The organism is Streptomyces sp. NPDC104096 (genome assembly GCF_055584385.1).
In genome coordinates this window covers 1-57,671 of sequence record NZ_JBVJMD010000030.1, presented here as the reverse complement: position 1 = coordinate 57,671, position 57,671 = coordinate 1, and the positions used below count along the sequence as shown (strand labels likewise).

44 protein-coding genes and 1 riboswitch (1 of these 45 running past the window's edge) are annotated in these 57,671 nt (G+C 72.2%); of the genes, 15 read left to right on the top strand and 29 right to left on the bottom strand.

The annotated features are described in order from the left end of the window. Window positions 1–468 carry the 3' portion of an ABC transporter ATP-binding protein gene (locus ACZ60B_RS26895; protein ID WP_469391205.1) on the top strand. It extends 333 nt beyond the left edge of the window, so only the last 468 of its 801 coding nucleotides appear in the window; the start codon falls outside the window, past its left edge; the stop codon is at window positions 466–468. A 58-nt stretch (window positions 469–526) separates the two neighbouring features. Beyond that, window positions 527–3,055, top strand: coding sequence for an ABC transporter permease (locus tag ACZ60B_RS26890; RefSeq protein WP_469391203.1), 2,529 nt, complete (start codon window positions 527–529; stop codon window positions 3,053–3,055). A gap of 60 nt (window positions 3,056–3,115) precedes the next feature. Here the strand turns inward: ACZ60B_RS26890 and ACZ60B_RS26885 are convergent, their stop codons facing one another. The 16 genes from ACZ60B_RS26885 to ACZ60B_RS26810 all read right to left on the bottom strand — a co-directional run bounded on the left by ACZ60B_RS26885 (window position 3,116) and on the right by ACZ60B_RS26810 (window position 23,496). Then, a complete protein-coding gene (locus tag ACZ60B_RS26885) occupies window positions 3,116–4,405 on the bottom strand; it encodes a class I SAM-dependent methyltransferase (RefSeq protein ID WP_469391201.1) in 1,290 nt (429 codons plus the stop codon). 203 nt (window positions 4,406–4,608) lie between these two features. Then, complete coding sequence (locus tag ACZ60B_RS26880) at window positions 4,609–5,991, bottom strand: NAD(P)/FAD-dependent oxidoreductase (protein WP_469391199.1); 1,383 nt, start codon at window positions 5,989–5,991, stop codon at window positions 4,609–4,611. Between the two features lie 442 nt (window positions 5,992–6,433). Continuing rightward, entirely contained in the window at window positions 6,434–7,375 is a 942-nt protein-coding gene (locus ACZ60B_RS26875) for a Ppx/GppA phosphatase family protein (RefSeq protein ID WP_469391197.1), read from the bottom strand. Then, complete coding sequence (locus tag ACZ60B_RS26870) at window positions 7,372–7,938, bottom strand: DUF501 domain-containing protein (protein ID WP_469391195.1); 567 nt, start codon at window positions 7,936–7,938, stop codon at window positions 7,372–7,374. The genes ACZ60B_RS26875 and ACZ60B_RS26870 overlap by 4 nt, the downstream gene beginning before the upstream one ends. An 18-nt stretch (window positions 7,939–7,956) precedes the next feature. After that, window positions 7,957–8,433: an FtsB family cell division protein gene (locus ACZ60B_RS26865; RefSeq protein WP_469391193.1), complete on the bottom strand. Its 477-nt coding sequence runs from the start codon at window positions 8,431–8,433 to the stop codon at window positions 7,957–7,959. 142 nt (window positions 8,434–8,575) lie between these two features. Beyond that, window positions 8,576–9,871 (bottom strand): phosphopyruvate hydratase, encoded by a 1,296-nt coding sequence (eno, locus tag ACZ60B_RS26860; RefSeq protein ID WP_469391191.1) that lies wholly within the window; start codon window positions 9,869–9,871, stop codon window positions 8,576–8,578. Window positions 9,872–10,187: 316 nt separating this feature from the next. Continuing rightward, entirely contained in the window at window positions 10,188–10,865 is a 678-nt protein-coding gene (locus ACZ60B_RS26855; protein WP_469391189.1) for a transglycosylase family protein, read from the bottom strand. Between the two features lie 3 nt (window positions 10,866–10,868). Next, window positions 10,869–11,037: riboswitch (cyclic di-AMP (ydaO/yuaA leader) on the bottom strand. 347 nt (window positions 11,038–11,384) lie between these two features. After that, on the bottom strand, window positions 11,385–12,236 hold the full coding sequence (locus ACZ60B_RS26850) for a transglycosylase family protein (protein ID WP_469391187.1): 852 nt from the start codon (window positions 12,234–12,236) through the stop codon (window positions 11,385–11,387). A gap of 180 nt (window positions 12,237–12,416) precedes the next feature. Further along, the gene (locus tag ACZ60B_RS26845) at window positions 12,417–13,685 is read right to left on the bottom strand and encodes a cytochrome P450 family protein (protein ID WP_469391185.1); all 1,269 of its coding nucleotides are present in this window, start codon (window positions 13,683–13,685) and stop codon (window positions 12,417–12,419) included. 93 nt (window positions 13,686–13,778) lie between these two features. After that, entirely contained in the window at window positions 13,779–15,881 is a 2,103-nt protein-coding gene (locus tag ACZ60B_RS26840) for a hypothetical protein (RefSeq protein WP_469391183.1), read from the bottom strand. A gap of 80 nt (window positions 15,882–15,961) precedes the next feature. After that, a complete protein-coding gene (locus ACZ60B_RS26835) occupies window positions 15,962–16,930 on the bottom strand; it encodes a nucleoside triphosphate pyrophosphohydrolase (protein ID WP_469391181.1) in 969 nt (322 codons plus the stop codon). A 126-nt stretch (window positions 16,931–17,056) separates the two neighbouring features. Then, window positions 17,057–17,704 carry a SurA N-terminal domain-containing protein gene (locus ACZ60B_RS26830; protein ID WP_469391179.1) on the bottom strand — a complete coding sequence of 216 codons (648 nt, stop codon included), beginning with the start codon at window positions 17,702–17,704 and terminating at the stop codon, window positions 17,057–17,059. Window positions 17,705–17,893: 189 nt separating this feature from the next. After that, the gene (locus tag ACZ60B_RS26825) at window positions 17,894–18,721 is read right to left on the bottom strand and encodes a glycoside hydrolase domain-containing protein (protein WP_469391177.1); all 828 of its coding nucleotides are present in this window, start codon (window positions 18,719–18,721) and stop codon (window positions 17,894–17,896) included. Window positions 18,722–18,968: 247 nt separating this feature from the next. Then, window positions 18,969–20,453: a protein kinase domain-containing protein gene (locus tag ACZ60B_RS26820; protein ID WP_469391277.1), complete on the bottom strand. Its 1,485-nt coding sequence runs from the start codon at window positions 20,451–20,453 to the stop codon at window positions 18,969–18,971. A gap of 38 nt (window positions 20,454–20,491) precedes the next feature. Next, window positions 20,492–21,148 carry a hypothetical protein gene (locus ACZ60B_RS26815; protein WP_469391174.1) on the bottom strand — a complete coding sequence of 219 codons (657 nt, stop codon included), beginning with the start codon at window positions 21,146–21,148 and terminating at the stop codon, window positions 20,492–20,494. A 152-nt stretch (window positions 21,149–21,300) separates the two neighbouring features. Beyond that, complete coding sequence (locus tag ACZ60B_RS26810; protein ID WP_469391172.1) at window positions 21,301–23,496, bottom strand: N-6 DNA methylase; 2,196 nt, start codon at window positions 23,494–23,496, stop codon at window positions 21,301–21,303. Window positions 23,497–23,692: 196 nt separating this feature from the next. Between ACZ60B_RS26810 and ACZ60B_RS26805 the strand changes: the two genes are divergently transcribed. Together ACZ60B_RS26805 and ACZ60B_RS26800 are read left to right on the top strand one after the other, a co-directional pair. Further along, entirely contained in the window at window positions 23,693–24,388 is a 696-nt protein-coding gene (locus tag ACZ60B_RS26805) for a hypothetical protein (RefSeq protein WP_469391171.1), read from the top strand. A 154-nt stretch (window positions 24,389–24,542) separates the two neighbouring features. Then, window positions 24,543–25,322, top strand: coding sequence for a hypothetical protein (locus tag ACZ60B_RS26800; protein WP_469391169.1), 780 nt, complete (start codon window positions 24,543–24,545; stop codon window positions 25,320–25,322). Window positions 25,323–25,428: 106 nt separating this feature from the next. Here the strand turns inward: ACZ60B_RS26800 and ACZ60B_RS26795 are convergent, their stop codons facing one another. From ACZ60B_RS26795 to ACZ60B_RS26770, 6 genes are all read right to left on the bottom strand, one after another. Continuing rightward, complete coding sequence (locus tag ACZ60B_RS26795; protein ID WP_469391166.1) at window positions 25,429–26,154, bottom strand: HNH endonuclease family protein; 726 nt, start codon at window positions 26,152–26,154, stop codon at window positions 25,429–25,431. Between the two features lie 200 nt (window positions 26,155–26,354). Further along, complete coding sequence (gene mfd, locus ACZ60B_RS26790) at window positions 26,355–29,888, bottom strand: transcription-repair coupling factor (protein ID WP_469391164.1); 3,534 nt, start codon at window positions 29,886–29,888, stop codon at window positions 26,355–26,357. Window positions 29,889–30,411: 523 nt separating this feature from the next. Beyond that, window positions 30,412–30,567: a VenA family class IV lanthipeptide gene (locus ACZ60B_RS26785; RefSeq protein ID WP_202919550.1), complete on the bottom strand. Its 156-nt coding sequence runs from the start codon at window positions 30,565–30,567 to the stop codon at window positions 30,412–30,414. A 48-nt stretch (window positions 30,568–30,615) separates the two neighbouring features. Further along, window positions 30,616–33,288, bottom strand: coding sequence for a class IV lanthionine synthetase LanL (gene lanL / locus ACZ60B_RS26780; RefSeq protein WP_469391162.1), 2,673 nt, complete (start codon window positions 33,286–33,288; stop codon window positions 30,616–30,618). A gap of 582 nt (window positions 33,289–33,870) precedes the next feature. After that, window positions 33,871–36,216, bottom strand: coding sequence for an ABC transporter permease (locus ACZ60B_RS26775; protein WP_469391159.1), 2,346 nt, complete (start codon window positions 36,214–36,216; stop codon window positions 33,871–33,873). After that, window positions 36,213–36,917 carry an ABC transporter ATP-binding protein gene (locus ACZ60B_RS26770; RefSeq protein ID WP_469391157.1) on the bottom strand — a complete coding sequence of 235 codons (705 nt, stop codon included), beginning with the start codon at window positions 36,915–36,917 and terminating at the stop codon, window positions 36,213–36,215. The genes ACZ60B_RS26775 and ACZ60B_RS26770 overlap by 4 nt, the downstream gene beginning before the upstream one ends. A 215-nt stretch (window positions 36,918–37,132) precedes the next feature. Between ACZ60B_RS26770 and ACZ60B_RS26765 the strand changes: the two genes are divergently transcribed. The 3 genes from ACZ60B_RS26765 (at window position 37,133) to ACZ60B_RS26755 (ending at window position 41,405) form a co-directional block, all read left to right on the top strand. After that, window positions 37,133–38,431: a histidine kinase gene (locus ACZ60B_RS26765; RefSeq protein ID WP_469391155.1), complete on the top strand. Its 1,299-nt coding sequence runs from the start codon at window positions 37,133–37,135 to the stop codon at window positions 38,429–38,431. Next, window positions 38,428–39,129: a response regulator gene (locus ACZ60B_RS26760; protein ID WP_469391153.1), complete on the top strand. Its 702-nt coding sequence runs from the start codon at window positions 38,428–38,430 to the stop codon at window positions 39,127–39,129. Before ACZ60B_RS26765 ends, ACZ60B_RS26760 begins: the two co-directional genes overlap by 4 nt. A 416-nt stretch (window positions 39,130–39,545) precedes the next feature. Beyond that, window positions 39,546–41,405: a transketolase gene (locus tag ACZ60B_RS26755; protein WP_469391152.1), complete on the top strand. Its 1,860-nt coding sequence runs from the start codon at window positions 39,546–39,548 to the stop codon at window positions 41,403–41,405. A gap of 64 nt (window positions 41,406–41,469) precedes the next feature. Here the strand turns inward: ACZ60B_RS26755 and ACZ60B_RS26750 are convergent, their stop codons facing one another. Beyond that, window positions 41,470–42,375 carry a LysR family transcriptional regulator gene (locus ACZ60B_RS26750; RefSeq protein WP_469391150.1) on the bottom strand — a complete coding sequence of 302 codons (906 nt, stop codon included), beginning with the start codon at window positions 42,373–42,375 and terminating at the stop codon, window positions 41,470–41,472. A gap of 180 nt (window positions 42,376–42,555) precedes the next feature. On the opposite strand from ACZ60B_RS26750, the gene ACZ60B_RS26745 reads away from it, so the two are divergent. The 3 genes from ACZ60B_RS26745 (at window position 42,556) to ACZ60B_RS26735 (ending at window position 46,903) form a co-directional block, all read left to right on the top strand. Beyond that, window positions 42,556–43,170, top strand: coding sequence for a DUF6817 domain-containing protein (locus ACZ60B_RS26745; RefSeq protein ID WP_469391148.1), 615 nt, complete (start codon window positions 42,556–42,558; stop codon window positions 43,168–43,170). Between the two features lie 387 nt (window positions 43,171–43,557). Continuing rightward, window positions 43,558–45,243: a hypothetical protein gene (locus ACZ60B_RS26740; RefSeq protein ID WP_469391147.1), complete on the top strand. Its 1,686-nt coding sequence runs from the start codon at window positions 43,558–43,560 to the stop codon at window positions 45,241–45,243. Next, complete coding sequence (locus tag ACZ60B_RS26735) at window positions 45,233–46,903, top strand: hypothetical protein (protein WP_469391145.1); 1,671 nt, start codon at window positions 45,233–45,235, stop codon at window positions 46,901–46,903. The genes ACZ60B_RS26740 and ACZ60B_RS26735 overlap by 11 nt, the downstream gene beginning before the upstream one ends. 106 nt (window positions 46,904–47,009) lie before the next feature. On the opposite strand, the gene ACZ60B_RS26730 is transcribed toward ACZ60B_RS26735, so the two are convergent. Continuing rightward, window positions 47,010–47,687 carry an NUDIX domain-containing protein gene (locus ACZ60B_RS26730; protein WP_469391143.1) on the bottom strand — a complete coding sequence of 226 codons (678 nt, stop codon included), beginning with the start codon at window positions 47,685–47,687 and terminating at the stop codon, window positions 47,010–47,012. 82 nt (window positions 47,688–47,769) lie between these two features. On the opposite strand from ACZ60B_RS26730, the gene ACZ60B_RS26725 reads away from it, so the two are divergent. Next, the gene (locus ACZ60B_RS26725; RefSeq protein ID WP_469391141.1) at window positions 47,770–48,528 is read left to right on the top strand and encodes a DeoR/GlpR family DNA-binding transcription regulator; all 759 of its coding nucleotides are present in this window, start codon (window positions 47,770–47,772) and stop codon (window positions 48,526–48,528) included. 11 nt (window positions 48,529–48,539) lie between these two features. Here the strand turns inward: ACZ60B_RS26725 and ACZ60B_RS26720 are convergent, their stop codons facing one another. Beyond that, on the bottom strand, window positions 48,540–49,856 hold the full coding sequence (locus ACZ60B_RS26720; protein ID WP_469391139.1) for a N,N-dimethylformamidase beta subunit family domain-containing protein: 1,317 nt from the start codon (window positions 49,854–49,856) through the stop codon (window positions 48,540–48,542). A gap of 425 nt (window positions 49,857–50,281) precedes the next feature. Between ACZ60B_RS26720 and ltaE the strand changes: the two genes are divergently transcribed. Then, window positions 50,282–51,427 carry a low-specificity L-threonine aldolase gene (gene ltaE, locus ACZ60B_RS26715; RefSeq protein ID WP_469391137.1) on the top strand — a complete coding sequence of 382 codons (1,146 nt, stop codon included), beginning with the start codon at window positions 50,282–50,284 and terminating at the stop codon, window positions 51,425–51,427. 27 nt (window positions 51,428–51,454) lie between these two features. Here ltaE and ACZ60B_RS26710 read toward each other — a convergent pair whose 3' ends face one another. The 3 genes from ACZ60B_RS26710 to ACZ60B_RS26700 form a co-directional block, all read right to left on the bottom strand. After that, the gene (locus ACZ60B_RS26710) at window positions 51,455–52,933 is read right to left on the bottom strand and encodes a glutamate-cysteine ligase family protein (protein ID WP_469391135.1); all 1,479 of its coding nucleotides are present in this window, start codon (window positions 52,931–52,933) and stop codon (window positions 51,455–51,457) included. Between the two features lie 122 nt (window positions 52,934–53,055). Further along, complete coding sequence (locus tag ACZ60B_RS26705) at window positions 53,056–53,313, bottom strand: hypothetical protein (protein ID WP_469391132.1); 258 nt, start codon at window positions 53,311–53,313, stop codon at window positions 53,056–53,058. 412 nt (window positions 53,314–53,725) lie between these two features. Then, a complete protein-coding gene (locus ACZ60B_RS26700; protein WP_469391130.1) occupies window positions 53,726–54,664 on the bottom strand; it encodes a GlxA family transcriptional regulator in 939 nt (312 codons plus the stop codon). 194 nt (window positions 54,665–54,858) lie between these two features. Here ACZ60B_RS26700 and ACZ60B_RS26695 point away from each other — a divergent pair, with 194 nt between their 5' ends. The 3 genes from ACZ60B_RS26695 (at window position 54,859) to ACZ60B_RS26685 (ending at window position 56,268) form a co-directional block, all read left to right on the top strand. Continuing rightward, window positions 54,859–55,545, top strand: a complete 687-nt coding sequence (locus ACZ60B_RS26695; protein WP_469391128.1) for a DJ-1/PfpI family protein — start codon at window positions 54,859–54,861, stop codon at window positions 55,543–55,545. 63 nt (window positions 55,546–55,608) lie between these two features. After that, complete coding sequence (locus ACZ60B_RS26690) at window positions 55,609–55,926, top strand: hypothetical protein (RefSeq protein ID WP_469391126.1); 318 nt, start codon at window positions 55,609–55,611, stop codon at window positions 55,924–55,926. Window positions 55,927–56,100: 174 nt separating this feature from the next. Further along, on the top strand, window positions 56,101–56,268 hold the full coding sequence (locus ACZ60B_RS26685) for a hypothetical protein (protein WP_469391124.1): 168 nt from the start codon (window positions 56,101–56,103) through the stop codon (window positions 56,266–56,268). A 45-nt stretch (window positions 56,269–56,313) separates the two neighbouring features. Here the strand turns inward: ACZ60B_RS26685 and ACZ60B_RS26680 are convergent, their stop codons facing one another. Continuing rightward, complete coding sequence (locus tag ACZ60B_RS26680; RefSeq protein WP_469391122.1) at window positions 56,314–57,123, bottom strand: LamG domain-containing protein; 810 nt, start codon at window positions 57,121–57,123, stop codon at window positions 56,314–56,316. Between the last annotated feature and the right edge of the window lie 548 nt (window positions 57,124–57,671).

Sequence of the window (57,671 nt, the reverse complement as noted above, 5' to 3'; positions counted from 1 at the left end):
TCGGCGCTGGAGAACATCACGCTCCCGATGGACATCGCCGGCCGCAGGCCGGACAAGGAGTGGCTGGACTCGGTGATCCGGATGGTGGGGCTCTCCGACCGGCTCGGCCACCGGCCCTCCCAGCTCTCCGGCGGGCAGCAGCAGCGGGTCGCCGTCGCCCGCGCGCTGGCCTCCCGGCCGGACATCGTCTTCGGCGACGAGCCGACCGGCAACCTCGACTCGCGCTCCGGCGCCGAGGTGCTGGGCTTCCTGCGCAACTCGGTGCGTGAGATGGGGCAGACGGTGGTGATGGTGACCCACGACCCGGTGGCGGCGGCGTACGCGGACCGGGTGGTGTTCCTGGCGGACGGACGGATCGTCGACGAGGTGTACGAGCCCACCGCGGACTCGGTGCTCGACCTCATGCGGAACCTCCCCGGCAAGAGCCGCCGAAGCGCCGGCTCCGACAGCGAGGGCCGGGCGAGCTGACTCCGGCCACGGCCTCCCGACGCTCCCCGACCCTCGTACCCCTGGACTGAGACAACCCATGTTCCGTACCGCCTTGCGCAACGTACTCGCGCACAAGGCCCGGCTCCTGATGACCGTGCTCGCCGTGATGCTCGGCGTGGCGTTCGTGTCGGGGACCCTGGTCTTCACCAACACCCTCTCCAACGCCTTGCAGAAGAGCTCCGCCAAGGGCTTCGACCGGGTCGACGTGGCCGTGCAGCCCAAGCGGCAGAAGGGTGACGGCGACACGGTCGGCAGGACGCCCGAGCTGACCCAGGCGCTGCTCGACACCAGCGCGCGGGTGCCGGGCGCCGCGTCCGCGGTCGGCGTCGTCAACGGCTTCACCGCGATCGCCGACAAGGACGGCAAGCTCATCGGCGGCGGCTTCCAGTCGCAGGGCGGGAACTACTGGGGGACCGAGGACCCCCGGTACCCGCTCGTCGACGGCCGCGTCCCGAGCGGCGAGGGCGAGGTCCTCATCGACTCCGCGACCGCGGAGCGGGCCGGCTACCGGGTCGGCGACACCGTCCGCATCTCGGTCGACGGCCCGGTGCTGACCCCGAAGATCACCGGCGTCTTCACCACCGACGACGGCAACGTCGCGGCCGGCGGCAGCCTCGCCCTGTTCGACACGGCGACCGCCCAGCGGCTGTTCGGCAAGCCCGGCACGTACGACGAGATCGACGTGAGCGCGAAGACCGGCACCAGCCAGTCGGCGCTGGCGGCCGAGCTGGACAAGGCGCTGCCCGCGGACCGCGCCGAGACCGTCACCGGCGAGAAGCTCGCCGCCGACCAGGCCGAGATGATCAACGCGTCGATGAGCGGGCTGAAGCAGGGGCTGCTGGTGTTCGCCGGCATCGCGCTGTTCGTCGGCACCTTCATCATCGCCAACACCTTCACCATGCTGGTCGCCCAGCGCACCAAGGAACTGGCCCTGCTGCGCGCCGTCGGCGCCTCCCGCCGCCAGGTCACCCGGTCGGTGCTGATCGAGGCGTTCGTGGTCGGCACGGTGGCCGGGGTGACCGGGCTGGTCGCGGGCATCGGCATCGGGGCCGGGCTGCGCTCGCTGCTGGGCGCGCTCGGCGCGACCGTCCCCGACGGGCCGCTGGTCGTCTCCCCCGACACCGTCGTCGCGGCCCTCGTGGTCGGCGTGGTCATCACCATGCTCGCCGCCTGGCTGCCGGGCCGCCGGGCCGCGAAGATCCCGCCGGTCGCCGCGATGAGCAGCCTGCACGCGAAGGCGACCACCCGGTCGCTGGTGCTGCGCAACACGATCGGCGCGCTGTTCTCGGCCGCGGGCGTCGCGGTGGTCCTGGCGGCCACGACGATGAGCGGCTCGGACGGCCAGGCCCCGATGGGACTCGGCGCGGTACTCCTGATCATCGGCGTGTTCGTGCTGACGCCGCTGCTGTCGCGGCCGCTGATCGCGGCCACGGCCCCGGCGCTGCGCGCGTTCGGGGTGGCGGGCAAGCTGGCCCGGCAGAACTCGGTGCGCAACCCGCGCCGTACGGCGGCCACGGCCTCCGCGCTGATGATCGGGCTGACCCTCATCACCGGGATGACGGTCGTGGCGGGCAGCCTCCAGCACTCGATCGACAGGATGGCGGCCGCCGCGATCAAGGCCGACTACGTGGTGTCGATGGCCAACGGCAACTTCCTCTCCACGGACGTCGACAAGAAGCTGAAGGCGACCGCGGGGGTGACCGCCACCAGCCCGCTGCGCAACGCGCCCTCGCGCATCGACGGCATGTCCGAGTACCTGACCGGCGTCGACGGCTCCGCCATCGGCCGACTGACCGCGCTGACGCTGGACAGCGGCGCGTTCGAGGTCGACGGCGCCCGGGTCGTCGTCGACGACCGTACGGCCGGGTCGCACCACTGGAAGGCGGGGTCGTCCTTCACCGTCAACTACGAGGACGGCAAGCAGCAGCAGCTCACCGTGGCCGGCGTCTACGAGGCCAACGAGATGATGCGCGGCATCATGCTCGACAACGCCACGCTCGCCCCGCACCAGGAGCACGTGACCGACATGCAGGTCATGGTGAAGACGTCCGGCGGCCCCTCCGACGCCACCAAGGACAAGCTGGAGAAGGCGCTCGGCTCCAACCCGGGCATCAGGGTGCAGAGCAAGCAGGACATCTCCAACAGCATCGCCAGCATGTTCACGCTGGTGCTGAACATGCTCTACGGCCTGCTCGCCATGGCGGTGATCGTCGCCGTCCTCGGTGTCGTCAACACCCTGGCCATGTCGGTCTTCGAGCGTTCCCAGGAGATCGGGATGCTGCGCGCGATCGGCCTCGACCGCCGCAACATCAAGCGGATGGTCCGCCTGGAGTCCCTGGTGATCTCCCTGTTCGGCGGGGTGCTCGGCATCGGTCTGGGCGTGTTCTTCGGCTGGGCGGCCGGTGAGCTGCTGGGCGCGAGGATGACGACGTACGAGCTGGTCCTGCCGTGGGCGCGGATGGCGCTGTTCCTGCTGCTGGCCGCGACGGTCGGCGTCCTGGCGGCACTGTGGCCGGCCCGGCGGGCGGCCCGGCTGAACATGCTGACGGCCATCAAGTCCGAGTAGCCGTCCCGGCACGTGGCAGGGGCCCCGTCCGGCTCGGACGGGGCCCCTGGCGTGTCCGGCTCAGTTCCAGGTGCGGGCCCTGGCCGGCATCCCCGAGGCGCCGGACTCGGGGGTGCGTACCGCCAGGACCTGGTTGACGCCGATGTGGTTGCGTTCGAAGGACACCGCGGAGGCGGCCATGTAGAGGCGCCAGACACGGGCCCGGCCCGCACCGGTCAGCTGTACGGCCCGGGTCCAGTCGGCCTCCAGGTTGGTGACCCACTCGCGCAGGGTGAGGGCGTAGTGCTCGCGGATCGACTCGACGTCCCGCACCTCGAAACCGGCCCGTTCCAGCTGGGTGACGGTGGTGCCGATCGGGGCGAGCTCGCCGCCCGGGAACACGTAGGCGTCGATGAACTCGTCCACCTCGTAGGCCGATTCGTCGGAGTGCGGGCGCCGGGCGATCTGGTGGTTGAGGAGCCGTCCACCGGGCCGGAGCAGGGCGTGCAGGCTCCGGGCGTACTCCAGATAGCGTTCGGCGCCGACGTGTTCGGCCATGCCGATGGAGGAGATCGCCTCGTAGGGACCGTCGCGGACGTCCCGGTAGTCCTGGACCCGGATCTCCACCAGGTCCGTCAGCCCCTCGTCGGCGACGCGTTTACGGGCGTACGTGGCCTGCTCCTGGGAGAGGGTGACGCCGACGGCCCGCACCCCGTGCTCGCGGGCCGCGTGCACGGCCATGGAGCCCCAGCCGCAGCCGACGTCGAGCAGGCGCATCCCCGGCTTCAGGCCGAGCTTGCGGCAGACGAGTTCGAGCTTGTCGCGCTGGGCGTCCTCGAGCGTGCCGCCGTCGTCCCAGTAGGCGCACGAGTAGACCATCGACGGGCCGAGGACCAGCTCGTAGAAGTCGTTGCCGACGTCGTAGTGGTGGCTGATGGCGCTGCGGTCGGTGCGCCGGGTGTGCAGATGACCGCGGGGCCTGCGGATCTCCTCCCGGGGCGGGGCGGGCGGCAGCGGGGGTCCGGCGAGCCTGACCAGGCCGCGGACCGCGGCGCGCACGTCGGGGTCGCGCAGGGCCTGGGCGAGGGTCCTGGTGTCGTCGCCGCGCTCCCAGAACAGGCCCGAGAGCAGCACCAGGGCGGTGTACAGGTCGCCCTCGACGTCCAGGTCCCCCGCGACCCAGGCGCGGGCCAGGCCCAGCTCACCGGGCTTCCAGAGCAGTCGGCGCAGTGCGCGCCGGTTGCGCACGATCAGTGTCGGCGTGCCCGGCGGGCCCGCCTGCGAACCGTCCCAGGCGCGAACGCGCACCGGAAGCGGTACTCCCAGCAACTGTCCGAAGAGGCTCTCCAGCCGCAGCGCGGCGTCAGCCATGGCGCACACCTCCATGAAGGAATCGGCCCACCGGGTCGCTCAGAGCAACGATCGTGCACCATCGCGTCATTCCCGGGCGGTCACCATGCCGGTCCCCACGGATGGCGGTACGGGAACCTCCGCACCGGATCCGGACATGCCGAAGGGGCCGCCCGCACCACGGATGGCGGACGGCCCCTTCGGGGTGGATCAGTGACCGGAGGTCAGGCCTTCGCCTCGGTCTTCTCCGACTTCGGCGCGGCGGCCACCGGGGCCGGCTTGGCGGCCTCGTAGAACTCCTCGCGCGGGGTCTCCAGCGCGCCGAGCGCGACGACCTCGCGCTTGAGGAACATCGCGAGCGTCCAGTCGGCGAAGACACGGATCTTGCGGTTCCAGGTCGGCATGGCCATACCGTGGTAGCCACGGTGCATGTACCAGGCGAGACGGCCCTTGAGCTTGATCTTCATCTTGCCCATGACGATCATCGCGACGCCCTTGTGGAGGCCGAGGCCCGCCACCGCGCCCTTGTTGGAGTGGGCGTACTCCTTCTGCGGGAAGCCGCGCATACCGGCCACCACGTTGTCGCCGAGGACCTTCGCCTGACGCAGCGCGTGCTGGGCGTTCGGCGGGCACCAGGCGTTCTCCACACCGGCCTTGCGGGCGGCCATGTCCGGCACCTGGGCGTTGTCGCCCGCGGCCCAGATGTAGTCGGTGCCCTGGACCTGGAGGGTGGGCGCGCAGTCGACGTGACCGCGCGGGCCCAGCGGCAGGCCGTAACGGGACAGCGCCGGGTTCGGCTTGACGCCGGCCGTCCACACGATCGTGTTGGAGTCGACCTCGAGGCCGTTCTTCAGCACCACGTGGCCGTCGACGCAGGAGTCCATGGAGGTGGAGAGGTAGATCTCGACCCCGCGGCCCTCCAGGTGCTCCTTGCCGTACTGGCCGAGCTTGGGGCCGACCTCGGGAAGGATCTTGTCGGCGGCGTCGACGAGGACGAAGCGCATGTCCTCGCGGGACACCGTCTTGTAGTACTTGGCCGCGTCGCGGGCCATGTCCTCGACCTCACCGATGGTCTCCGCGCCGGCGAAGCCGCCGCCGATGAAGACGAAGGTGAGCGCCTTGCGGCGGATCTCCTCGTCGGTGGTGGAGTCGGCCTTGTCGAGCTGCTCGAGGACGTGGTTGCGCAGGCCGATGGCCTCCTCGACGCCCTTCATGCCGATGCCCTGTTCGGCCAGGCCGGGGATCGGGAAGGTGCGGGAGACCGCGCCGAGGGCGACGACCAGGTAGTCGAAGGGCAGCTCGTACGCCTCGCCGACCAGCGGGGCGATCGTGGCGACCTTGCGGTCCTGGTCGATGGTGGTGACCCGGCCGGTGAGGACCTCCGCCTTGGGCAGCACGCGTCGCAGCGGGACGACGACGTGGCGCGGGGAGATGCTGCCGGCGGCGGTTTCGGGGAGGAAGGGCTGGTAGGTCATGTACGACCGGGGGTCGACGACCGTGACGGTCGCCTCGCCGTAGCGCATCTTCTTCTGGATACGCCGAGCTGCGTACAGGCCTACGTACCCACCGCCTACTACGAGGATCCTGGGACGCTCCGTGGTGCTCATGGCATCGAGTATCCACCCGCCCCCGGGGGGTCGCTCGTGCGCCCCTTCACAAGCTCTGACAGGGGGTGTGTTATCCTCCGCGGCCCGAGTGATCCACATCATGGCGCGGAGCGGGAACCCGTGTATCCCAAAGGGCGTTGTCAATGCCGCGTGAGCTGCCTCTCCTGGCCGCAAGAGGCTCTGTGAGGACCTCGGAGGAAGCGCGCCCGACATCTCCGCGAAACGTCCCCGCACGCCTCTTTTGAACATGTTCACACAGACGTCGGAGCCCCGGAAGGGCCAACCGACCCCGTTCCGTACCCCGACAGGGCCGAATTCCTTGTGAAGAACTTCACGAAGGTTTCCGGCGGGGGGTGACGGAGGGGCCCGCGAGGACCCCTCCGCCGCGCTCAAACGCGCTTCCTGCCTGCTCAGCAGAGTGCGAGCCGGACTCCGCGAGCGGCTACGCGATCGACCAGGCGATGCCGTCGAGGATGTCGTGCTCGCTCACCACGACCTCCTCGGCCCCGATCCGCTCCATGATCGCGAGCAGTACGAGGGCGCCCGCCCCGATCACGTCGACCCGGCCCGGGTGCATCGAGGGGATCGCCGCGCGCTCGGCGTGGGAGGAGCGCAGCAGCCGGTCGGTGATCTCGCGGACCCGGTCGTGGGAGACCCGGGAGTGGTGGATGGCCGCCGAGTCGTACGCGGGCAGGTCCTGCGCGATCGCCGACACGGTGGTGACGGAGCCGGCCAGGCCGACGAGGGTGTGCGCCCGGCGCAGCGGGACGGTCCGCTCGGCGAGGTCGAGGGCCGCCTCGATGTCGGCCCGCATCGCGGCGATCTGACCGGCCGTCGGCGGGTCGGTGATCTCGCCGTCCACGACCAGGTGCCGTTCGGTCATCCGTACGCAGCCGACGTCGACCGAGCGCGCGGCGCCCACGTGCTCGTCGCCGACGACGAACTCGGTCGAGCCGCCGCCGATGTCCACCACCAGGTAGGGCCGGTCCAGGTCCGCACGGCCCGTCAGTTCCCTGGTGGCGCCGGTGAAGGAGAACTCGGCCTCCTGGTCGCCGGAGATGACCTCGGGCTCGACGCCGAGGATGTCCAGCACCCCGCGGACGAACTCGTCCCGGTTCTCCGCGTCCCGGGAGGCGGAGGTGGCGACGAAGCGGATCCGCTCGGCGCCGAACTCCTTGATGACGTCCGCGTATTCACGGCAGGCGGCGAAGGTGCGCGCCAGCGCCTCGGGGGCGAGCCGGCCGGTGCGGTCCACGCCCTGGCCGAGCCGGACGATGGTCATCCGCCGGTCCAGGTCGACCAGTTCACCCGTCCCAAAGTCGGCGTCGGCCACCAGCAGCCGGATGGAGTTCGTACCGCAGTCGATCGCCGCCACCCGGGTCACTGGTCGCCCTCCCCGGACTCCACGCCCTCCGCGGGCTTCCCGCACTCCCCGGCCGGGACGACGCAGGCGCCCTTGCGCCACCACTCCGGCAGCATCGCGAGCGCCTCGTCGCCGAGCGGGTTCACCCCCGGCCCGGCCGCCAGCGAGTGCGCGACCAAAACGTGCAGGCACTTCACCCGGTCCGGCATGCCGCCCGCGCTCGGGAAGCCCGTCAGCTCCTCGATCTCGTCCCGGCGGCGGATGTAGTCCTCGTGCGCGCCGCGGTAGGCGGCGGCCAGCTCGGGGTCGGTCGCCAGCCGGTCGGTCATCTCCTTCATCACGCCGTTCGCCTCCAGCGTGCCGATCGCGGAGTTCGCCTTCGGGCACGTCAGGTAGTAGAGCGTCGGGAAGGGCGTGCCGTCGGGCAGCCGGGGGGCCGTCTCCACGACGTCCGGCTGCCCGCAGGGGCACCGGTGCGCGATGGCGCGCAGCCCGCGCGGCGGCCGCCCGAGCTGCTGCTTGAAGGCCTCGACGTCCGCGTCGGTGGGCTCGGTGCGCTCAGTGTGCGGCGGGGGCGTTTGCATGCGTGTCTTTCTGTCCGTTCACTGGTCGGAGGCGTCGGACTTGTCGACTCCGTCCCAGACGTTCGAGTACCAGGGGCGGCGCGCCGCCCCGCGGGCGGCCCGCGACTGCTTGACCGCGTCCGGGTCGATCACCACATAGCCGGTCTCGCCGGGCATCACGTAGTGCAGCCGCTGCCGGATCTGCTGCTCGGCGTACGCGTCGTCCTGCCAGCGGGCCTTGAGGTCGCGCAGTTCCTCCACGCGCTCCCTGGCCTGCTCCTTCTGCCGCTCCATGTCGGCGATCTCGGCGCGCTGCGAGACGTACTGCCTTATGGGGTAGGCGAGGGCCACGACCAGCGAGCACAGCACGAGGGCGAGCAGCGCGGCCCGTCCGGTGAGCCGGGAGCGGCGGGCCTGCCGTCTGGTCTGGGAGCGGTAGACCCGGGCCGCGGTCTGCTCGCCGAGCACCCGCAGCCTGGTCGCGGTGGAGAAACGGTCCCGGTCCTTCACGGCCATCTGGCTCTCCGCCTCCCCTTCGCGCCCGTCGTCACACGCGCCGTCACACGCGTACGTCCCCGGACACGGTACGGGACCGAGTACGGGGACGTACGTACGACTGGCTCAGGCTTGACCCTGTACGGCTCAGCCCTTGCCGTGCCTACTGGTTCGCAGAGCGAAACCGCGGGAAGGCGCTGCGGCCGGCGTACACCGCGGCGTCGTCGAGGATCTCCTCGATGCGCAGCAGCTGGTTGTACTTGGCGACGCGGTCCGAGCGGGCCGGGGCGCCGGTCTTGATCTGGCCGCAGTTCACGGCGACCGCGAGGTCGGCGATGGTGACGTCCTCGGTCTCGCCGGAGCGGTGGGACATCATGCACTTGAAGCCGTTGCGCTGGGCGAGCTCGACGGCGTCCAGGGTCTCGGTCAGCGAACCGATCTGGTTGACCTTGACGAGCAGGGCGTTGGCGGTGCCCTCCTCGATGCCGCGGGCCAGGCGCTCGGGGTTGGTGACGAAGAGGTCGTCGCCGACGATCTGGACCTTGTCGCCCAGCTTGTCGGTGATGATCTTCCAGCCGGCCCAGTCGTCCTCGAACAGCGGGTCCTCGATGGAGACCAGCGGGTACGCCGCCACGAGCTCGGCGTAGTACTCGGTCATCTCGGCGGCGGAGCGCTCCTTGCCCTCGAAGGTGTAGACGCCGTCCTTGTAGAACTCGGAGGCGGCGACGTCGAGGGCGAGGGCGATCTGCTCGCCGGGGGTGTAACCGGCCTCCTTGATGGCCTCGACGATGAGGTCGAGGGCGGCGCGGTTGGACTCCAGGTTCGGGGCGAAGCCGCCCTCGTCGCCGAGACCGGTGGACAGGCCCTTGGTCTTCAGCACCTTCTTGAGGGTGTGGTAGACCTCGGCGCCCCAGCGCAGCGCCTCGGAGAAGGTCTCCGCGCCGATCGGGGCGATCATGAACTCCTGGATGTCCACGTTGGAGTCGGCGTGCGAGCCGCCGTTCAGGATGTTCATCATCGGAACGGGCAGCAGGTGCGCGTTCGGGCCGCCCAGGTAACGGAAGAGCGGGAGGTCGGAGGCCTCGGAGGCGGCGTGCGCGACGGCGAGGGAGACGCCGAGGATGGCGTTCGCGCCGAGCGAGCCCTTGTTGTCGGTGGCGTCCAGGTCGAACATCGCCTGGTCGATCAGGCGCTGCTCGGTGGCGTCGTAGCCGACGAGCTCCGGGCCGATCTGCTCGATGACGGCGAGGACGGCCTTCTCGACGCCCTTGCCCTGGTAACGGTTGGGGTCACCGTCACGGAGCTCGATGGCCTCGAAGGCACCGGTGGAGGCGCCGGAGGGGACGGCGGCACGACCCGTGCTGCCGTCGTCGAGGCCGACCTCGACCTCGACCGTGGGGTTGCCTCGGGAGTCCAGGATTTCCCGGGCTACGACGACGTCGATGGACGGCACGAGCATCTCCTTCTGGGATGTGACGCAAGCTATGCCGGGCCGGAAAAGCCCGGTGATGCGCAGGCCTGTGGTGGCCGCGCGTGACTGAGCCTAGCCGTCCCGGGGCGATCAGCCGGTCGTTGACCGCCTCATGGACGGAACCGAGAGTAAATTGTTTCCGAACGGAACAAAGCCGGTTCGACAAAAAACCCCGTCCCGGTGCGTACGGGGGAAGAACGCACCGGGACGGGGAGCCCGTGGGGACGGGGGGACGGCCCTCACGTGGCCTCCACAATGAAGGACACGGCTGGGAGGCCGCCGTGGTTCAGCTACGAGCCCGCTGTCACTTCAGGTGAAGCTGCTGGCCGGGGTGGATGACGTCGGCGTCGGCGACGACGCCCTTGTTCAGCTTGAACAGCGCCTGCCAGCCGCCCTTGACCTGGTGCTTCTGGGCGATGCTGCTGAGCGTGTCGCCCTTGACGACCTTGTACTCGCCGTCGCCCTTCGCGACCTTCGTGCCGGCCGGGGTGGTGACGGTCTGCGCGGCGGCCGGGCGCTCGGCGGAGCGGGAGGCGGTCTGCGGCTCGGCGGAGCGGGTGACGGTCTTGGGCGCGGGGGTGCTCGACGCGGCGGCGGCACCGGTGTAGGGGGTGCGGGACAGGCCCTTGCCGCAGACCGGCCAGGCGCCCTTGCCCTGGGAGGCGAGGACCTTCTCGGCGATGGTGATCTGCTGGGCCTTGGTGGCCAGGTTGGCCTGCGAGGCGTACTGCGTGCCGCCGTACGCGGCCCAGGTGGAGGCGGAGAACTGGACACCGCCGTAGTAGCCGTTGCCGGTGTTGATGGCCCAGTTGCCGCCGGACTCGCACTGGGCGACGGTGTCCCACTCGGCGGCGGTGGCGGCGGAGGCGTTGCCGGCCGCCAGCAGCGGGGCGGCGATGGCGACACCGGCGACACCGGCGAGCGCGGCGATGCGGGTGGCCTTGGAGGAGCGGCGGTGCGTGCCCTTACCGGAAAACAGCATGGTGGATCCCCTCACCGACGCCTGCGAGGTGAGCTGTCGGGTTCGGGCCGGTTGAGTTGCCCGGCCACGCCCCTCACGGGACGCGGCTTCACCCCGAGCCGGCACCAGCTTCAACCGCTGGGCCCGGCGCTTACCTTGGGTCCCCCGCTCCTGCCGACGGCGCTTGACGCGACGAATGTTCCCGGGCAGCCGCTGGCAGGATTCGGCGTTGCGGCGGCCGGTGCCCGCTGTGGCGAGCGATCTCGACCGTAGACAGGCGATCCTGGTATTTCCAAAGACGATCAGGGCTTCTGAGACTCATCCCACAGTTTCATCAAAACGGACATTTAGCGGCGAAACGGGGCGTCAACTCTCGCCGCTTTAGGCCCGTTTAGGCAGGTGCCTCCCAGGCCTGACCGGGGAGGACGCGGGTTCCGACGGCATCACCCGCCCCCCGCTCACCATGCGGAGCGGCGCCTTCCGTCGCGGAGGCCCGGAGGGCCGGCCGGAGGGCCGGCGGGCCACCCCGGCGCGAGCGGGTTACGAGCCGTACGCGGTCGAGGCGTGCCGGCCGACGAAGGAGAGGTCGGCGTCGGTGTCGGCGGAGGCCGTGTCCTCGTCGGCGCTGGCGCCGCGGTGGCGGCCGGTGCCCAGGTCGCCCGTGTCGACCAGGCCCGAAGCCCCGATGGCCTGACGGGAATTGTCCGAAGAGTCAGCCTTCGCCCCACTTGCCACGACGTCATCGTCCTGTGCGTCACTCGTGGCGGTATCGGCGGTTTCGCCCGCCTTGTCCGTCGCGGTCGCGGAAGAGGTGGCGGGGGACGTCGTGCCGGAAGGCAGGGCGGACGGGTCGGCGGACGCGGTGCCGGCGGCGGGCGTCGCGGACGGGTCGGCGGTGGCACCGGTGGAGGAGTCGGACAGGCCGAGCGGGTCCGACACCGAGGGCGACCCGGTCGCCCCGGACGCGCCGCTCGCGGTGTCGCCCGCCACACCCGTGTCGACGGCGGCCGTCGCGGAGTCCTTGGCGAGCCCGGAGGTCAGTCCACAGGTGGACCAGGCGCCGGCCCCCTGGGCGGCGAGGATCTTCTCGGCGACGGCTATCTGCTGGGACCGGCTGGCCAGATCGGCCCTGGAGGCGTAGTCGAGACCGCCGTACTGCTCCCAGTCCGCCTGGGTCAGGTGCAGGCCTCCGAAGTGCCCGTCACCGCTGTCGGCGCTCCACGAGCCACCGGTCTCGCACTGCGCGACCTGGTCCCAGGTGCTGCCCTCGGCCGCGCTCGCGCCACCGGCGCCCAGGAGCGGGATGGCGATGGCGGAACCCGCCACGCCGGCCGCGACGAGCAGGGCCGGGGCCTGGCGGGGACGACGGTGACGACCGTTTCCGGAGAGCATGCGGAAACCTTTCGTGCGACAGCAGTGACCGACACGGCCTGACGCTGACGCCGTGTTGATGATTGAACGTATCGGCACACGATCACTTGTCACAAGTTCATGCCGCAGAGATCACGCGCAGATCACAATGTTGACGGTGCGTCACCCGGGCACGGAACCCTCACGACTGCCGCCAATCGGTCAGACCGCCGTGAACTCCACAGGCAGGACACGCAGCCCGCGCATGATGAGTCCGCCGCGCCATCTCAAGTCCGCAGGCTCTGCGGCGAGTTGCAGATCGGGAAGCCGGGTGAGGAGCGTGGTCAGCGCCGTCCGTCCCTCCAGCCGGGCCAGCGGTGCACCCAGGCAGTAGTGGATTCCATGGCCGTAACCGAGGTGCTGGTTGTCACTGCGAGTGAGGTCGAGCACATTCGGCTCGGCGAACCGCTCCGGGTCCCGGTCGGCGGCCGCGAGGACGACGAGAACGGGGTCCCCGGGGGCGATGTCCTGTCCGCCGATGGTCAGCGGCCCGGTCGCGAACCGCCAGGTCGCCAGCTCCACCGGCCCGTCGTAGCGCAGGAGTTCCTCGATGCCGGTCTCCATCAGTCCGGACTCGCCGGCGGCCAGGGACGACTGGAGGCGGTCGCGCTGACCGGGGTGGGTCAGCAGGGCGTACATGCCGTTGCCGATGAGGTTGACCGTGGTCTCGAACCCCGCGAACAGCAGGATGAACGCCATCGCGGCGGCCTCGTTCTCGGTGAGGTGCTCGCCGTGGTCGGAGGCGCGGATGAGACCGGAGATGAGGTCCTCGCCGGGTGCGGCGGTCTCCGGCAGCGCCTCCCGCTTGCGGTGGATGAGCTCGGCGAGATAGCCGCGCATCTTCTTCACCGACCGCGCGACGCCGCCCCGCGGCCCTCCGCCGTGCCGGATCATCATGCCCGCCCAGTCCCGGAAGTCGTCCTGGTCCTCACGGGGTACGCCGAGCAGTTCGCAGATGGCGTAGATGGGCAGCGGGAAGGCGAACTCGTGGATGAGGTCGGCGGAGCCCCGGGCGGCGAAGCCGTCGATGAGCCGGTCGGTCAGCTCCTGCACGCGCGGTGCGAACTCCGCGACCCGGCGCGGGGTGAACGCCGTGCTGACCAGCCGCCGGAGCCTGGTGTGGTCCGGCGGGTCGATGTTGAGCAGATGGGTCATCAGCTCGGCCTTGCGTTCACCGGGGATGCCGGTCTTGCCCTTGGCGTGCGCGGGCTCGTCGTGATGTGCGGGGTTCTTGCTCAGCCGCGGGTCGGCGAGGGCCTGCCGGGCGTCGGCGTACCGGGTGACCAGCCAGGCCTCGACCCCGCTGGGCAGCCGGGTGCGGTGCACGGGGGCGTGCTCGCGCAGCCAGGCGTAGGCCGGGTACGGGTCGGCGGCGAACTCCCAGGTGAAGAGGTCGGGGGCGGGGCTGTCGGGCGCTGGCTGGTTGGTCACGCCTCGACGTTAGCCGGGTTCCCGGCGGGGGCCTTCTTCGCGGCGGGGTACGCCGGTCCGGAAGCCCGGCAGAACCGTGCACCGCGGGACCGCCTACCCGGCATCGTCGACCGGGCCTTTGGGGATGTCGAGCAGGCGGCGTCTCAGATGCCTGTCCGAGGCCCCAGAAGTCGGAATCACGCTGGTCGGGGCACGGCGCCGCGGCGCCTCCCCTGCGGATCCCGGCAGCGGAGCCGATCGGGCCGCCCGTGGCTCCCCCGCCCGTGCCTCCGCAACGTCCCCCTCCCCGAACAGCCCCAACCAGTCCGCCGCCTCCCCGTCCCCACCGTCCGCCGCCGTCCGCAGCCAGTGCTCGGCCAACGACAGATGTGCCAGGCCGAGCAGGCGTGCCTCGCGTGCCCCGGGCCTGTGCTCGGCCGCCGCCCGCAGATACGGCAGGGCCTCCTCGGCCTCGCCCCGTTCCAGCAGCAGTTCCCCGACCCGTGCCGCCAGGTCCGTCCGCCCCGCCTCGGCCGCCTTGCGGAACCAGTCCAGCTCGGTGGCCTCGTCCTCGGCGACCCGGCCCAGCACGCCCATGAGGTGCATGGCCTCGGTGTCACCCGCTTCGGCTCTCGGGGCGAAGACGGCGTGGGCGGTCCTGCGGACGTTGTGGTGCACGTCGGCGTCGTGGCGCGTCTGCTCCAGCGCGCAACGCCAGACGTCCGTCCGCACCGGCACCGACGTCCGTCGTGCCTGCGCGACCAGCGATCCGTGCGGCCGCCACGCCCCCTCGCTTCCCCTCGCGCCCGGCCCCGGAACGACGGGGACGGCGACCAGCAGCCCAGCCACTCCGTGTCGCGGTGCGGCCGCCCAGGCCGTCGCCTCCTGGAAGGTCTCTCCGCCCGACGGCCTCCTGCCGTAGTACGAGGCCGCCGTCCTCAGCAGGAGGTCCGGGATGCCTCCGGTGACTCCGCAGCAGGCCAGGTCCACGGCCGCCCGTACCAGCAGATGCCCGTACGGATGGCGGCTGTTGGACCGTCCGGAGCTGTGCCACAGGTCGTGCAGCTCGGGGCCGAGCGCGAGGAACTGGGTGACGCCCTCGCCGGACCACTCCAGGGCGTCGGCGAGCCGGTCGTCGTCGCCGTGCCCGGCCAGCCGGGCGAGTTCGTCCTCGCTCCACCGGGAACCCACGCGCGCCACCCTCGCCCGGGCCAGCAGCTTGGACGCGGGGCCGTCGCCGAAGCGGTGCTCCTCGTAGACCTCGTCGCGCATGGTGGCCACCACGGGCACGCGCAGCGTGGAGAGCCAGCCCAATAACCCCAGGTTCAGACCGTGTTCGCCGAGATGGCCCTCCAACTGGTCGAGCCACAGGACATGACGGCCGCCCCGGCCGTGCAACGCCTCCGGGAGGCCGCGCAGATCCGTGCCGGGAGCGGGCGCGAAGACCCGGGCGGAGTGCCCGCCGGCCGGTGTCGCGGCGGACCAGGCCGTCCGTGACTTGCCGGACAGCGGGCCGCCGGTGACGACCAGGAGGTCGTCCTGCTCGAACCAGCCGTGCAGCGTGGCGTCGATGTCCCGCTCCACATACGCCGGGAGCCGCGCGAGGTCCGCGCCGCCCGGCCGTCGCGCCGGCCGCACGCCCAGCGTGACCGGGTCGATCTCGTCCGACGTCGGCCAGCGGCCGGGGTCGGGGAGTGCGGCGCCGGGGTGGTTGACGTAGGTGTGCTGGGTCCCCACGACGGGGCCGTGGAAGGAGCCTTGCCGGAAATCGACGTGGTCCCCCGCGACGCCCGGCCGGTCGGCCGACTCCCCGGGCGCCCCTGGCTTCCCGTGCTCCCCGGGCCTGTCGGCGGGGGGCGGGACGACCGCGTCGCGTTTGAGGATGCCGTCGGTGGCGGTGGCGGTGGCCGCTCGGCCGGTGGGCCGCCGGGGCTCCACGGGTTCGGAGAACCGGCCGATCAGGGTCGCGAGGCGGCCCGCCGCGTCGTGGCCGGGCGAATTCGCCAGCACATCGAGAAAAACGCCCGTCCACCGCGTAAGGGAGTACGACAGCCTGTCCGTCGGCCCCCGCAGCAGATCGGACTCCCCGGCCCACCCCGCCCGCTCGAACCATGTCGCGAACGCCTCACGCACCAGCGCCGCCCCGCCCGACCGGTGCAACCCGGCGACCAGGGTCTGCGCCCCCCTGGCCGCCAGGTCCTCCAACTCCCGTTCCACCCGAGCCCCCTGGCCCCTCGACCGTCCCTGGGTCAACCGTACTGACCCGGGTGGCCGTCATCGCGCGGCTCGGCCGAAGGTCAGTCCTCGGCGGCCCGGATCGCTTCCCGGTACGCCCGCGCCGCCGCTCTCAGCGCCGCCTCCGGGTCCACGCCCTCCGACTCGGCCCGTACCGCCAGGGTCAGCAGTTCGTAGCCGATGCCCTCGCCCTGCGGGAGCGGGACGTCGAGGCCGGCCGTGCGGGCGCGGGAGGCCAGCTTGGCGGCGAGGGCCAGACCGGGCTGGTGCACGGGGATGCCCTCGGTGACGGAGGTGCGCCGCTTCTCCTCTGCCTTGGTCCGCAGCCAGTGCTCCTTGACCTCCTCGGGAGTGGTCGCGGTCTCGTCGCCGAAGACGTGCGGGTGGCGGTGGATGAGCTTGGTGACGATGCCCGCGGCCACGTCGTCGACGGAGAAGGGGGCCTGCGGATCCTCCTCGGCGATCCGGGCGTGGAAGACGACCTGGAGGAGGACGTCGCCGAGCTCCTCGCGCAGCTCGTCCCGGTCGCCGTCCTCGATCGCCTCGACGAGCTCGTACGCCTCCTCGATGCCGTACTTGGCCAGGCCCTCGTGGGTCTGCCGGGACGACCAGGGACACGCGACACGGATGCGGTCCATGACCTGGACGAGGTCGAGGAGGCGGGCGCCGGGGAGGTCGTAGGAGGCGGGGAGCAGCTCCAGTTCCGGCATCGCGACGCGGCCGGAGCCGGCCAGCCGGGCGAGGCCGTCGGTCAGGGCCGGTTCGCCCTCGGCGGTGGCCACGACCACCACCGTGTGCCCGCCCGCGCAGAGGTCGACCAGGTCCTCCGCGGCCGGCGAGGCCTCGTCGACGGTTATCCCCGCCTCGCGCAGATACGGCAGCTGCGGGTGGGCCGCGTCCGCGCACAGCACGCGGTCGGCCGCGCGCAGCGCCTGCCAGGCGGGCCAGGACAGCAGGCCGGGGGCGACCCGGTGGCTGGTGGTGAGCAGGACGACGCGGCCGGTGGCGGCTTCGGGGCTGGCTGTGTTCACCCCTCGAACGTAACGCACGGCGCGGACAGTCCCGGGAGTCGTCTCCCGGGCCCGGCCGTACCACCGTGCCCGGCCGCGGGACGCCCTGTACCCGACACACGGCCCACCCGGTCTGCCGCGTACCCGTCAGGCCGGCTGCTGCGCCCCCGCGGCCGCGACCTCGCGTACCCACGGGGTCTTCGCGTCGACGCGGCTGACCTTCTGGGCGTCCCAGTCGCCGTAGCGCGGGTTGAGGTCGACGTGGAGTTCCCCGGACGCCTCGGAGAGGGCCTTCCAGAAGGCCGGCTGGTTGGTGTCGGTGCCGAGGCGTGCGGCGAGCTTCTGCGCCTGGAGCTGGAGGCGGAGGTTGTCGTCGAGGCGCTGCGGCGGGATGTCGTACTGCTGGAGCCAGGCCGTCTCCAGTCCCGCGGCGCCGCCCGCCTGCTGCTCCAGGCTCGCGCGCATCCGCTGGATCTCGTTGCGGGTGACGGTGACGCCCGCGTCCTGGGCGGCCCGCTGGAGGACCCGGTCCAGGACCATGCCGTGCAGGGTGTCCCGGGTGAGGCCGCCGGTGCCGGCGACGACGCGCGCGTACTGCGCGTCGTCCTTCACCGCCGCGCGCTGTGCGTCGCGCACCTCCTGCACCCTGCTCTCCAGCTGTGACACGGTGATCCGCTGGTCGCCGACGACGGCCGCGGCACCGGGATGCGCGTCGTTTCCGCAGGCGGCGAGGAGCGGGGCCGCGGCGACGAGCGCGGCGGACAGGACGAGCGCGGTGCGACGGCGGCGGTGCAAGGAAACCTCCTGAGGAGATTGTGCGACGGTGCACAAGGTCTTGCGGTGATCGATGTTAGGCAGTGGGCAGGCTCTGGCCAACCCATTCGACCAACGATTCACCGGGACTTCGGGCACCGCCTCGCCTCCGCCGCACCCTCGCCGTGTGAACAGTTGTGCGGGCGGTCGTCCGGGCAGCCGGGCGGTCGCTCAGCCGGTGATGGCCACCGGGCCGTCCCAGGCGTCCCGGTCCACGGTGATCGTGACGCCGCCGATGGTCTCCTTGCTGTTGACCATGTACTGGTGGCCCCGGCTGTGGTTCGTCCACTGGCTCGTGGCGAACGGCCAGTCGCTGGTGGTGGTGTTCGTCTTGTCCCACAGGGCGTACCACATGTTGCCCGGCAGGTCCGTCTTGTCGGTGGCGTTCGCGATGGCCTTCGCGCTGGAGCTGGTGAAGCCGTAGTAACCGGAGCGGTACGTCTTGGCGCGCAGCGCCTTGTCGAAAGCGCGTACGTACGTCAGGACGGCGTCGTTGCACGCCTTGTTCGTGATGTCGTACGACTCCATGTCGAGGTAGACCGGGCTGCCGGCCTTCATCCCGAGGGCGGAGGCCTTGGCGACCGCGTCGGCGGCGTCGCTCGCGCCGAGCGAGGCGGCGGTGGCGGCGCTGATCTTCTCCGGGCTGGACCCGGTCTGGCAGGGCGGCTGGGCGCCCACGTAGAGCGGGATGAGCTTCCAGCCGAGGGTGCTGACCGACTTCACCCAGGACGCGGTGAGGTTGGGCTGGGCGCAGCCGCGGTTCTTGCCTCCGACGTACACGGCGGCGGCACCGTAGAAGCCGGTGTGCCAGGCCTTCATCGCGGACAGGGAGGGCGCGGCGCAGGTGTCGAAGGCGCGGCCGGTGAAGGTCTTCTGCGCGGGCCAGGTGGTGGCGGCCATCGAGGTCTGCGCGGCGATGCCGGCCCCGGCGACGACGGCGACTCCCGCCACCCCCCAGGTGACGTACCTGCGCTTGCGGGACTGCCGATGGCTGGACATGTGTGACCCCACCCCTGGTTGTGCCGGCCGTGCCGGCGAGTTGTGCGACGACCGCGCACGCGGCGCGGCGCGAAAGCGCGTGTAGCGTGAAACGGATGGCAACCTAACTGGTGCGCATCCTTGTTCGGGAAAGCGCGCCTCTAGGAACTCACAATATTCCTTCAGCGCACAGCAAAATCTGTCCGGCCCACCCGGACCGGGCGGCCCACGCGCCCCGCCGGGTCCGGCCCGGCCGGTTCGCCGGTGTCTATCCGCGCATCTGCCCCAACCACTGCAACGTCCGCCGGATCTCGGCCGCGAGCGGATGTCCGGGGCCGCGCAGTCGCTCCACGTCGTGCAGCAGTCTGGCCAGTGTGTCGTGGGCGGCGGCGCGGTCGCCGAGGGCCAGCAGCAGGTGCCCGATGCGGCGGCGGACGTCGAAGGCCGACTCCGGGTCGCCGGCGACGTACTGGTTCTCGTAGTACGGCAGCAGGGCGCGGTACTCGGCGAGCGCCGCCGCCGGTTCGCCCAGTTGCTCCAGGCACTGCGCGGACTCGTGGCGGTAGCGCAGGGACTGGGGGTCGGCCTGGCCGGCCTCGGCGGCGCGTTCGTCCGCGAGGCGGCGCAGTTCGGGCAGCGCGCGCCGGTACTGGCCGTCGTCCATGAGGGTGGCCGCGTACTGCTTGCGCAGGGTGCGCACGACCGGGGAGTGCTCGCCGTGCTGCTGGGCGGCGGCGGGCAGGATCGCGCCGAGGATGTCGACGGCCTGGGTGATGCGGCCCTCGCCGAGCAGTCGCTTGACCTCGTCGACGGCACCGGCGACATCGGGCTTCTCGGCGACCGGCGCGACCGGGGCGGGCTGCGGCGCGGGGGTGCGGGCGCGGTCCGGCCAGGGCGCGTGCGGGCGCAGGAACGGGCGCGTGGGGTCGAGCGGCGCCCCGCTGGGCGTCCCGCGCGCGGGCAGCAGCAGCGCCAGGTGCTCGTACACCTCCTGCGCGGAGGCGGGACGGTGCTGCGGGTCCTTCGCGAGCAGGCGCAGGACCAGGCTCTCCAGCGCCTCCGGAACCTCCGGGCGCAGTCTGCGCACCGGCAGCGGCGGCTCGTACAGGTGCCGGTGCAGCACCCCGAGGGCCGTCGAGCCCGCGAACGGGACCTGGCCGCTGAGCAGTTCGTGCATCAGCACACCGAGCGCGTACAGGTCGGTGTACGGGCCGACCGCGCCGCCCATCGCCTGCTCGGGCGCCATGTACGCGGGCGAGCCGATGGGCGAACCGGTGTGCGTGAGGCGGGTGGTGTCGGTGTCCATGACGGAGGCGACGCCGAGGTCGAGGACGGTGACCGTGCCGTCCTGCTTCACCATCACGTTCCGCGGCTTGAGGTCGCGGTGGATGATCGGCACCGCGTGGACGGCGCTCAGCACCGCGCACAGCTGCGCGGCGACCGCGACCGTCCACTGCCACGGGTACGGGTCGTGCTCGGCGAGGTGGTCGGAGAGGTCGGCCCCGTCGACGTACTGCATGACGAGGAACAGCTCCTCGCCCTCGCTGCCCGCGTCGTGCACGGTGACCAGGCCGGGGTGGTCGACCTGGGCGGTCACCCGGCACTCGCGCACGAAGCGGCGGCGCAGTTCGTCCGCCTCCTGGCCCGCGACCTTGTCGGGGCGCAGCAGCTTCACCGCGACCCGCCGGTCCAGCCGCCGGTCGTAGGCCGTCCAGACCTGGCCCATGCCGCCCTGTCCGATGAGCGTGGCCAGTTCGTACCGGTCGGCGACGACGCGGCCTGTCGTCGCGGTCACCGGCCGCCCTCGGGCCGGCCGTCCCGGGGGTCCTCCTGCTTGCGCAGATAGTCGCTGAGCTCGTCGAGCTCCGCGCGCACCTGGTCGATGCGGGCGGGCGCGGGCCGCTGCGGCGGCGGGGTCTGCGACAGGGGCGGCTGCGGCACGGACGGATTCGGCACAGGGGGATTCGGCACGGACGGATTCGGTATGTACGCCTGGGCCACGGGGGGCCCGGGCGGGACGGGGGTGCTCGTGTACGGCGAGACGGGTGGCGCCGGGTGCGGGTAGCCGTACGGCACCTGGACGGTCTGCGCGTGCGGCGGCGCGTAACCCCCGAAGCGGCGCGCGGCCTGGCTCATCCGGATGTCGGTCACCAGGTAGTAGGCGGCGCTGCCGGCCCCGAGGAGCAGCACCACGGCCAGCGCGACGTCGCTCCTGGCGTCGGTCTCCGGCACGCTGCCGACGACCGCGAAGGCGGCGACGGACAGCGGCAGGGACACCCAGGCCGCCGTCCAGTCGAACCAGCGCCCGCGCAGGATCGCCACCCGGAACAGCGGGACACAGGCGAGCAGACCGCACGACAGGATCCCGGCGGCCGCGAACAGCACGCGCAGGGCGATGGCGGTACCCGCGCTACGGGTGGGCGGCGGCGCCGCGCCGTGGCCGTACATGACTGCTCCCGGGCCTGGTTCGATATCGGAGTTCGAGCGTATAGGCCCACGCGGACAACCGGTCCCGGGTTGTGCCGAACCGTTGTCATGCTGATCACTTCACGGGACGTCGCAGGTGGCTGTCGGGACGGCCGGGCCGGGGCCTTCGGGGCTCAGCCCGGGGACACCGTGCCGTCGGTCAGCCCGTCGTACATGCCGCGTACGAGCTCGTCCCCCAGCCGGCCCGCGTACCTCAGCGCCCGCTCGAACTCGTCGAGCGCGCGGAACCTGGCGCCGTAGCGGCGCTGTTCGTCCAGCGGGAGCCGGGGCAGGTGCAGCCGGCGCACGTCGAGCCGGGTGGCGGTGGACGCGTAGCTGCTGGCCTGGCGGTTGTTGGCGGTGCCGCGCAGGAACCCGGCGAGGAACCACGGATCGAGCGCCGTGGGATCGGGGCGCAGCAGCACGAGGTTGCGCCCCAGTGCGGCGCCCGCCGTCCCGCCGTCGACCACCCGGGCCACCGAGCCGCCGCCGAGCACCGGCACGACCACGTCGCCCGCCTCCGTCAGGACGGCCTCCTCCTCGCTCTCGGGCAGCGTCCCCGAGGGGCCGGTCCCGGCGAGCACGTCGTGATCGGTGAGGACGGGCACGCGTGCGGGGCCGCCGGTTCCGCCCGTGCGCAGCACCAGGGCGCCCCCGCGGGCGAGTTCGCCGACGGTGGTGAGCGGCCAGCGGGCGGGCGGCGCGGTCACCGCGGGCGGCGGGGTGAGACCGGTGGTCAGCCGCAGCGTCTCGCCGAGCCGCTCGCGCACGGCCGTGAGCTGCTCGCCGCCGTCGGCCGCCGTCGGGGGCGGGAGGTGGCGGGCGGGGGCCAGGTCGACGTCGTCGTCGAGGAGTTCGATGACGGGCACGGAACGCGCCAGACCGGGGCGTTCCGGGAGGGTGCCGTCCCGGTCGTGGGCCCGCCACGCTTCGAGCACGGCGTCCTTGACGGACTGCCAGTCGGGGCCGCCGCGTCCCTCGCCGGCGAACTGTCCGGCGTCGGCGAGCAGCACCTCGGGCTGACCGGGCGCCTTCTCGGGCCGGCGCAGCACCCACAGGTGCAGCGCGATGTTGTACGGAGGGGCCGCGCCGACCGGCAGGGCGACGACGGCCCGCAGCGCGCCCCGGCGCAGCAGGTCGGCGCGGATGCGGCGGCCGGAGCGGCGGGAGGCGGCGGCGGGCGGCATGAGCAGTACGGCCGTGCCGCCGTCCCGCAGCCGGGCGAGCGCGTGCTGCACCCAGGCCAGCTCGGACTCGGCGCGGGCCGGGAAGCCGTACTCCCAGCGGGGGTCGTAGGCGAGTTCGTCGTGGCCCCAGTTGCGTTCGTTGAACGGGGGGTGGCACAGGACCGTGTCGGCGCGCAGGTGCGGCCAGGCGTCGGCGCGCAGGGAGTCGCCGACGGCCGCGCGCACGGCGGCCCGGCCGTGCAGGGCGAGCCGGAGCGCGGTGAGCGCGGCGAGTTCGGGTGCGCTGTCCTGACCGTAGAGCTCCTGGCCGGGACGGGGGTCGAGGGCGCGCAGCAGGGCGCCGGTGCCGCAGGCCGGGTCCAGGACGGTGCGGGCGGGGCCCGCGAGGTCGGCCATGAGGCGGGCCAGCTCGGTGGGGGTGAGCGTGTACTGGCGCGGGTTGGCGTCCAGGTGCCGCCCGAACAGGAACTCGAAGGTCTGGCGGGCGCCCAGGTCGGCGGCGAGCTCGGCCACCCCGCGCAGGAGCGGGACGGAGGGGAGGAGCTGAGGGCTGGTCGGGATGTGGACCGCGGGGGCGGTGGAGGGGGCGGAGGGGGCGGGGGTGTGAACCGGGGAGGTGCCGGGGGTGTGCGGGGCGACCCAGTCCCCCGACACCGGCTCCGGAGTGTTCACAGTGGGCGGTCGGTTCACAGCCGCGGGAGTCGCCACGTCCGGGCGAGCGTGAACACCGCGCCCACTCTCGACCGGGGGGCCGAACCGCGGGGTGATCACCTGCTCCAGCGCGGCCGGCAGCAGTGCGGCGAGGCGCTCGTCGGAACCCGCGCCCACCTCCAGCCATACCGTCGGCCGGTCATGGATGAGCAGCAGGACGCAGCCGGCGTGGGCGAGCGCGGTGACGGGCCCCTCGGGGTGTCCGGCCAGTTGCTGCCAGACCCGCTCCCGCAGCGGCACTTCGGCGAGTTTCCCCTGGTGGCGAAGCCAGGCCTCGACGTCCGCGAGCGCGAACGACGGGCTGGTCTCGGTGCCGCCGACGGGCTTGGGGAAGTCGGCGTGCCGACGACGCCAGTTGCTCACGGCCGCGCGGCCGACACCGGCGAGCCGTGCGATCCCGGCGGCGGTCACCTCAGTCGCGTTGTCCTGCACTCGCGTCGCTCCCCTCGTCCCGCTCGCTCCTGCGTGGCGTCGAGCATACCGACGCAGGCAAGATCTACCCATTCACGGCGTGTACGCAAGAGCCTTTGTGAATCGTGTTGACTCGGTTCACAAGCTCTGGTCTTATTGACCCAGCGAACGAGCGGCCCCATCGAGGCGGCCGCCACGTCAGGGGGAGGGGACAGTCATGGGCATGAAGGGCAAGGTCGCGCTGGGCGCCGTGGTGGGGATCGTCGTCATCGGGGTCGCCTCGGCGAACGCCGACGGCAACGGCGGCGGCACGGGCGACACCGCCGACAAGGGCTCTTCGACGTCCGCGGCTCCGCAGGCCGGCGCCAAGAAGGACAGCGGCGGCAAGGCCGAGGCGTCCGGGAAGAAGAAGGCCGCGTTCGAGGGGGACGGCGAGTTCCGGGTCGGCTCGGACCTCAAGCCCGGCACCTACCGCACCACCGGCAACGACGGCGGCATGTGCTACTGGGAGCGCGCCAAGGACGCCTCGGGCGAGATGGACTCGATCCTGGCCAACGACAACGTCACCGGCACCAGTTACGTCACCGTCAAGGCCACCGACAAGCTCTTCAAGTCCACCGGCTGCAAGGACTGGGAGGCCGTCGCCGACGGCCGGGCCGAGAGATCCTCCGCCACGGGCGTGGACGGCGACGGCGGCATGTTCGCGGTCGGCCCGGACATCGCACCCGGCACCTACCGGTCCACCGGCAACGACGACGGCATGTGCTACTGGGAGCGCACCAAGGACGCCGACCACGGCCTCGACTCGATCATCGCGAACAACAACGTCACCGGTTCGGCCGTCGTCACGATCAGCGCCAAGGACGCCTACTTCAAGACGTCCGGCTGCGGGGACTGGAAGAAGACCGGCTGACCGGACCGGACCGGTCCCGTCCGGGGCGCGGCGCCACCAGCCGGCGCCCGCCCCGCCGTCCCCCGCCACGTCACGTCACCTCCCCTCGCCTCACCTCCGTCTTCACCACCACCCCCATCTCCGTCTTCTTCACCTTCTTCATCGAGGAATCGTCATGCGTCGTACCGCACTTGCCGCTCTCTGTCTCGCCACCGCGGCCGCCGCGGGCCTCACCGGCTGCCTGTCCGGCGAGGACAAGGCGGACGACAAGACGGGCGCGTCCCACACCTCCGCCTCCGCCAAGCCGAAGGAGCCGTTCGCCGGTCTGACCGGCGGGGAGATCGCCGACCGGGCCATGAAGGCCACCACCGGCGCCACCTCGCTCCGGATGAAGGGCGACATCGCCGACGACGAGAGCGGCGGCACGATCCGGATCGACATGGCCCTGAACCGGCAGGGCGAGTGCGCCGGCACCCTGGGCATGGGCGGCCAGGGCAAGGCCGAGCTGATCAAGACCGGCGACGTCGTCTACATGAAGTACGACGAGGCGTTCCTGCGCGCCCAGAGCGAGGGCGAGCCGAAGTCGGACACCGACGCGGCCGTGGCCATGCTCGCCGGCAAGTGGGCCAAGATGGCCGCGAAGGGTCAGGACGCCAAGGACATCGCGGGCTTCTGCGACCTGGACTCGGTGCTCGGCGGCGCGGAGGACGGCAACTCGGACGCCACCCGCGGGCAGACGACCACGGTCGACGGCACGCCCGCGATCGTGCTGCACGAGAAGGACGGCAAGGACCGGTACACGCTGTACGTCGCCACCGAGGGCAAGCCGTACCTGCTGCAGATCGACAGCACGACCGGCAAGGAGCCCGGCACGCTCACCTTCGGCGACTACGACAAGCCGGTCCCGGCGCAGAAGCCCGCGGGCAACATCCTGGACCTGGACGCGCTCGGCTGACGGACCGCGGACGCCCGCACGCCCCGGCGGGGGGCCGAAGCGTGCGGGGGACGGGGGAAGAGGGGGAACGGGGGAAGAGGGGGACGGGGGCGGACCCGGCCGGGGATCAGCGGGCGCGGAAACGCGCCGGCGCCTCGGTCGGGTTGCCGCCGGTGGGGAGCTTCTGGTCCGGGCAGCCGGCCAGGACCTTCTCCATCGCGGCCTTCTCGGCGGCGGTCACCCACAGCCCGTACTTCTTCTTCACGGCGACCTGCCCGGCGACGTACGCGCACCGGTAACCCGCGTTGGGCGGCAGCCAGGTCGCCGTGTCGCCGTCGCCCTTGCCGCGGTTGGTGCTCGCGTCGACGGCTATGAGGTTGAGCGGGTCGTTGGCCAGCGCGATGCGCTTGCTCGGGTCCCAGTACTTGGCGCCCTTCTGCCAGGCGTCCGAGAGCGCGACGACGTGGTCTATGTCGACCAGACTGCGGCCGCGCCGGTAGGTCACGTTCTTGCCGGAGTAGGGATCGGGTTCGAGGACGCCGTAGGACACCTTGCACTTCCCGCCGGTGAACTTCAGCTCCTTCAGGTCCCTTTTGAGGATGTCGTCGCGGGTGTCACAACTGTTCGAATCGGTGTCGGCCCAGGCGGTGCCGAACCGGTCGCGGTCGTAGCCGGTCTTCGGCGCCCGGCCCTTGACGGGCAGCGACCGGGCCGCGGTGAGCGCGGCGCCCCCGGTCCCTCCCGGGCCTGTCGTCTCCGCGGATCCCGCGGATCCCGTGGTCTGCGGGGTGCACCCCGCCACGGCGAACACCGTCATGACGGCGATCGCCGCCCCTCCCCTCAGACGCGTCACGCTGCGCCCCTCCCCTTCGCTTCCCGGTTCCGCCCCGCACGGAGAGGGTTCCCCGCGTCGGTCCTCGCACACCGTAGTCGCTCGCGGGTACGGACCACGCGGTGCCCGGCGGCACCTGCCGCGCAGGTCAGGCGTGCCGCCGACCGGGGGCACCCCCGACGGGGACGGTCCGTCGGGGACACCCTGCGTGAGGACGGACGTCACGAGCCCAGGACCGTCGCCAGGAACTCCCCCACCCACCCGAGGAGTTCGCGTCCGACCAGCGGCTTGCCGCCGACCTTCGCGGTCTTCGGGCGGGGCACCAGGATCTGGTGGACGGCCGGCTTGATGACCGTCCCCGGGTACAGCCGCTTCAGACGCAGCTCCTGCGACTCGCGCAACTCCACCGGCGCGAAACGGATGTTGGTGCCCTGGAGCACGATCTCGCCGACCTCACAGGCGCGCGCGAGCATCCGCAGCCCGGCCACCAGCAGCAGGTTCTCCACGGGCTCGGGCAACTTGCCGTAGCGGTCGACGAGTTCCTCGCGGACGGCCTTGATGTCCGCCTCGGAGTCGGCGGAGGCGATCGCGCGGTACGCCTGGAGGCGCAGCCGCTCGCCCGGCGCGTAGTCGTGCGGGACGTGCGCGTCGACCGGCAGCTCGATCTTGACCTCCAGCGGCGGCTCCTCCTCGACCCCGCCCGTCTCCAGCTGACGCCGGTAGTCGGCGACCGCCTCGCCCACCATGCGCACGTACAGGTCGAAGCCGACGCCCGCGATATGGCCGGACTGCTCGCCGCCGAGCAGGTTGCCGGCGCCACGGATCTCCAGGTCCTTCATCGCCACGTACATGCCCGCGCCCATCTCGGTGTGCTGGGCGATGGTGGCGAGCCGCTCGTGGGCCGTCTCCGTCAGCGGCTTCTCCGGCGGGTAGAGGAAGTAGGCGTAGCCGCGCTCGCGGCCGCGGCCCACCCGGCCGCGCAGCTGGTGCAGCTGGGACAGGCCGAAGGTGTCGCCGCGCTCCACGATCAGCGTGTTGGCGTTGGAGATGTCGATGCCGGACTCGACGATCGTCGTCGAGACGAGCACGTCGAACTTCTTCTCCCAGAAGTCGACGACGACCTGCTCCAGCGCCTGCTCCGACATCTGGCCGTGGGCGGTGGCGATCCGCGCCTCGGGGACGATGTCGCGCAGCCGCGCCGCCGCCCGGTCGATCGACTCGACCCGGTTGTGGATGTAGAAGACCTGGCCCTCGCGCAGCAGTTCACGGCGGATCGCGGCGCCGATCTGCTTCTCCTCGTACGGGCCGACGAAGGTGAGCACCGGGTGGCGCTCCTCCGGCGGGGTGGTGATCGTCGACATCTCGCGGATGCCGGTGACCGCCATCTCCAGGGTGCGCGGGATCGGGGTCGCCGACATCGTCAGCACGTCGACGTTGGCCCGCAGCTTCTTCAGCTGCTCCTTGTGCTCGACGCCGAAGCGCTGCTCCTCGTCGACGATGACCAGTCCGAGGTCCTTGAACTTCGTCTCCGAGGAGAACAGCCGGTGGGTGCCGATGACCACGTCCACCGCGCCCTCGCGCAGGCCCTCCAGGACGCCCTTGGCCTCGGTGTCGGTCTGGAAGCGGGACAGGGCGCGCACGTTCACCGGGAACTGCGAGTACCGCTCGCTGAACGTGCCGAAGTGCTGCTGCACCAGCAGCGTCGTCGGCACCAGCACGGCCACCTGCTTGCCGTCCTGTACGGCCTTGAAGGCGGCGCGGACCGCGATCTCCGTCTTGCCGTAGCCGACGTCGCCGCAGATCAGGCGGTCCATCGGGACCGTCTTCTCCATGTCGTCCTTGACCTCGGCGATGGTGGTGAGCTGGTCGGGGGTCTCCGCGTACGGGAAGGCGTCCTCCAGCTCGCGCTGCCAGGGGGTGTCGGTGCCGAAGGCGTGCCCGGGGGCCGCCATCCGCGCGCTGTACAGCTTGATCAGGTCGGCCGCGATCTCCTTGACAGCCTTCTTCGCCCGCGCCTTGGTCTTGGTCCAGTCGGCGCCGCCGAGGCGGTGCAGCGTGGGCGCCTCGCCGCCGACGTACTTGGTGATCTGCTCCAGCTGGTCGGTGGGGATGTAGAGGCGGTCGCCGGGCTGGCCGCGCTTGGCGGGGGCGTACTCCACCACCAGGTACTCGCGGGTCGCACCCTGCACGGTGCGCTGCACCATCTCGATGTAGCGGCCGACGCCGTGCTGCTCGTGGACGATGTAGTCGCCCGCCTCCAGGGTCAGCGGGTCGATGGTCTTCCTGCGGCGCGCGGGCATCCGGGCGCCGTCCTTGCCGGCCGCCTTCTGGCCCGAGAGGTCGGTCTCCGTCAGGACGGCCAGCTTGAGCGCCGGGTCGACGAAGCCGTAGTCGATCGAGCCGCAGGCGACGTGCACGACGGACGGGGAGAGGTCCACGAGGTCGGTGTCCAGGCGGGCCGCGATGCCCTCGCCGCCGAGCACCTCGACCGTGCGGGCGGCCGGGCCGTGGGCCTCGGTGACGAAGACCGTGCGCCAGCCGTCGGCGAGCCAGCCCTTGGTGTCGGCGAGCGCCTTCGCGGTGTCGCCGCGGTAGGTCTCGGTGGCGCGCATCCCGAGCTGGAGGGTGTCGGCCTCCAGCTCCAGGTCCGCGGCGAACGGCGACACCGACCACCACATCATGTCCAGCTCGCGGGCCCGGTCGCGGACGTCCGCGATGGACCACAGGGAGGCCGCGCCGACGTCGATGGGCGCCTCGCCGCCGCCCGCGGTGGCCGCCCAGGACGCCTGGAGGAACTCCTGGGAGGTCGCCACCAGGTCCGAGGCACGGGTGCGGACCCGTTCCGGATCGCAGACGACCGTCATCGCGCCCTTGGGCAGGACGTCGAGCAGCAGCTCCATGTCGTCGACCAGGACCGGGGCGAGGGACTCCATGCCCTCCACGGCGATGCCCTCGGCGATCCGGCCGAGCAGTTCGCCCAGCTCGGGGTGCTGCTCGGCGAGGGCCTGCGCCCGGGTGCGCACCTCGTCGGTGAGCAGCAGTTCACGGCAGGGCGGCGCCCACAGGCCGTGTTCGGCGACCTCCAGGGAGCGCTGGTCGGCGACCTTGAAGTAGCGGATCTCCTCGACGTCGTCGCCCCAGAACTCCACGCGCAGGGGGTGTTCCTCGGTGGGCGGGAAGACGTCCAGGATGCCGCCGCGCACGGCGAACTCGCCGCGCTTCTCGACCAGCTCGACCCGGGAGTACGCGGCGGCGGCGAGGGCTTCCACCACCTCGTTCAGGTCGGCGTTGCGGCCGGTGCGCAGTGCCACGGGCTCCAGGTCGCCCAGTCCCTTGACCTGCGGCTGGAGCACGGACCGCACGGGGGCCACGACGACGGAGACCGGGCCGGTCTCGGGGTCGTCGGTGCGGGGGTGGGCGAGCCGGCGCAGCACGGCGAGGCGTCGGCCGACGGTGTCGCTGCGGGGGCTGAGCCGTTCGTGCGGCAGGGTCTCCCAGGACGGGTACTCCGCCACCCCGTCCGGCGGCAGCAGCGAGCGCAGGGCCGCCGCCAGGTCCTCCGCCTCGCGACCGGTGGCCGTCACCGCCAGCACCGTGCGGCCGGTCTCGCGGGCGAGCGCGGCGATCGCGAGGGGGCGCGCGGCGGGCGGGCCGACGAGGTCGACATGCATCCGGTTGCCGTCGGAGGCCGCCCTGGCCGCTTCCGCGAGGGCGGTGTCCTTGACTACGGCGTCGAGCAGACCGTGCAGGCTCATGGAGGACTTTCCGTCCGGGGGCCCGCGGTACACCGGGGCGTACCGGGGGCCGGGTGGGCAACGCGAAGGGCCCGACGCGTGTCACGGGCCGGGGGTGTCCAGAGTACGACGGCGCGCCGCCCGACGCCGGAGCTGTGGACAACGCCCGGAAATCACGAGGACCGCGTCCCCGCGCCCCCGGCCCGCCGGGGCTCCCGACCCCGACTTCCCGCTCCCGGCCTCCGGGCCTGCCGGCCTCCAGGCCTCAGCCCCCGGCTCCCGGCTCCCGGCTCCGGGCTTCGTGCTCCGGGCCTGCCGACCTCCAGGCTCCGACCTCAGGGCCTCGTACCTCCCGGCTCCCCGCTCCGGGCTCCGGGCCTCCCGGCTCCCGGCTCCCGGCTCCCGGCCGCGGTGTGTCGGGCGCCCGGCACACCGCGGCCGGCGCCCGCGGGGCCCCCCCCGGCGCGCCCGCGCCCGCCGCGCCGCCCCCACCCCCCCCGGGGGGGGGCCCCCCCGGGGGCCCCCACCGGCCGGAGGTTTTCGACTAGGCGCAGCTGACGCCGATGCAGACGGTGTTCAGCAGCGTCAGCAGGCCGACGCACGCACAGGTGCCGCTGAACTGCGCGCCGTCGACACCGACCGGGTCGGTCTCCGGAAGGGCGTGCAGGTGGGCCAGCAGCTCGAGCGCCTGGTTCTCCATGACATTCTCCTTCTGTGAGCGGTTACGACAGGAGGATTTACCTGTCGTTCAGCCCGGCACCTGAGCCATCCAGTGCCGGGAGTCTGTGTGGCGCGTCCTCAGGAGGAACGCGAGGATGCCTGCGGATCCGTCGCTCCAGCTCGTCGAGACGTCCCCGTACTCGTTGGGGAAGACGACGTGGCCGTCGCGGTGGGCCCGTTCGCAGACGAGGAGGCGGGCCACGTCCTCGGCCATCGCCCGGTAGACGGGATCCCCGGTGACCTCGGCCATGTCGAGGAGGAAGTCGCCGTTGCCGGCCAGTCCGTGGCACTGGGCGACGGCGGCGCGCGAGGCGCGTTCCACGACGGCGTGGGCGGCGCCGCGGGCGAGGTCGACGTAGCGTTTGTCCCCGGTCTGCTGCCAGAGCCGGACCAGGAAGGATCCGATGCCCGCCGAGCCGTGACACCAGTAGGGGGCCGTGGGCACGTCCGTGGCCTGGGCCGGCCACTGGGCCGTCTCACCGACCATCACGGCGTTGGCCACCAGGTGCTCCCCCGCCGCCACGGCCAGTTCCATGTGTTCCACGCGGTGGGAGACGGCCGCGGCGGCGAGGAGGAAGCAGCCGATGCCGGCCGTTCCGTGCGCGAAGCCGAGGTAGCGTTTGCCGGCCTCTTCGGACACGGCTTCCGCGGGGACCGGCCAGCTCACTCCGGACGGTTCGGTCCGTGCGGCGGCGGCCAGCCGGTCGGCGGCGTCGACGACCAGCTCGGCCAGGCGTGGGTCACCGCTGCGGTGCCACAGGTGGGCGGCGGCCAGGCCGCTGCCCGCGCAGCCGTGGGTGATGTCGTAGCTGGGTGTCCGCTCCAGCGGGGCCAGCGCCAGGGCCAGCGCGTGGTCGGTGAGCGCGCGGTCGTCGACGGCGCGTCCTGCGTCGTACAGCGCCCAGGCGATTCCGCGGCCGCCGAAGTGCAGGCCCGGACGGATGGTGCGGGTGTCGGTGCGGGCGACGACCCAGTTGCCCGCGGTACGGAGCAGATCCGGCAGGCGCCGGTCTCCGGTGAGCTCGAAGTACCGGGTCAGGACCGCCAGTACGCCGGCCGCACCCTGCTGCACGGTGCAGGGGTCGGTCTCACCGGCCAGGGTGGACACGGGCCACAGCCGCCCCTGGTCGGCGGGGGTCATCGACTCGACGAGGTGGTTCACCATCCCGGTGATCGCGAGCCGTGTCGTGTCGTCCGGCCCGGCTGTGCGTGCCGGTGCGGCGGTGGGGCGCGCGGTCCATGAGGGGTCCGCCGCGCGAAGGGCCGTACGCGCCCTGTCCGGGTCCCAGCGCTCACCGGGATCGTCCTTCATCAGCCCGAGGATCATCTCCCGCAGGCCCTCCGGCAGGCCCGGCGTTCCTGCGCAGGCGTCCAGCCAGTCGGCGAACCGCTCTTGCTCGGACCGGTCGGCCGGCTCCTCGGGCAGCAGGTTGGGCACCTTCCCGGCGAGCACGAAGCACACGGTGGCGCCGAGGCTGTAGTAGTCGGCCGTCGGGGAGACGGGAGCGTCCGCCAGGCGCTCGGGAGCGCTGAAGCCGGGGGTCCCCACCTGGGTCGGGAGCGCGATGTCGTCCTCCAGGACGGCGAGCTCCAGGTCGATGAGGCGCAGTTCCCCGTCGGGGCGGACCATGACGTTGCCGGGGGTGAAGTCCCTCAGTACGCAACCACAGGCGTGGGCCGCCGCGACCAGGTCCACCAGACGTGCGACCTGGTCGAGCGCTTCGGCTCGGTAGCGTTCGCTGCCGACGTCGCGGAAGCGCTCGGCGACCCAGTTGCGCAAGGGTACGCCCGGTACTTCCTCCAGGGCGAGGAACAGGTGCCCGCCCGTCTCGAACGTCGCGAGCAACTCCGGTGCCAGGCCCGTGTGTTTGAGCTTCTCCAGGGTCCTGGCCTCGGCCCGCAGCCAGTCGCGGACGTCGGAGCCGGACCTGTCGCCCTCGACGTGCGGCCGGGCCTCCTTGATCACCACGGGTGCGCCGGTGGTGACGTCGGTGCCCCGGTAGACGCCGCCCTTGTTGGTGTGCCGGATCGCTTCCCGTACCGAGAACCGGCCGCCGAGCAGCACGGGCCTGCTCGCCGCCTTCTCCTGTTGCGGTGGAAGCGGCACCGAGGCGGGAAAGGGGCTCACCGCCCAAGGGGGTGGCGCGTACTGCCCGGTGCGCTTGTCCTCGACGGGATTGCCGTCGGGGTCCTCGATGAACCACACCAGCAGACCCTCGTCCGACAGCCGCCGCCGGCCGACGAAGGCGCCGTAGCGGTAGTGCACCAGACTGCGCGGAGCGTACGGCTGGTCGGACAGGATCCGGGGGCCGGCCAGTCCCGCCGTGGCCCTGTGCAGCTCCATCGCTATTCGGGCCGCCGCGCCGTCGGAGGGCGGGTATACGGTGATGAACTTGCCGGAACTGCCCCGCGGTGTGGCACGGGAGTTGAGCGCGCTCACCTGTTCGAGCGAGCGTACGAACTTGAATGCCGCGTCTTCGCGCAACAGCACATCCATGGCCCTCACAAGGACTTCCGGTGCGGAAGCGGCCGTCGCGGAAACATGCAGTTTCCAGCCTTGCCGGCGTTGAATTCCGGACAGGCAGGTGAGGCGGCACCACATCTCGTCCGCGTCGGTCGTCCAACGCGCCTCCGTACCGGTGGCCTGCAATGCCCGGCGGAGCAGACTTTCGAGGTCGACTTCGGTTGCGTGGCTCGTCATGCGTCCCTCCCATCGGCGAGAACCGCTGAGAGAAATGTGCCTTCAGCCGGAAGAAATGCACAACACCCGCCTGTCGCATTCACTCGGTCCAGCGAGCGCAGGGTGTTGTCGCCGTCATAAACGGTACAGTCCGGCGCAAATAATGGAGCACGAGCGCCCCCGGCTCGGAAATACCCCACCCGTTCGACGACTTCGCCGCCCACACCGGGAAATCACAAACGGACCGAATTGATTCGCCCTCGATCAAGGATTGATGATACAGATTCAGAAGGGCTGCGGCGACCCGCCGCCCCCAACTCTCCCAGGGGTTCCCTTATACCGCCACGGCGATGCACGCCGTTCCCGTATCCACCATCGCCCAATCCTCGTTGCCCATCGAACAGAGAATTGAGATGAACAGCGGTCATGGCCAACGCCATAGGCGCGGACCGCGGACATTCCGCTTCCATTTCACCCCACATTTTGACCCATATAATATTACCAATCTGTGGTGGATGAACGACGGATCCATGGCCCGCTACGACGCCCCGGCCTCCAGCGCCGAGCGGTGGAGACCGGGGCATGAGCGCGGGTCCTGACCTCCTATTCGCTGCGCAGCGCCGTGGCGGTTCGGGCTCGTGCGGCCCAGCCGGCGGGCAGCAGCGCGCCCAGGGCGGCGATGAGCAGGCCGCCGAGTGCGAGCGGGAGAAGTTCGGCCCCGTGGTAGACGGCGATGACGGAGTCGGGCAGACGCAGCCCCGCGCCGTCGCCCATCGCGGGCATGACCCAGCCGTGCACGCTCACGCCGAGCGGCACACCGAGCGTCCCCGCGACGAGTCCGGTCACGACGACCGAGGTGAGGACCATCGCGACGGTCTGCCGGGGTGTCATGCCCAGCGCCTTGTGCACACCGATCTCCCGGACCCGCTCACGCGTGTCGAGCAGCACGCCGTTCAGGACGCCGAGCGCGGCGACGGCGACGAGCATCAGCGTGAGGAACGCGGAGAGCGCGTTGAGCGTGACGACCATGTCGCTGCCGGCGCCGGGACCGCCGACCTGGGCGGTGACGCCCAGCGGCGCCAGGTCCCTGTTCAACGCGTCGACGTAGGCGGCGACGTCGGTGCCGGGCGTGACCGCGATGTGATGGCTCGCGTCCGTCAGGTCGGGGCGGGCGGGCGTGAGGGTGCGGGCGTCGGTGAAGACCTGCATCCCGCTGTTGCGGGGATCGAGGACCTCGCCGACGATCCGGACCGTGACGGGCTCGGCGAGGCCGCCGAGGGTGACGGTGTCACCGATGCGGGTGCCGGTGGCGGCCAGGAAGGGAGTGGGGACCACCGCCTCACCGGGCTCGCCGACCCAGCGGCCCTCGACCATCGTGTAGCCGCCCCAGGAGGCGTCGCCGGTGAAGGCGATCACGTCGACGGTACCGGTGAGGCCGGACACGGTCGCCCGTACCGTCGCCGCACGGTAGTACTTCGCGGTTCCGGCGGCCGCCTCGACCGCCGCGGCGACCGCGGCGGGATCGGCCCGGGGCTTGTCGGTGACGGTGCCTCGGGGGCCGAACTCCGGCAGCGGCTCGGGCACGGTGACATCGGCGGCGTCATGGGCCTTGGCCTTCATCACCTCCCCGAGCGAGGCACCCATTCCCACGGTGAACGTGACGGCGACCGTGCCGAACAGCACCGCCGTGCCCATGGCCAGCGCGCGGGCGGGCCTGGCGAAGGGCCGGGCCAGACCCAGCGCGACCGGCTGCGGCAGGGGCAGCCGGCCGGCCAGCCGGACCGCCCACCGGCCGCGCCCCGCCGCAGCGGCACGCCCCACGGCGAGCGCGTCGACGGTACGCAGCCGGCCCGCCCGCCAGGCGCTCGCCCACGCGGTCGCCGCCACCAGGCCGAGCATCGCGGCGACCACCGCCAGGTCGACCCAGGGGGCGACGGCCAGGGACGAGGTGCCGTACACGTCCGCGGCCTCGGCCAGTACGGGCACGGCGAGCAGATGGCCCGCGAGGACACCGAGTGCCGTACCGACCGCGGCCGGGATCAGCGCCTGGCCGACATGGGCCCGTACCACCTGGGCCGGGGTGAAGCCGACGGCCTTGAGGACGCCGATCCGGCGCGTTCCCGTGCCGACGGCCGACGCGACGACGTTGCCGACGACGAGCACCGACATGACCAGGCCCAGGACGCCGAACGCCACGAGGAACGGGACGTACAGGGCGGTGGCACGTTCGGCGTTCTTCCTGACGGTCAGCCACGACTGTTCGCCGACGGCCGCCGCCCTCGGCAGGGACGCCGTCACGGCCTCGCCGCCCGCGGTGATCTGCGCGGCGGTGTCCGCGTGGACGAAGCGGAAGAGCATCTGGTGACCGCCGCTGCCGGGCTCGGTGAGCGCCGGCATCTGGGACGGGAGCACCCAGGCGTCCGCGGTCCGCGTGACCGACCGGGCCACCCCGACCACCGTCAGGGTCGGAGCGCCGGAAGGTCGGGAGAAGCCGACCTTCCTGCCCAGGTCCGGGATGAGCGGGGAGTCGGCGGACAGCGCGATCTCGCCGGCCCGGACGGGCCAGCGCCCGTTCAGCAGCGTCACCTCGTCCACGTCCCGGCCCGGACCGCTGCGCCCGACGACGGTCATGGGCCACCCGGGGCCCGCCTCGTCCGCCCGCGGGGTCACCGTCGCCGTGGGGAACGGTCCGGCCGCCGCACTCACCCCCTCGGAGTCCCTGGACGCCGACAACCGGCCCGCGCTCACCCTGCCCGCGTCGAACTGCACCGACAGATGCGCACCGTGCTGCCTGGCGAAGGCGTCGTCGAAGGGTCCGTCGGAGATCACCATCAGCGTTCCGCCGAGGACGGCGGCGGCCACCGCCATCAGTGTGGTGAGCCCGATCACCAGGGTCTGCACCCGCCGTCGCGCCACCCCGGAGCGCACCACCTTGCCGAGCGCGCTCATCGGGCGGCCTCGGCGGCGGCTCGCGAGCTGACGTCCTCGGTGATCCGGCCGTCCCCGATCCGTACCGTCCGCTGGGTGCAGGACCGGGCGAGCGCCAGGTCGTGGGTGACCACGACGATGGTCTGGCCCTCGGCGTGGAGGTCGCCGAGCAGTCTGCTGACGTCCTGTCCGGCGGCCGTGTCCAGGGCCCCGGTCGGCTCGTCGGCCAGGAGCAGCGGCGGCCGGTTCATCAGCGCCCGGGCCACCGCGACGCGCTGCCGCTCGCCGCCGGACAGCCGCCCGGGGTAGGCGCGGGCGTGCCGGTCGATGCCGAGGCGCTCCATGAGTTCCGCCGCCCGGCGGTCGGCCTCGGCCCGTGCCGTTCCGGCGAGCCGCGCGGGCAGGACGACGTTGTCGGCCACGGTCAGATCGTCGAGCAGGTTGAAGAACTGGAAGACCATGCCGATCTTCGACCGCCGGTGGAGCGCCGCCGCGGCCTCCCCCAACCGGTCCACGCGCGCCCCGTCCACGGTGACGGTCCCCGAGTCCGGCCGGTCCAGCCCCGCGATCAGGTTGAGCAGCGTGGACTTGCCGCTGCCGGACGGGCCGAGAATCGCGACGGCCTCGCCGGGCCGCACGGTCAGCGACACGTCGTCCACGGCGGGCGGGCCGTCGTCGTAGCGTCGGCTCACCTCGCACAGTTCGATCACCGGCGTGGTCATGAAAGGGCTCCTTCGGTACGGGGACCGGACCCGTTGGACGCTAGGAGCGCGCCCGGCCCGGGGGCGTCGCCCGCCCGGACCCCTTGCCGTACCGCGTCGGGATGACCTCCCGGAACGTCATCCTTCCGATGTAGGCGGCCGATGCAGCCCGGACGCCGACAACGACCACCGGGGCGGACTCGCAGAGTCCGGGGGACGGCGACAATGGACCGGTGATGAACGCACGCACGACGCCGCAGCGGCTGTGGGCCCTCGCCCGCGAGGCGGTCCGCGACGCCTGGATCCCGACCGGTCCACCGCTGCGGCTCGGCCGTCGCGCCCGGCGGTTCGACGTGCTGGTGGCACTGGTGCTCGGCGCCGTCACGGTCTACTACGGCATCGACAACGCGAACAACATCGTGGTGCGCGAGATCGCCCCCGGTGTCACGTACGTCGTGCCGCGTCCGTCCGGCCCCGGCGGCCTGGCCTTCATGGTGACGCTCGCGGTGGTCGCCTCCGGTGCCCTGGCGCTGCGCCGCCGCTTCCCGCTCGCCGTGCTGTGCGTCGTGACGGCCGCGGCACTGGCGACCCCGCAGAGCGTTCTGCGGCTGACCCTGTACGCGTTCGTCGTCGCCGTCTACAGCGCCGCCGTGTACAGCCCGTACCGGTTGGCGACCCTGGCGACGCTGCCGGTGTCGGTGCTGCTGGTGGGCACCTCGGGGAACTCGGTGACACCGGTCGTCCCCAACGAGTACATCGTCCTGCTGATCCTGGTGCCGATGGCGGGCGCCGCCCTGGGACTGCGCACCTGGAAGCTGCGGACCGACGAGGGCCGGGCGCGGCTCTCCGCTCTGGAACGCGAACAGGCCGAGGCGCTGCGCCGGGCCGTGGAGTACGAACGCGCGCGAATCGCCCGCGAACTGCACGACGTCGTCACGCACAACGTCAGCGTGATGGTGATCCAGGCGGGTGCCGCCCGCAAGATCATGAAGACCGACCCCGAGGAGGCCGGCGAGGCCCTGCTCGCCGTCGAGGCGGGCGGCCGGGCGGCCATGACCGAACTGCGGCACGTCATGGGCCTGCTCACCATGGCCGCCGAGGGCGAGCCCGCGGACCTGGCCGACCCGGGCGCGGAGCTGACCCCGCAGCCCGGCCTGGACCAGCTGCACACGCTCGTGGGACGGGTACGGGACGCCGGGCTGCCGGTGGACCTGACCGTGACCGGACCGCCCTGCGAGATCCCGCCCGGCATCGAACTCGCCGCCTACCGCGTGGTCCAGGAAGCCCTGACCAACACGGTGAAGCACGCCTCCGGCGCCACCGCCGCCGTGACCGTCGAACACGGACCGCAGCGGCTGCGGGTGGAAGTCACCGACACCGGCGGACGGCCCGGCGCGGGCGCGGCCACCGGCAACGGCCGGGGTCTGATCGGCCTGCGCGAGCGCCTCGCCGTCTACGACGGAACCCTGAGCACGGGCCGCCGGCCGGCCGGCGGCTACCGTGTGGAGGCGCTGATCCCCCTGGAGGCACCGTGACCGAGCAGCCGCCGCGGGTACTCCTGGCCGACGACCAGACCCTGGTCCGCACCGGCTTCCGGATGATCCTGCGGGCCGACGGCATCGACGTCGTCGCCGAGGCCACCAACGGGGCCGAAGCGGTCGAGGCGGCCCGCCGCACCCGTCCCGACGTGATCCTGATGGACATCCGGATGCCGGAGATGGACGGCCTGGAAGCCACCCGCCGCATCCTCACCGGCGCCCCGGGCGAACCCCGCGTCATCATCCTGACCACCTTCGACCTCGACCGGTACGTCTACGCGGCCCTGTCCGCCGGAGCCAGCGGCTTCCTCCTCAAGGACGTCACCCCCGAGCACCTGGCCTCGGCCGTCCGCACGGTCCGTACCGGCGACGCTCTGCTCGCCCCCGCCATCACCCGCCGCCTCGTGCAGCGGTTCGCCCGTCACGGCGGCGAGACCGCCGCCCTCCACCGCGACCTGGCCGCCCTCACCCCGCGCGAACTGGAGGTCCTCGGCCTGCTGGCCCGCGGGCTGAGCAACGCGGAACTCGCCGCCCGCCTCCACCTGGCGGAGGCGACCGTCAAGACCCATGTCGCCCGCATCCTCGCCAAGCTCGGACTGCGCGACCGGGTGCAGGCCGTCATCGCCGCGTACGAGACCGGGCTGGTCAGCGCCGGCGAGCGAGAGGCCGAGCGGCAGCCCACCGAGCAGCCTTAGGACCTGTCCAGCGGATCACGCCGGACAGGCCCTGGAGCTCCGAGCGACATCGAGGCCCCGGCGGGCCGTGGGCCGAAGGGCCGTGGACGCGACCGGCCGTGGGCCGAAGCGCCGCGGACGCGACCGGCCGTGGGCCGAAGCGCCGTGGACGCGACCGGCCGTGGGCCGAAGCGCCGCGGACGCGACCGGCCGTGGGCCGAAGCGCCGCGGACGCGACCGGCCGTGGGCCGAAGCGCCGCGGACGCGACCGGCCGTCGTCCGGCGCGTGTGCGGGCCCGTGCATCGCCCAGGCGCCTCCCTCCCGACGACGTACGCCGCCGAAGGGGGAAAACCTGCCCCGGAGTGATCGGCCGCCTCGAACGAGGGAACCCCTAACCCGTCGTCCAACCCGTCGTCCGCACGAGAAAGGCTCCCCCATGACCACCACCCTCGGCCCCGACAGCGATCTGTCCCAGATCTTCGAACTCGCCCAGCAGCTCCGCGTGGACTCCGTCCGTGCCAGCACCTCCGCCGGCTCCGGGCACCCGACCTCCAGTCTGTCCGCGGCCGATCTGATGGCCGTGCTCATGACCCGCCACCTGCGCTACGACTGGGACGCTCCCGACAACCGGGCCAACGACCACCTGATCTTCTCCAAGGGCCACGCCTCGCCCCTGCTCTACGCGATGTTCAAGGCCGCGGGGGCCGTCGACGACGACGAGCTGATGACGACCTACCGCCGCTTCGGCCACCGCCTCCAGGGCCACCCCACCCCCGTCCTGCCCTGGGTCGACCTGGCGACCGGCTCGCTCGGCCAGGGCATCGCCTACGCCGTCGGCATCGCTCTGGCCTGCCGCGACCTGAGCAAGCTCGACTCCCGGGTGTGGGTCCTGTGCGGCGACAGCGAGATGACGGAAGGATCCGTCTGGGAGGCCCTGGACAAGGCGGGCCGCCACCGGCTCGGCAACTTCACCGCGATCATCGACGTCAACCGCCTCGGCCAGAGCGGTCCCACCGAACTCGAATGGGACACCCAGGCCTACGCCCGCCGCGTCGAGGCGTTCGGCTGCCGCGCCCTGGTGGTCGACGGCCACGACCTCGACGCCGTCGACAAGGCCCTGACCACCGCCGCCGACAGCCCCGAGACCCCCACCGTCGTCGTCGCCCGCACCGTCAAGGGCCGGGGCGTCAGCGAGGTCGCCGACAAGAACGGCTGGCACGGCAAGCCCCTGCCGGAGGACATGGCCGAACGCGCCGTCGCCGAGCTCGGCGGCCGACGCGACCTGCGGGTGCGCGGCCCCCAGCCGCCGCAGGCCCAGCCCGTCCCCGTACCGGCCGCGGTGAGCGTCGAGCTGCCCCGCTTCGAGGTCGGCGACAGCGTCGCCACCCGGGTCGCCTTCGGCAAGGCCCTCGCCGCCCTGGGCAGCCGTCCCGACGTGGTCGCGCTGGACGCCGAGGTCGGCAACTCCACCCACGCCGAGGACTTCCAGAAGGCCCACCCGGAGCGGTACTTCCAGACGTACATCGCCGAACAGCAGATGATCGCCAGCGCCGCCGGCATGGCCGTGTGCGGCTACCGCCCCTACGCCACCACCTTCGCCGCCTTCCTCACCCGCGCCCACGACTTCATCCGCATGGCCGCCGTCTCCCAGGTCACCATGGCCCTGTGCGGCACCCACTCCGGTGTCGAGATCGGCGCCGACGGCCCCTCCCAGATGGGCGTCGAGGACCTCGCCATGATGCGCGCCGTCCTCGACTCCACCGTCCTCTACCCGAGCGACGCCACCTCGTCCGCCGCCCTCACCGCCGCCATGGCCGACCTCGACGGCATCTCCTACCTGCGCACCACCCGCGGCGCCTACCCCGTCCTCTACGACGCCGACGAGAGCTTCCCCGTCGGCGGCTCCAAGACCCTGCGCCACAGCGCCGACGACCAGGTCACCCTCGTCGGTGCCGGCGTCACCCTGCACCAATGCCTCGCCGCCGCCGAACAGCTCGCCGCCGACGGCATCACCGCCCGCGTCGTCGACCTCTACTCCGTCAAGCCCGTCGACACCGACACCCTCACCCGCGCCGCCCGTGAGACCGGCTCCCTCGTCGTCGCCGAGGACCACCACCCCGAGGGCGGCATCGGCGAGGCCGTGCTGTCCGCCCTGAACGCCGCGGGCGTCCACCCGGCCGTCGCCCACCTCGCCGTCGGCAGCCTCCCCGGCTCCGGCACCACCGATGAACTCCTCGACGCCGCCGGCATCTCCGCCGACCACATCTCCGCCGCCGCCCGCACCCTGCTCGGCTGACCCGGCCCGGCCGCGACACGGCCCCGGGCAGGCGGCCCCGACGGGGCTGCCGGGCCCGCACCGTTCACGCCGGGCCGCGCGTCCTCGTACAACTCGCGGCGACCAGGTCGGCGAAGCTCCGAGCGAGCGGGGTGAGTGCGTCCCAGCGGCGTACGGCCCAGCCGACCGACAGCGGCGGCAGCGCCGGAACGGGGACGAGACGCAGAGCGCTGCCCTCACCAGGTGCGGGCAGGCCCGGTACGGCGGGTACGACGGCGTGGCCCAGGCCGAGTTCGGCGAGGAGCAGGGCCGTGTCCCAGTCGGCGACGCTCGTGTCCGAGCCGGTCCGGACGCCCAGTTCGGCGAAGGCGGTGTCCAACCGGGCGCCGGAGGTGGAGTTCGGCGGCAGCCGGACGAGGCGGATGCCGGTGAGGTCGGAGGCGTCGATGCGCGGCCGGGCCGCGAGCGGATCGTCGGACCGGGTGGCGAGCACCCAGGGCAGATCCACGACGGGGCGCTGCTCGATACCGCGCACCGGGCCGCCCACGGTGATCCAGGCGAGGTCGAGGTTGCCGGCCAGCAGGGCTTCGAAGCAGCCGCGGCTGGAGGTCTCGGTCCGGAACTCCAGGCTCACGTCGGGGTACCGCCGACGGAAGGAGACGACCGCCTCGGCCATGAAGTGCCGGACGGTCGTTCCGCCGGTGGTGATCCGCACGGAGCCGCTTTCGCCGTTCACGAGGTCTCCCAGGCGGCGCAGCGCGAGATCCAGCCCGGCGATCCCGTCGGCGGCGGCGTCGCACAGGATGCGCCCCGCCGCTGTGGGAACGACCCCACGGGGCTGACGTTCCAACAGGCTCACGCCCGTCTCCCGCTCCAGGCGCTTGACGTGCTGGCTCACCGCGGACTGCGTACAGGACAGGTCACGGGCCACGGCGCTGAGGCTTCCTGCCCGGCACACGGCGACGAACACACGCAGGTCGTCCAGAGTCATGACACCCAAGCTATACCTGGGGTGAGTAAAGCAATTCCCAGGATTGACTGGGGTGTTGGGGTGCCAGAAGATCGTTGCAGGGCCCGGGCGGCAACCCACCCGGTGCCTTCGTACGGATCCGGACCGGCGAAGGCGCCGTGCGGGTGCCGACCCACCCGTCACCGAAGGGACACGGACGCCGTGCCTGCTCTCTCCGCCACGACCGACCGGGCTGTCACCCTGCTGCGTGAGTTCGGTGCCGAAGGCATCGCCCACCCCGGCGGCACTCTCCTCGCCCATCTCCAGCGCGTACAGGCGCGGCTGGCCATGTGGAAGGCCCGTCCGGCGCTCCAACTCGCCGGTCTGTGTCACGCGTTCTACGGTACGGACGGTTTTCCGACGGCGCTGCTGCCGCTGGACCGTCGCCATGACCTTGCGGCGCTGATCGGCGCGGAGGCGGAGGCCATCGTGTACCTGTACGCGTCATGCGACCGGAAGGCCACCTGTCCGGTTCTCCACCGGGCCGACGCCGCCTTCCACGACAGGTTCACCGGCCACGCCCGGGTGCCGGACCCGCGGTTGCGCCGGGACTTCGCCGAACTGTCGGCGGCCAACGAACTCGATCTGGCCGTCGTCGACCCCGTCTTCCGCGACGCATGGGGACCTGGACTGCTCACCCTGTTCACCCGCCTCCGCGATCTGCTGAGTACCGACGCCTGGCTCGAGTGCCGCACGGTACTTGCCACCCCTGCCTCCGAGACGGCGAACGGACGTGCCGGTCCCGGCACTTCGGCCGGGAAGACCGACCAGCGCTGAGCCGGTGGTCACCCGGCACGGCTGTCCGGTACGTGGCGAGCAGTGCTTCATGGGTCTGGGCGACGCCCGGATGCAGACGACCTCGGCCGCCGAACTGCCTTATCCATACGGGGAGACGGGCCGCGCTTACGCCACCTGTACGCGTCCGGTCGAAGCGGTGCGCGAGCCCGCCAGGCTGCGGCTGCGCACCCCTTTCCTCTCCGAACACGCCGCCGTCCGGGCAAGCAGACCGGTCGACGAAACGGAACACTGTCGTGCGTACCGGCGCAGGCCCGGTGCCCCCCAAAAAAAGTCCCCTGCGCCACAGCTGTCACACAGGTAAGTTACCCTCCGGTCTTCGGGCTTGATCAGTCCGACACATCCTTCTGACCTGTGGGGGGTCCCCGCATGCGCATGCCGCGCGCACATCGGGCTGCCGTTTTCCGGAGCGCTGCCTTCCTTCTCACCACCGGACTCACGATCGGCGCACTGGGCGCGGTGCCGGCCGTCGCCGACCCGGTGACCGTGACCGGTGTGTCGACCGGTGACGACGGCAGGCTGTCCGTGGCGCTGCCGGACAACCAGGCGCTGTGGGTGAAGGTGAGCGTCCACGACCCGGCCCGGCCGGATGCCGTGCTCGCCTCGACGGACGAGCTCTCGTTCAGCTGGGAGCACGGCTGGAGCACGGACCAGCCGCTGCGCCTGCCCGGGGACGCCGCCTACGGCGACTACCCGGTCGACGTCGACTTCCGGCTGGCCGACGGCACCGTGCAGCACTGGAGCGGCGCCGAGCACGGCCGGGCCGGGCTGTTCGGCTACCGGCTGCACACCGGTGTGGCCTCGGCCGCCTTCGACCGTGCGTACACCGACTACGACCACCGTGACGCGACGCTCAGCGGTACCGTCACCACCTTCGACCCGGCGACCGGCACGACCGGCGCGGCCCGGGCCGGCACCCAGGTGAAGATCGCCTGGTCCACGCTCCGGAACGGGACCTGGGTCAACGTCTCGCAGACGGTCCTCACCGACGAGTCCGGCGCCTTCACGCTGCCCGTCACGCCCGGCGGCAGGCTCCTGAGCGGCACCGCCACCGTGGTCGCGCCCCAGGCCGACACCGATCCGGACGACGCCGAGGCGATTCCGGATCTCGACGCCGTGACGACGCGGTACCGGATCACCGCCGAGGCGGACAAGGAGCGGGTCTACGCCGGGAAGACCTTCGAGGTCAGCGGCACCGTCCAGCGCTACACGCCCAACGGCTGGGTGCCCTTCGCGAACGCGCCGGTCGTCACCACCACGCACGCGCCCGACCCCTGGAACCACACGGTCACCGGCATCATGGGCAGTGCCACCGCGGGCGCCGACGGAACGTTCTCGTACGACGCGCGGGCCGACTACACCACGAGCCACTTCACCTATGTGCGGCCCTCCGACTACCTGGCGGACTTCACCGACCCCTTCAGCGACGAGGTCACCGTGCCGAGGGCGGGGCAGCTCAGCAACCTCAGCGCCAACCTGGACGCCTACCGCACGATCACCGTCACGGGCCGGCTCAAGCCGGAGTGGATCTGCGACGACCAGACGGTGACGCTCCAGTACTCCAAGAACGGCCGCGACGGCTGGCAGAACCTCGCCTCGGCCAAGGCTCAGGGCGGCACCGCGGGCTACTGCCCGTTCACCATCCGCGCGCTCGGCCGCGCCGCGGGCTACTACCGGGTGGCGCACGGCGAGAGTTACACCCTGCTCCCGGTCAACTCCGCTCCCTTCAGCCGCAGTCGGATCGAGACCCGGATCGTGTCGTTCGACATGACGCCCAACCGGCCGTACCGCAACGCCTCGCTGACCGCCAAGGGCACGCTCCAGTACAAGTCCGGCAGCACCTGGAAGAACTACAAGGGCGGCCAGATCGTGCTCGTCATCAAGCCCAAGGGCGAGAGCACCTGGTACTGGGTGGTCAAGGGGACGACCGACTCCAAGGGCCACTTCAGCCTCAAGACCAAGGCCTACGAGGACGCCACGTGGGGCGCCTACCTCGCCGCGGACTCCAAGCACTTCTACACCGAGTCGAAGACGGAGTACGTCGATGCCCGCTGAGCGCAGATCCTTCGTCCTGGCCGCCGCCATCGCGGTGGTCGCCACCGCGCTGAGCGCGGTGCCCGCTTCGGCCGACGACGCGGGGCCGGTCGGTATCGGCGTGGCCCGCACCGCGGAAAACCGCGGGACCTTCACCGTCACCGCGTGGACGGACGCGCCGGGCGCCGTCCTGACCTCCGTCTCCGCCCGGGTGCGGGCCGGCGACACGGTGGTCGCCGAGGTGCCGGCGCTGACCCGGACCGGCTCGGCCTGGGCGCTGCCCGCCGACGCCGCGCTGAAGCTGGTCGAGGACGGCGGGACGATGCCGCACCTCGGGGCGTACTCCATCGACGTCAGCGCCACCGACGACCAGGGCCACACCACGACCCGCAGCGCGGCGGGAACGCTCGACTTCACCCTCAGGCCCGCGCTGATCGACACGGCCGGCGACAGCAAGCTGGAATTCACGCGCCTGCCGACCTACGACCACAAGAGCCTCGGTGTCACCGACCGCCTGGTCGGCATCGAGCCCGGCTCCGGCGACCGGGTGCCGATCGAGGGCCGTACGGTCGAGGTGACCCGCTCCTACGTGGGCGGCGGACCGCGGCCGGACGACACGTTCACGGCGGTCACCGACGCCGAGGGCCGCTTCACCACCGAAGACCTCGACATGGCGAACTGGGCCGACTTCACGGCCCGGTTCGCGGCGGCCGACGACCAGGTGCACGGCGACGCGCGCGCGTTCGGCCGTCCGTCGGTCTCCCCGACGAAGGCGTCCGTGACGGCCACGGCCGACCGCATCCGGGTACTGCCCGGGCAGACGGTGACCGTCACCGGAACGGTGAGCACCGGCGGCGGCGCCGACGCGGCCGGTCTCGCGGGCGTCCCGGTCCAGCTCGGCCTGCGCATCCACGGCAACGACCGTGCGGCGCTCACCGTCACCACGGACGCGTCCGGACACTTCTCGGCCGTGCTCGACCCGCCCGCGGGCGTCGGAGTCGACGGATGGTCCGCCTCCCCGTCCGATCCGTACCTCTCCACGACCGCGGCCGAGGGCTCCCTGGTCGTGCCCGAGGAGTCCGTACTGCGCAAGGTGAAGGCCTCCCTCGCCGCCGACGGGCAGGTCAAGGTCACCGGCCGGCTGGAGCACGCGTACGACGACGACTCGTCCGGCGGGGAGTCCCTGCGCCTGGAGTACTCGGCCGACGGCCGGACCGGCTGGCGGAGCCTGGCCACCGCCAAGTCCGAGTACTACGGCAACTTCACGCTCTCCGCGTGGGGTTACATCGACGGCTACTACCGGGTGCACCACCTCGGCAGCGACAGGCTGGCGGACAGCGTCAGCGCCCCGGTCCGGCTCAGCCGCGTCGACACCCGGGTGTCCTCGATCAAGGCGTCCTCCACCAAGGTCACGAAGGGGGCCGCGGTCACCTTCACGGGCACCCTCCAGGAGTACGTCTCCCGCACGTGGCGGCCGTACAAGGGCCAGCACGTCGAGCTGTTCTTCCAGAAGAAGGGCTCGACGAAGTGGACGTACGTCGCTTCGGGCACCACGAGTTCGACCGGCAAGGCCGCCCTCAAAGGCAAGCCGACCGCCGACGGCAAGTGGCTGATCCAGTACTTCGGTGACTCCAGGCACTTCGACAGCGGCGGCACCGCCGTCTACGTCGACGTGCGCTGACACCTGCGCCGCGACGCACCAGCGGGGCCGACCGGGACGACCGGTCGGCCCCGCTCCTTCTGCGACACCCACCCGGTCCCCGCAGTCCGCGGGCGGGGCGGCGGTGTCAGCGGGTGGCCGTCGCCGGGGCGAACGGGCCGTCCAGGGCTGCCCATTGCAGGAGCAGGATGGTCTTGCCGTCGGTGATGCGCCCGTCGCGGACCATGGCGAGGGCGTCGGCGAAGGGCAGTTCGAGTACTTCGATGTCCTCGCCTTCCTCCTCCAGTCCGCCGCCGCTGCCGGTTCGGTCGGCCGGGGTGTAGGGGGCGGCGTAGAAGTGCAGGCGTTCGGTGACCGAGCCAGGGCTCATGTACGCGTCGAGGACATGGGTGAGCGGGCCGAGCGCGATCCCGAGTTCCTCGGCGCTCTCGCGCCGGATCGCGGCGAGCGGGTCGTCGCCGTCGAGCAGCCCGGCCGCGGCCTCGACGAGCATGCCGTCCGGGTGGTCGTTGACGTAGGCCGGGTAGCGGAACTGACGGGTGAGCAGCACTCGTCCGCGCTCGGTGTCGTAGGGCAGGACGACCGCGCCGTTGCCGCGGTCGTAGGTCTCGCGCTGCTGGGTGACCCAGCGTCCGTCGCGGCGCCGGTAGTCGAAGGTGGTGCGGCGCAGGACGTGCCAGCCCTGGGAGGTGAGTTCCACGTCGCGGACGACGACGTCGGGGTTGCGGTCCAGGTCCCGCCCGACGCGGTGGAGACCGGTACGGCCGCGGTGGTCGGGGGTGTCGACGCCGGGACGGGCGCTCACGCGGTCTCCTGCGGGGTGCGTCTTGTCGGTCATGGCGCGCTACACTACACGCAGAAACGTGCAAGAACAGGAGAGAATGCGGATGCTGGCTGCCGAACGCCGTGACCACCTGCTCGGTCTGCTCGCCCGCGAGGGCAAGATCGTCGCCAAGAACGTCGCCGCCGACCTGGGCATCTCCGAGGACAGCGTGCGACGCGACCTGCGCGACCTGGCCGCCGAGGGACTCTGCCAGCGGGTCTACGGCGGAGCCCTCCCCGTCTCCCCCGCCGTGGCGGACTACGCCGCCCGGCAGACCGTCGCCCCCGACGGCAAGCGGAAGGTGGCCGCGGCGGCCGTCGCGCTGGTGCGACCGGACAGCGCCCTGATCCTGGACGGCGGCACCACCGCCCTCGCCGTCGCCCACGCGCTCCCGCCCGACCTGGCCTGCACCGTGATCACCCACAGCCCGACGATCGCGGCCGCGCTGCTCGACCATCCGCGGGCCGAGGTCTTCCTGCTCGGCGGCCGTGTCTTCAAGCACTCGGCGGTCGCCTGCGGCGCGGCCGCGGTCGAGGCCGCCCAGAACGTGTCGGCCGACCTCTGCCTGCTCGGCGTCACCGGTGTGCACCCGGAGGCGGGGCTCACCACCGGCGACGCCGAGGAGGCCGCGATGAAGCGTGCCCTGGCCGCCCGGGCCGCGGAGACCTATGTGCTCGCCTCGTCCGAGAAGATCGGCACGGCCTCCCGGTTCCGGGTGCTGCCCTGGGAGGAGATCAGCGGACTGATCACCGACGCCGGCCCCGGACACGCGGTGGTCGAGCAGCTCACAGCGCGTGGCGTGGAGATCCTGCCGGCCGGCTGACCGCCACCGCCTCAGACGTCGGCCCCGTACACCTCCGTCGCGTTCGGCCGGGGCGCGGGCCGGTGCCGGGCCGCCGGGCCCTCGGCGAAGGCGCGCAGCAGGTTCTCGGTGGTACGGGTGACGAAGGCGCGGGTGCGGGCGTCCATGCCGTGGCCGCGGCCCCCGTCGGGCGTGCCCGCCATCAGGCCCTCCACCCAGCGCATGGTGCCGGTCGCGAAGACGCCCGCGCCGCCGCTGCGTGTGTAGTACGCCGAGTCGGCGTGGCTGCGCCGGCCGTTGCACACCAGGGGCGAGTGCGCCGTGATCTCCAGCGGCGCGGGGACGGGCGCGCCCGGGGTGACCCGGTCGTACTCCACGCCGACCAGATGGTCGAAGCCCTCTCCGGCACGTACGCCCGTGCCTTCGTACAGCCAGTGGTCCGCCGCGTGGACGACGTACGGCGCGTCCGTGGGGTAGCCCTCGTACAGCACCCCCGTCAGCGACGACTCCGGGTCGGGCGCCGGGGACCGGCGGAAGTCGGTCGTCACCAGGGCGGGGTGCGTCGTACGGAAGGGGTCGGCCGGGAAGGACGACTTGTAGCAGACCACCGTGCGGTCGGACCCCGTCCCCGCCTGCTCCAGGCGGATCCGGCGGAAGCAGGTGTTGGCCCCGAGGAAGGCCACGTTGGTGCCGGCGTCGCGCGCCTCGGTGACGTGCCGGCGCTGCTCGGGGGTCCAGTACTCGTCGTGGCCGAGGCAGACGACGGCGCTCGCCCCGTGCAGGACCGTCGGGTCGCGGTGGACGTCCGTCCCGGTGGTGTAGGCGAGCGGGAGGCCGAGCCGTTCGGCCAGGACCACCGCGGCCCGCTCGTACACCATGAACTTCTCCGCGCCGTCCGCGTCGTAGGGCCGGTCGAAGCTGACGGCGAGGGACCGGGTGGCGTACGCGCCGGAGGAGCCCTCGTAGAGGCTGAAGCCGCCCCAGCGGTTGTACGCCTGCCAGGTGGCCGGGGCGTGCATCAGCACGGTGCGGCCCGCGCCCTGCGTGGAGCGCACGATCAGCGGGATGTAGCGCTGGTGGCCGTCCTGCGTGTCCAGGCGCAGCAGGTACGCGCCTTCCGGCCACCCCGTCGTGCCGAGAGCCGTCGTGCGCGGCCACTGCGCGCGGACCGTGCGGGTGTCGGACAGGAAGCGCGGTGCGGGCCGGACGCGGCCCGGTATCCGCCCGGACGACCACACCAGCCGGGCCTCGGCGCCGCCGTACCAGCCGACGCGGAAGGCCGAGACGGTGAAGGACGGCGCGGTGGTCGAGACGTACAGGCCGATCTCCTCGCCCGGGGTCACACTCACCCGGTCCGCGTACCCCATGACGGCCGGGTCGGGACCTCGCGACCGGATGCGCCAGTCGGGTGTCCCCGGGCGGTTCCGTTCCGCCTCCGGCCGGTGCGAAGCGGCGGCCCGGTCCGAGTGGCTCGGGGGCGAGGACGGGGCGCACGCGGCGGTCGCGACGAGACCCCCGCCCGCGCACGCTTCCAGGAAGGCCCTGCGCCGCAGCCCCGAGCCGTGTTCCTTCCCGTCCCGCGGGGTGTCTCGCTGGTCGGGGCCCACATCGCCTCCCGTGCGTCCGGTCCGTGCGGCACCTGCCCCCGAGCACCAAAGTGGCACAGCGGGACCAGCCGCGCGCCCCCGTCGGCCGTCCCCATGGCGTACGGACGCACGCGCTCCCCGAGCCTCGGGGCCCGTCCGCCACCCCGACACCGCAGGTCACTCCGGGCGTGGCAGAGTGTGTGTGTCTGCCCACCACCGATACCGACCGTGCCACCGACGCCGTCGATGACCCGCTTGCCGTGAACGCGACCGACACCTCCCCCGACCGGCCCGGTCGACCCATCGATCTGCGCAGCGACACCGTCACCCGGCCCGGCGAGGCGATGCGCCGGGCGATGGCCGGGGCCGAGGTGGGCGACGACGTCTTCGGTGGCGACCCCACCGTCAACGCGTTGCAGGAGCGGATCGCCGGGCTGCCCGGATTCGAGTCCGCGCTGTTCCTCCCCTCGGGGACACAGAGCAACCTGTGCGCCCTGCTGACCCACTGCGGCCGGGGCGACGAGTACATCGCAGGTCGGATGGCCCACATGTACCGGTGGGAGGGCGGTGGCGCCGCCGTGCTCGGCGGCATTCAGCCCCAGCCGCTGCCGCACCGGGCGGACGGGACACTGGACCCGCTGGACATCGCGGCGGCCGTGAAACCGGACGACCCGCACTTCGCGCGCACGCGGCTGCTCCGCCTGGAGAACACCGTCGGCGGCCGGGCCGTACCGGTGGACTACCCGAAGACCGCCACGCGGATCGCCCACGACCACGGACTCGCCACCCACCTGGACGGGGCGCGGTTGTTCAACGCGGCGGTGGCCGCCGGAGGCGACCCGTACGAGCAGGCACGGCTGATCGCCGGCCGCTTCGACAGCGTCTCGGTCCGCTTCAGCAAGGACCTGGGCGCGCCGGTCGGCTCGGCGCTCCTGGGATCACGCGAGTTCGTGGCCCAGGCTCGGCGCTGGCGCGAGGTCCTGGGTGGCGGGATGCGGCAGGCCGGTGTACTGGCGGCCGCGGCGCTGCACGCGCTCGACCACCATGTCACGCGGCTCGCGGACGACCACGCGCACGCCGCGCCGTTCGCCGAGGGCCTGAAGGACGTGCGGGGCCTGGCCGTGGAGCCCAGCGGGACCGGCATGGTCATCGCGAAGTCCGCCCCCGGCCTCGATGCCGACGAGCTGCGGGACCGGCTGGCGCGTCGTGGCCTGCTGTGCGCGGGACACCCGGGCCGACTGCGTTTCGTGTTCCACCTGGACGTGACGCGAGCCGACGCGGAGCGCGCGGTACGGATCGTGCGGGAGACCCTGGACGAGGCCGCAACGGGCTGATCCCGTAAGGCCGCGGGCGGGCTTCCTTCAGTCCACCGGCCAGGTGTGGACCGGTGCGTTGAGGTGCATGTAGTCGATGTACTGATGCGTCATGCGCCGCAGGGCCTCGTGACGGCCGCAGTGCTCCGACGCCTCGAAGCGGTGCAGCATCTCCTTCTGCCAGACCGCGCCGTTGCGCGCGGTGACGCACCGCTGCTCGATGATGCCGAGCAGCGGTTCCCGCCAGGCGGCGTCCATGCCCGAGCGCTCCAGGCCCTGGTGCGCCAGCGGCAGCAGTCTGCGCAGGGCGAGTTCGTGGGCCGGCACCTCGCCCGTTCCGGGCCAGTACAGCCGGGCGTCGATGCCGTGCCGTGCCGCGGCGTGCAGGTTGTCCTCGGCGGCGGAGAAGGACATCCGCGACCAGACCGGCCGGTCCTCGTCCACCAGGGCGCGGGTGAGGCCGTAGTAGAACGCGCCGTTGGCGAGGGTGTCGGCGACCGTCGGGCCCGCGGGCAGCACGCGGTTCTCCACCCGCAGGTGCGGCCTGCCCCGGGAGACGGCGTAGACCGGACGGTTCCATCGGTAGATCGTGCCGTTGTGCAGGGTGAGTTCGGACAGTTCCGGGGTGTCCCCGCGATCCAGCGTCTGCTGGGGGTCCTGGTCCTCGCACAGGGGCAGCAACGCAGGAAAGTAGCGGAGGTTCTCCTCGAAGAGATCGAAGACGCTGTTGATCCACCGCTCCCCGAACCAGACCCGGGGCCGTACTCCCTGTGCCTTGATCTCCACCGGGCGGGTGTCCGTCGCCTGCTCGAAGAGCGGGATGCGGGTCTCGTGCGCCAACTCCTTGCCGAACAGAAAGGGCGAGTTGGCCGCGAGCGCGACCTGGACTCCGGCGATCGCCTGCGCCGCGTTCCAGTAGTCGGCGAACTCCTCGGGTGGCACCTGGAGATGGAACTGCGTGCTCGTGCACGCGGCCTCCGGCGTGATGGTCTCCGCATAGGTCCGCAGCCGGTCGACACCGTCCAGCTCGATGAGCAGATCCTCGCCGCGCGCCGCGAAGACCTGCTCGTTGATCAGGTGGTACCGGGCGTTCTCCGACAGGGCTTTCGGTCCGACGTCCGCCTCCTGCAGGGTGGGCAGGACACCGATCATGATCAGCTGGACGCCGACCGTCCTGGCGCGCCGGTCCGCGTGGTTCAGCGCGGCCCTGATCTCATCCTCCCAGGCATCGGGGCCACCCGCCGTCAGCCGCCGGGGCGGAATGTTGATCTCCAGATTGAACCGGCCCAGTTCGGTGTCCCAGGCGGGATCCCCGATCGCCTCGAGCACGTCGCTGTTGCGCATCGCCGGCTCGGCGTCGGTGTCGGTCAGGTTCAGCTCGATCTCCAGGCCCACCTGTGGCCACTCCGCGTCGAACCGTGACTCCCGCAGCATCTGCGCGAAGACGTCGAGACATTCCTGCATCTTGATCCGGTACCGGCGACGGTCCTCGCGGGTGAAGACCAGCGCCGGAACGTCGCGTCCCATCGGCCCTCCCGGTGGCCCACGGATGGCTCTCCCCTCCAGCGTCGCACCACGGGCCGGGTCTGACCATGCGGGACGGAGCCGCACGCCGGGCCCGGGGACGCCCGGTCGCCGACGTCGCCCGGTCAGGCGGCGACCACGGCGACCAGCCCGTAGTCGAGCTCCTCGCCGTCGACGAGCACCGCCTCGACCGTGCGGGTCTCGGGGTCGATGTCGGCCACGATCCCCTCCCCCGAGTAGCGGGGGTAGCTGGAGGCGCCCGTCTCCCCCGTCGCCTCGACGAGCGCCGACCGCACGGCCGAGTCCTCCATGCCGACGCCGCCTCCGTCCTGGACGTGCGCGGGGACCAGCAGGACGGTGAAGCGCTGCGGATGTGTAGTCATGCTCCGGAATCTAATCGCCGGTGCCGCCCGGCCCCGGGAAGGACGCACGGCGGGGCCGCGAAAGACGCGGTGGATCGGTGGTCTCGGCCGGCGTCCGCTCCCGGAGCACCCGAAGGCGGACGGTACGTCAGCCGTTCCGGAGGGGTGCTCCGTTCTCGTCGTCGGCGACGTCGTCGCCCTGGCCGCTCAGGAGGACGTACGCCCCGAGTGGGCTGAGCCGCAGACCGACCCAGTCGAATCTCACCGGTGGTACGGATGAAGGTCGTACGGGTGACGGCGGCAAGGGTAAGCGCGGTGCTGATGTCCGAGCGCCGTATCGATACAAGTGACCGGGGCCCACCGCGTACGCGGTGGGGAAGCCGGGCGGGGCCGTTCCGATGTCGACGTTGGGCGACACGCCCAGAGCGGCGGGTCAGCTGAAGGTGCGTCGGTAGCTCTGCGGGCTGACGCCGGTGGTGCGTTTGAAGCGGTCGCGGAAGGTGGTGGGTGAGCCGAAGCCGACCTGGCTGCCGATGCGTTCGACGGAGTGCTCGGTGGTTTCGAGGAGGTGCTGTGCCTGGCGGATCCGGGCCCGGTGGAGCCATTGGAGCGGGGTGGTGCCGGTCTGGTCGCGAAAGCGCCGGATCAGGGTCCGGGTGCTGGTCCCGGCTCGTTCGGCGATGTCGGTGAGGGTGAGGTCGCGGGCCAGGTTCTCCCGCAACCAGGCGAGCAGTACGTCCAGTTCCGAGCCCTGGGGCTTGGGGGCGTGGTCGTAGACGATGAACTGCGCCTGTCCGCCCTCCCGTTCGAGGGGCATCACCGACAGGCGGGCGGCGTCGGCGGCGACGGCCGAGCCGTAGTCACGGCGGATCATGTGCAGGCACAGGTCCAGGCCTGCGGCCGCGCCGGCCGAGGTGAGGAACTGACCGTTGTCGACGTAGAGCACGTCCGGGTCGACGTCGATGTCCGGGTGCGTGGCGGCCAGGAGTTCGGCCGCGAGCCAGTGGGTCGTGACCCGCAGCCCGTCGAGGAGCCCGGTGGCGGCCAGCGGGAAGGTGCCCGCGCAGATGGAGGCGATCCGCGTGCCGTCGGCCGCGGCCGACCGCAGCGCGTCGCGCGCGGCCGGGGACAGCGGGGCGGTGGGATCGGCGACGCCCGGCACGATGACGGTGTCCGCGCCCCGGAGGCCCTCCAGGCCCCAGGGGGCGCGCAGGGCGAAGGCTCCGGCGTCGATCTCGTCGCGCTCGGCGCACACCCGGACCTGGTAGCCGGGCCGCCCGTCGGGCAGGCGGGTGCGGGAGAAGACCTCGATCGGGGTGGCCAGATCGAACGGGATCACCTGGTCCAGCGCGAGAACGGCGACGGTGTGCATGGCCGGAACTTACCTCCTCATCGGCTCGGCGGAACCGGCCCGACCTCCGAGTGGTCCGGTATCACAGCAGGTCCGAGCCCTCCGTACTCTCTTGGCATTATCCCGTTGAACCCTGTCACCACTGCCACTGGGCGATCAAGGCGGCGACCTGTTGACTTCGGAGTGCCCGATGGAGACCCCCCGAAGGAACGTCCATGCACATCCAGGTTGTCCTGTTCGACGGCTTCGACCCGCTCGATGTCATCGCCCCCTATGAGGTGCTGTACGCCGGCGGCTCGGCGTCGGACGGCGCGGTGACCGTCGAGCTGGTCTCCGCGGAAGGCGCGCGTGAGGTGATCAGCGGCACCGGTGGCCTGACGCTGCGCGCCACCGGCGCCCTCGACCCGAGGCGCGCGGACATGGTTCTGGTGCCCGGCGCGTCCGGCCGGGTGGGCGAACCCGGTGAGGTCCCGGAGGAGGAGGGCGCGGGCGAGTGGAGGCAGGACGAATTCATCCCGGTGCTGCTGGGCCGCACCCTGACCACCGGGCTCCCCGCACTCCTGGAGCAGGCGATGGACGACCCGGACACCACGGTCGCCGCCGTCTGCGGCGGCTCGCTCGTCCTGGCCATGGCGGGCCTGCTGGAGGGGCGTCACGCCACCACCCATCACCTGGGCCTGGACATGCTGGACGCCACCGGCGCCCGCGCGGTCCGCGCCCGCATCGTGGACGACGGCGACCTGATCACCGGCGCCGGCGTCACCTCCGGACTCGATCTCGGCCTGTACCTGCTGGAACGCGAGGTGGGCCCGCGCGTCGCACACGCCGTCGAAGAGCTCTTCGCCCACGAGCGGCGCGGCACCGTCTGGCGTGCCCAGGGCCCGACGCCGACCACCCTCTGAACACTCGCCCCTCGCAGGCCGGCGGCTCACCATCCCCCGCGCACACCCAGAAGGAACATCAGCATGTCCGTCGAAGGCACCTGGAACCTGTCCGTCTCCACCCCCATCGGCAAGATCGGCGCCGTGGTCGAACTCCGCGAGCAGGAGGGCGTCCTGGTCGGCGTCGCCCGCGGCGCCGGCGAGGAAGTGCCCCTCAGCGACATCACCGTCGACGACGACCGGCTCACCTGGAAGCAGTCCATCACCAAGCCCCTGCGACTGAACCTGGCCTTCGACGTGACGGTCGACGGCGACACCCTCCGGGGCACCTCCAAGGCCGGCCGCCTCCCGTCCTCGAAGGTCACCGGCGAACGCCGGGGAGAACCGGAACACCGGACGTGATCGAACTCCGTCCGGCTCCACCTGTATCGCCGTCGACGAGGAGCGGTCGGGAGATCTGCTGAATCCACCTGGGTCTGCCGAGGGGTCCGCGCCCGGGCGAAGGAACAGACCACTCCGTTTCCGCACACCGAAGCGTGGCCGGGACCGGGGAAGCAAGGTGACGCCGACTGCTCGGTGGTCGGGAGTCCGGTCATCGCGGAGTGCGGTCGCGACACCTTCCGCCGCCTGGTCGTCACGGGAAGGAACACCGGCCAGGTGTGGCTCGACGATCCCGACCGGGGCGGCCTGCCCCCGGGGCCCGACTTCCGCGACCGGTACCTGGCACGGCTTGCCGCCGCCTGACTGCCTCGGCTCCGCGCTGCGGGGACTCCGTCGCCGCGAGCGGTATCACGTTCCGGCGGCGGAGTCCCGGGGGTGCTGCGCGTTCATGGCCCGGTGGTGGGCGGCGAGACGGGCGGCAGGCAGTTCGGAGTCGTAGACGGCCACCTTGCCGATCGCGCCCTCGAAGTACGACGTGGCGTCGACGCCCCCGATCCGCATCGGGGCGTCGGTGTTGGCGGGGGTGATGTCGTACGCGTCGAGGGCATCCTGGTCGCGGAGCTCCCCGTTCTTGTAGAGCTTGACGTACCCGGTCGGGTAAGCGGGGGTCTTGTCACGGGTGTTGATCACCAGTGCGTAATGGATCCACTCACCGGGACCGACCTCGTCCTCGAAGTACGATCCGGCGCCGAGTCCGCCGCCCCGGTTGAAGACGTATCCGCTGATGCGGTTGGCGCGGAGTTCGGTGTTGTCGCGCGAGTACATGCGGGCCAGCCACTCGTTCTGACCGTTCGGGCTGGACGCCTTGCCGAGCCAGTTGACGTAACCGGTGCTCGCGGTCCTGGCGAAGGTCAGCGTGCCGGGCCGGATCCACGCCTCCACGGTCAGCTCACCGGTCGTGGTGACGGAGAGCCGGTCGTCGTCGGGGACCTCGACGTACTGGGAGGTTCCGTCGAACAGAAAGGCAGGGTCCCCATTGGGCATGGCGGCGGTGCCGGGTCCGTGACGACGGCTGCCCTTGAGCGCGCCCGCGGCCCGCTTCGCCGTGTTCTCGGTGCCACGCAGGTAAAGGGCCGGCGTGTCGGCCAGTACCTCCGTGTCGTAGGACGCGCGCCGGTGGCCGGAAGGGGGCGGGCTGCCGCAGGCTGTCAGTGTCACAGCGCCCACGCCGATGAGCGCGGCCAGAAGACAGGCCGTGCGCCGTCCTCGCTTCATCGCCGGGGGGTCCGTCGCTCGGCGGGAGAGCGCCGCGACGATTCGCCCGGCGCGGAGGAAGAGCGGCAAGGGGCTGCCGCGGTGCCACAAGTCATAAGGATCGCCTGCTTGTTCCGCGTCCACAGCCGGCCCGGACAGCGGGCACGGCACTCCACGGCGGTGGAGACCACGCGCCCGATCCGGCGCCCGGTCGCTTCACCCGTACGGCACCCGGCTTCGCGGAGCAGCGGTTCCGCGAGCCTCGTCCACTGTCCCACACAGCGAGCGGCGACAAGGCGGCGAAGCGTGTGGCGTTCCCGACACGAGGCCCGCACCCCTTGCGTCGCACGTCACAGACCGGGTAGGGCATGCGCACGAGAGCGTCCTGCTCGGGTGATCCAGCGCGGCGGGGCCGCCGCGACCCGTACGACCGACCCCCGAGGCGGTGTCCCGAAGGACCCGGGCGGCAGCCCGCGGAGGCGGGTGACCGAGGCGGGGGAGGGGCCGGTACG

Coding starts and splice junctions, on each gene's coding strand:
- ACZ60B_RS26890 (WP_469391203.1), top strand. CDS start 527: ATGTTCCGTACCGCCTTGCGCAACGTACTCGCGCACAAGGCCCGGCTC.
- ACZ60B_RS26885 (WP_469391201.1), bottom strand. CDS start 4,405: ATGGCTGACGCCGCGCTGCGGCTGGAGAGCCTCTTCGGACAGTTGCTG.
- ACZ60B_RS26880 (WP_469391199.1), bottom strand. CDS start 5,991: ATGAGCACCACGGAGCGTCCCAGGATCCTCGTAGTAGGCGGTGGGTAC.
- ACZ60B_RS26870 (WP_469391195.1), bottom strand. CDS start 7,938: ATGCAAACGCCCCCGCCGCACACTGAGCGCACCGAGCCCACCGACGCG.
- ACZ60B_RS26865 (WP_469391193.1), bottom strand. CDS start 8,433: ATGGCCGTGAAGGACCGGGACCGTTTCTCCACCGCGACCAGGCTGCGG.
- eno (WP_469391191.1), bottom strand. CDS start 9,871: ATGCTCGTGCCGTCCATCGACGTCGTCGTAGCCCGGGAAATCCTGGAC.
- ACZ60B_RS26855 (WP_469391189.1), bottom strand. CDS start 10,865: ATGCTGTTTTCCGGTAAGGGCACGCACCGCCGCTCCTCCAAGGCCACC.
- ACZ60B_RS26850 (WP_469391187.1), bottom strand. CDS start 12,236: ATGCTCTCCGGAAACGGTCGTCACCGTCGTCCCCGCCAGGCCCCGGCC.
- ACZ60B_RS26825 (WP_469391177.1), bottom strand. CDS start 18,721: ATGTCCAGCCATCGGCAGTCCCGCAAGCGCAGGTACGTCACCTGGGGG.
- ACZ60B_RS26815 (WP_469391174.1), bottom strand. CDS start 21,148: ATGTACGGCCACGGCGCGGCGCCGCCGCCCACCCGTAGCGCGGGTACC.
- ACZ60B_RS26805 (WP_469391171.1), top strand. CDS start 23,693: ATGGGCATGAAGGGCAAGGTCGCGCTGGGCGCCGTGGTGGGGATCGTC.
- ACZ60B_RS26800 (WP_469391169.1), top strand. CDS start 24,543: ATGCGTCGTACCGCACTTGCCGCTCTCTGTCTCGCCACCGCGGCCGCC.
- mfd (WP_469391164.1), bottom strand. CDS start 29,888: ATGAGCCTGCACGGTCTGCTCGACGCCGTAGTCAAGGACACCGCCCTC.
- ACZ60B_RS26785 (WP_202919550.1), bottom strand. CDS start 30,567: ATGGAGAACCAGGCGCTCGAGCTGCTGGCCCACCTGCACGCCCTTCCG.
- lanL (WP_469391162.1), bottom strand. CDS start 33,288: ATGACGAGCCACGCAACCGAAGTCGACCTCGAAAGTCTGCTCCGCCGG.
- ACZ60B_RS26775 (WP_469391159.1), bottom strand. CDS start 36,216: ATGAGCGCGCTCGGCAAGGTGGTGCGCTCCGGGGTGGCGCGACGGCGG.
- ACZ60B_RS26770 (WP_469391157.1), bottom strand. CDS start 36,917: ATGACCACGCCGGTGATCGAACTGTGCGAGGTGAGCCGACGCTACGAC.
- ACZ60B_RS26765 (WP_469391155.1), top strand. CDS start 37,133: ATGAACGCACGCACGACGCCGCAGCGGCTGTGGGCCCTCGCCCGCGAG.
- ACZ60B_RS26755 (WP_469391152.1), top strand. CDS start 39,546: ATGACCACCACCCTCGGCCCCGACAGCGATCTGTCCCAGATCTTCGAA.
- ACZ60B_RS26750 (WP_469391150.1), bottom strand. CDS start 42,375: ATGACTCTGGACGACCTGCGTGTGTTCGTCGCCGTGTGCCGGGCAGGA.
- ACZ60B_RS26740 (WP_469391147.1), top strand. CDS start 43,558: ATGCGCATGCCGCGCGCACATCGGGCTGCCGTTTTCCGGAGCGCTGCC.
- ACZ60B_RS26735 (WP_469391145.1), top strand. CDS start 45,233: ATGCCCGCTGAGCGCAGATCCTTCGTCCTGGCCGCCGCCATCGCGGTG.
- ACZ60B_RS26725 (WP_469391141.1), top strand. CDS start 47,770: ATGCTGGCTGCCGAACGCCGTGACCACCTGCTCGGTCTGCTCGCCCGC.
- ACZ60B_RS26710 (WP_469391135.1), bottom strand. CDS start 52,933: ATGGGACGCGACGTTCCGGCGCTGGTCTTCACCCGCGAGGACCGTCGC.
- ACZ60B_RS26705 (WP_469391132.1), bottom strand. CDS start 53,313: ATGACTACACATCCGCAGCGCTTCACCGTCCTGCTGGTCCCCGCGCAC.
- ACZ60B_RS26700 (WP_469391130.1), bottom strand. CDS start 54,664: ATGCACACCGTCGCCGTTCTCGCGCTGGACCAGGTGATCCCGTTCGAT.
- ACZ60B_RS26695 (WP_469391128.1), top strand. CDS start 54,859: ATGCACATCCAGGTTGTCCTGTTCGACGGCTTCGACCCGCTCGATGTC.
- ACZ60B_RS26690 (WP_469391126.1), top strand. CDS start 55,609: ATGTCCGTCGAAGGCACCTGGAACCTGTCCGTCTCCACCCCCATCGGC.